The organism is Anoxybacillus ayderensis, from assembly GCF_013761015.1.
Lineage (GTDB): Bacteria > Bacillota > Bacilli > Bacillales > Anoxybacillaceae > Anoxybacillus > Anoxybacillus ayderensis.
The window spans coordinates 1-56,274 of sequence record NZ_JACDUV010000002.1 but is presented as its reverse complement, the minus strand read 5'-3'; the positions used below and the strand labels follow the sequence as shown (position 1 = coordinate 56,274).

Here is a 56,274-nt window from a genome sequence, read left to right as displayed (position 1 = left end):
TGTTGTTGCAACAATTCGACATCTGCATCGCTAACCGGAAATCCGCTCATTTGTTTTTGTTGAAGCTGTTTTTGCAACGTGCGAAATTTCGCAAATAATTGATGTGCTGTCGGGTCGAGTTGCACTTGCTCATAAGCGCGACGAAGTTCGGCAAACGGTTCACTCATACGAATCGCTGTCGAAAGTTCGTGAATAGTTTGAAGGACGTCCATGCGACACGCTCCTCTCCTTTTTCCCTCTCTTTTTACGATATGAGCGAAGCGGTCGCTGTATGTCTACAGTTGAATGAAAAACGTAATGCAACCTTGAATGAGTCCGATGACTCCACCTAACAAAGCCCCTAAATACGTAATCATTTTAAACTCGCGGCGCGAAATTGTTAAAATCATTTCCTCTAGCCGTTCCACAGAAAACGATGCCACTTCTTCTCGAACGATGTCTTGCAAATGAAGCCGCTTCATCCATTGTTCAATGCGCTCAGAAACGAATTGTAAAAGAAAACGAACGAATGTCGGCAATGAAGCGCGCACATGAGAAGCGACAAGCGGACCGAGCGGCTGTTGAAGCGGCTCTTGCACAACGGCTACTGTCAGTCGCTTGATCCATAACACAATTTTTTCATGGCCGATCATTTGCTCCACGTCTTGCACATGTATCGCTTTCACTTTTTCCCATTCGTTTGTAAATAGTTGCACGAGCAATTGTTTTGCCCCGTCACTTTGTAAAAATTTCACGATTTCCGGACGAATTTTGTCCGCTAAGCTGACGTTGCCAAGGAACATTTGAATCATATTCCCAAACATGCCGCGGCTTTGTAAAAATTCATTAATCATTTGTTCAATTTGCCGCTCTCCTTGCTCGCTCTCTACATACGTGCGCAAACGAAACAATAAACGATCGGCGATGGAAGGAATGGCATGATCAATTTTTTGTAATAACTCACTTGGAATTATGCGATAAAGCGGTTGTTCACTATATTGTGACATCATCGTATTATATTTTGTTTCAATCCACATTTCAGCGATTTGCTCAGGATGCTTAACACCGAATCGCTCAAGCCAATCGGCAACCGTCCGATCCGATTGTAGCCAACGTTCGATTTCTTCTTGCACATAGTTTGTCATATCCCGAACAAACGCTTCATCGTTTAGCTTCCGACGCAGTCCGTCCGCTGTTAATAAATGTTCAACGACCATGCGCCCAAGTTGTTCCGCTAATTCTTCTCTCCGCTTCGGAATCAATCCCGGTGTAAATGGGATTCTTCTTCCTGCGATATACATTGGGCGATACGGACGAAACAGCATTTTAATCGCAAGTGAATTCGTCATTCCTCCGATCAATGCGCCAACCGCGATCATAAACAATAAATAAAGAAAAAGCCCCATAATGATCTCCCTTCTGTCCATAAGCTGTTCTAACCATTCATTATAGGGCTTGTCCGTTATGAGTGCAAACGTGTGATAATTGTTTGTGCAACTGTTTCAAACTTTTACATAACAAGATGCGAAACAGTTCTCGTTCTGTCGCATGTTCAGACGCAAGCCACGCTTCTTTATATATATTCATTTTCTCGAACCGCTCACGCCATCCATCTTTTTTTTCTTCCTGTTTTCTCTCCCATTCTTTTCCCATATGCAACACATATAAATAACGAACGAGTGCTTCTTCCTCTTTATCTAAATCGTAATTCGTTAATGCGTGTAAAAACTGAACAATCATCCTTTTCACCTCTCGTCATGAATATATGTGGACAACCAATGAACAATGCATACTTTTGTTTCATTTATACAAAATAACGAATAAGGGGGCATGGATCATGAAAGAACGCGATAATTATGAATGGGATATTGACCGAATGATTAACGAAGGCATGGCAGGAGGATACGTATATTCGTGCTATCAAGCAACAAATATTGAAGAGGCGCGCGATGTCCAAACGGAACAACCGCCACATGAAGTGAAATAAAGCGGCGAGCATTTTCTCGCCGCTTTTTGTATAATGATCGTGATGGGAGACGAAAGGAATGGGCATACATGTTAGAAAAATTACGAGCATATTATCGAGAAGCGCTTATTGAACACGGGCATGTGAGCAAGCAAGAGGAATATGAATGGTTTGCCACAGACCACGGTGAGCTGTTTGGCATAAAAAAAGAAGCGCTTACCGTGAAAGAACGGGAACTTTTAGCAACCCTATTTACATCTCATCAACCTATGCCTGCTTGGATGAGCGAACAACAACGAGCATGGCATCGTTTTTTAATTCAAAACGATAAACAAGCATTTGAACAATTACCTTGCTCGGCACATACACGTTTCATTTATTTTTACATACAAAAAGGAACCGTTGATGCACATGATTTTATGGAAGCGATTCAATCGCTCTTCCCTTACGACGTGACGATGATTTCAGAAACAGAACAGCACTTTATCGTCATTGAACAACAAGAAGAGAGCGTCGCTTCTACTTTGCCTGAACTAATTGATACGTTATGTAGTGATTTTTACATTCAATTGCGAGCATATATTGGACAAAAGTGCCCGCATGTTGTTGAACTTGTGCACATATTCGCTGCAGAAAAACGGTATTTTCAAATCGGCATAAAGCATAAGCCTGAGCAACGCGTCTACTGCATCGAAGACGTCTTCCCTCTTTTGCTGATCAACAATGAGGACATCACGTATGCGACGACGTTTTTACAAGCGATCAAGCAAGATGCTGATATGATGAAAACAATGAAGACGTTTTTTGAATGCAATTTAAACGTCTCTCTTGCGGCAAAAAAGCTTCATATGCACCGCAACAGCTTACAATACCGCATTGATAAACTCATCGAAAAAACAGGCATTGATATAAAGCAGTTTAAAGGGGCACTGACTGTTTATTTAGCGATTTTACTTTATGAACGCCACTAGGCACATTGCCCGAAAACGTTTTCTTTTTTTGTGCACGATGTCCATTTACCGTTCGTTCGTTTTTATATATGCTTAAATCAAATGAAATCGATTACATGAGGAGGCATACACATGGCTGAGCTTCGTTTAGAACACGTGTATAAAATTTATGACAACAACGTAACAGCTGTAAAAGACTTCAACTTACACATTCAAGATAAAGAATTTATCGTTTTCGTCGGCCCATCGGGTTGCGGAAAATCAACAACGCTTCGCATGATCGCAGGTCTTGAAGAAATTTCAAAAGGTGATTTTTACATTGATGGGAAACGAATGAATGATGTTGCGCCAAAAGATCGTGATATCGCGATGGTATTCCAAAACTATGCCCTTTATCCACATATGAGCGTATATGATAACATGGCATTCGGATTGAAATTGCGTAAGTTTCCAAAAGAGGAAATCGACCGTCGCGTTCGGGAAGCTGCGCGCATTCTCGGTCTTGAGCAATATTTAGATCGCAAGCCGAAAGCATTATCAGGCGGTCAGCGTCAGCGCGTAGCGTTAGGACGCGCAATCGTGCGCGATGCGAAAGTATTTTTAATGGACGAGCCGCTTTCAAACTTAGATGCTAAATTGCGTGTACAAATGCGTGCTGAAATCGCAAAACTTCATCAACGTTTAGGAACAACGACCATTTACGTCACGCACGACCAAACGGAAGCAATGACGATGGCGACGCGCCTTGTCGTTATGAAAGATGGCGTCATCCAACAAGTTGGTACACCGAAAGAAGTATATGAAAAACCGGAAAATATTTTCGTCGGCGGATTTATCGGCTCACCAGCGATGAACTTCTTGCGCGGTGTGCTTCAAGACGGTGTATTTGTCATCGGCGATGTCAAAATCGCGGTGCCAGAAGGAAAAATGAAAGTACTTCGTGACCAAGGTTACGTCGGTAAAGAAGTCATCTTAGGTATTCGTCCAGAAGACTTCCATGATGAGCCAGTATTTCTTGAAGCATCACAAAACACAAAAGTGCGCGCGCATGTCGAAGTGGCAGAATTGCTCGGTGCAGAAATTATGGTATATTCTCAAATTAACGGCCAAGAATTTGTTGCACGTGTCGATGCACGCACAGACGTCAAAGCAGGTCAAACGATCGATCTTGCGTTAGATATGAATAAAGCACATTTCTTCGACGTCAACACAGAATTACGTATTCGTTCAAATAGTGAGAAATAATAACAGAGCCCGTTCGTTTGAGCGGGCTTTTACTCTTGAATAAAGCGAACAACATCGTCATCGCAATTATTACAATGAAACAAATGAACGCAGACGTGTTGTTTTCTTGTATGTGCATAGCCATCAACCATTTTCATCATATCTGCATCCATATACGGACTATAATCATCAAAATAATCCGTTAATTTTCCTTCGTCTTTTAACTTTTCTCCACATTGATCACAATAAAAAACGATTGCTCGCAAACCGTTGCATAACGGACAAATGTGCATATTCATCCCTCGCTTCGTGATTTTCCATTATCTTTCCCACTACACAAAAAATTACCACGCAAAAAAAAGAATAATAAAATGTTTTTTCCCCAAAATAGTAGTACAAACAAGCAAACAACATTCGATGGGTTAAGCCAAGCTTGGCAGCGTGAAAATCATCACGCGTTGCTGGTGCAAATCCAGCTAACCCAACCATAAAAACTTGTAACGAGGAGATGATTGAACATGGCAAACACAAATCAATTATTAGTATACGGTGCACAACAAGCCATCGACCAAATGAAATATGAAATCGCTCAAGAATTTGGTGTAAACCTTGGACCAGATGCAACTTCACGCGCAAACGGTTCAGTTGGTGGCGAAATTACAAAACGTCTTGTTGCAATGGCGCAACAACAATTAGGCGGATCTTACACAACTAAATAACATGGCTGAAAACCCCCAAGCGTTTGCTTGGGGGTTTTACTGAATACGTTGTAAAAACTGACGCGTTCGTTCATGTGTTGGATTTGTAAAAATTTGCTCCGGATCACCGCGTTCAATGATCATTCCTTCATCAAAAAAGATAACTTCATCACCAACTTCGCGCGCAAAGCGCATTTCATGGGTCACAACGACCATCGTCATTCCTTCATTCGCTAAATCTTTCATCACTTTCAACACTTCACCAACAAGTTCCGGATCTAATGCCGACGTCGGTTCATCAAATAACAATACTTTCGGCTCCATCGCAAGCGCCCGTGCGATACCGACACGTTGTTGTTGCCCTCCCGATAATTGAAATGGGTACATATGCATATGATCTTTTAATCCAACTTTCATAAGCAATTGCTCTGCTTTTTCTTTTGCTTCATGTTTGCTTAGTCGTTTAACGGTCATCGGCCCTTCCATAACATTTTCAAGCGCTGTCATATGTGGAAATAAGTTGTATGCTTGAAACACCATTCCTGTCAATCGGCGAAAGTGTATGATTTCTTTTTTTGATAACTTGTTTATAAATTGAAGTTGCTCGCCATCGATCGTGACTGTTCCACGATCAGGCATTTCCAATACGTTTAAACAACGCAATAACGTCGTTTTTCCTGATCCCGATGGGCCGATAATGACAACAACTTCTCCCTTTTTCACCGTTAAATGAACATCTTTTAACACTTCATGATTTCCAAACGTTTTGCGCAATCCTTCAACAACTAACATCGTAGCTCTCCTTATTTGTTTATCGAACAACATAACGACTGAAGCGTTTTTCAATGATCCCTTGGACAATTGAAAGGACAAAGCAAATGATCCAATAAATCAGTGCCGCTTCGGTATAAAGCAATAAAAACTCATAATTTGTCGCCGCAATTTCTTGTGCCTTTCGAAACATTTCAGCAACAAGAATGAGCGAAGCAAGAGATGTATCTTTCACTAAGCTAATAAACGTATTCGATAACGGAGGAATACATACGCGTGCAGCTTGTGGCAAAATAATGCGACTCAACGTCTGCACATCGTCCATTCCGAGAGAATACGCCGCCTCCCATTGACCTTTTGGGATCGATAAAATGGCGGCACGAATAATTTCAGATGCGTATGCTCCGACATTGAGTGAAAAACCAATGATTGCAGCTGGAAACGGATCGATTGTTATCCCAACACTTGGAAAACCATAAAAAATAATGAACAATTGCACAAGTAATGGTGTTCCGCGAATGGCCGACACATACGCACGCGCCGCCCATTGCAACGTTTTTATGGTGGATAGCCGAGCTAAAGCGGTGAAAAGCGCAATAGCCAAGCCAATAATAAATGTCATCACCGCTAACGGAATCGTATATAACAAAGCTCCCTTCACCAGAGGGAGAAGGGAACTTTCTGCTATATTCATCAATCTTTCTAATCGTTCTGGATCAATCCACATATTATTTAGATACATCTTCACCAAACCACTTTTCTGAAATTTTTGCATACGTGCCGTCTTCCATCATTTCTTTTAACGCTTTGTTTACAGCTTCAACAAGCGTGTCGCTCCCCTTTCGGAACATAAGTCCGCTTTGGGAAGCATCATCGTGTGTAGCGACAATTTGAATGGGAGCGTCTGGTTTTTGTTTAAGAAAATCAAGGACAGATAATTTATCGTTAATTGTTGCATCGACTCGTTTCGAGTTTAACAGTTCAATCGCTTGATTAAATCCTTCTACTCCTACCACTTCAGCCCCGTATGAACGAGCTAAATCGGCATAGTTACTCGTCATCGATTGCGCTGCTTTTTTCCCTTTTAGGTCGTCAAATGATTTCAACTGTTGATTTTCTTTATGAACGACGAGAACAGCTGCGGACGTAATATACGGATCAGAAAAGTCGTATTTTTCTTGACGATCTGGACGAATACCGACTTGGTTTGCAATCATATCAAAACGTTTCGCATCTAAGCCAGCAAACATCGCATCCCACTGTGTTTCTACAAATACGGGTTTCACACCGAGACGTTTTGCTACTTCTTTAGCAATTTCAACGTCGAATCCTGTTAACTCCCCTGTTTCGTCATGAAACGTAAACGGTGGATATGTTCCTTCCGTTCCAATTTTTAATTCCCCTTTTTCTTTTATTTGAGCAAATAAGTCGTTTTCTTTTTCATTTTGACCGCAACCCGTCAGCAATACCCCAATTATGAACAACGCGATCATCAACAACCACTTTTTCATCATATAACCCCCATTAATCTTATCGGTTTTTACGCTTATTCATCGTAATGGAAGTTGACAAAGATGTCAACAAAAAAAGGAGCGAATCGCTCCTTTTTTACACATTTTCCATAATCGGTTCACGAATGCGAACGAGCACTTTGCGAATACGACGGTTTTCCACTTGGCGAACGGTGACGGTTAATGATTCATATTCAAACGATTCTCCAACGGTGGGGATGCGTTCAAACATTTCAAACACCCACCCTCCGAGCGTATGAGAAGAACTTTCTAATTCATCAATTCCTAAAATGTCACAAAACTCATCAAGCGGTAATTCGGCATTAAATTCATATTCGTAATCGTTAATTTTTTGGAACGTTTTCACCGCTTCGTCATGTTCATCCCATATTTCGCCGACAATTTGTTCTAAAATATCTTCTAACGTAATCAATCCCGATGTGCCACCAAACTCATCGATGACAATCGCCATATGTACTTTGCTTTTTTGCAATTCAGGCAACAATGTGGAGATGCGCATCGATTCAACAACAAATAGCGGCGTACGCAACAATGCGCGAACGTTGACTTCTTTCCCTTGGACGAGTTGACTAAAAAAGTCGCTTTCCGATAAAATGCCGATGACGTTATCAATATCTCCTTCATATACCGGCACGCGTGAATATCGTTCATGCAAAAAAATATCGCGAATTTCTTCAACTGGTTGGTTCACTTCCACTGCGACCATATCGATACGTGGTGTAAAAATTTCACCAACTAAAATATCGTTAAAATCGAGCGAACGATGGACGAGTTCTTTCTCTTTATTATCAATTACCCCTTCTTCCTCACTTAAATTGACCATGACTTTAATTTCTTCTTCTGTGACAGAAGGAGTATCTGGTTGATGGCCAACGAATTTCGATACAAGTTTTTTCAACATGACAAGCAATGCTGTAACGGGAGTAAATAGTTGAATAAGCATATATAGCACATCGGAAATAAGAAGTGAAAACGACTCCGCATGTTCTTTCGCCAATGACTTCGGCAATACTTCACCAAAAATTAAAATTAAAATTGTCATACCGACCGTGCTAATAACAAGACCTGTGTTGCCGCCAAACAAATCTGTCGCCACTTTGGCGGAGATGGACGCTGCGGCAATGTTCACGATATTATTCCCGACTAAGATGGTAGAGAGGGCTTTGTCGAAGTTTTCTGCAATATACAGTGCCTTTTTGCTTCCACGTCGCTTTTCATCCACATAGTTTTTCAAGCGAATTTTATTGACGCTTGAAAACGCTGTTTCTGAAGCTGAAAAAAAGGCGGATAATAAAATTAAAGCAATGAGTAAAAAAATTAAACTCAGAGGCAAATCTCCCAATGAATATTCACACTCCTAATAAAAAGTATTGGTTATCATAAATATATACGTTAATGATACCAAATTTAACTGAAAAAGAAAACGACCGTACATATGTACAGCCGTTCTTATGACTCGATTAGCGTTGTACCGATAAAAAACGTTAAAAGCAACACGTACGTAATATTTAGCGTAATTGAAAGTTCTTCCACTCGTTCGTCCCCTCCATCAATATATTCCCCATTTTCATTTTAACAATGGTGAGAACGAATGTGTTTGTCAATGATGTGAACATTTTTTATTCATGAAATGACCAATGGTTTGTCGGTCCATGCCCACCGCCAATGTGTAGCGTTTGTTCAATCGCCGCTTGAATAAATCGTTTCGCCACATCTACTGCCTCATATATCGTTTTTCCTTTTGCAAGTTGTGCTGTAATGGCGGCAGCAAACGTACAACCTGTCCCGTGCGTATGTTTCGTATGAACGCGTTTGCTTTTCCATTCGTAAAATTGTTCCCCATCGTATAAAAGATCGACAAGTTCATCTCCTTCCCCGTGTCCACCTTTCATGACGACATATCGCACACCCATGTCATGAAGTTTTTTCGCTGCTTCTTTTCGTTGTTCCAACGTGTCAATTTGCATATTTGTCAACACTTCCGCTTCTGGAATGTTCGGTGTTAACACATAAGCAAGCGGCAACATATGCCGTTGCAACGCTTCGACCGCCTCTTGTTTCAATAGCGGCGAGCCACCTTTCGCGATCATCACCGGATCGACGACTACTCGCATCCACCGATGTTGCTTCATTTTATAAGCAACACATTCGATGATTTCTTCGCTAAATAACATTCCCGTTTTTATAGCATCTGGCGGCAAATCGGTAGCAATCGAATCAATTTGCTTTTCAATCGCTTCAACAGGAAGCGGGTATACCCCTTGTACACCGAGCGTGTTTTGCGCAGTAACTGCAGTAATTGCTGACATGCCAAACACACGTAATTGATGAAACGTTTTTAAATCCGCTTGAATACCCGCTCCCCCGCCACTATCTGAACCAGCAATCGTCAACGCTTTATATACCATGCTTTCACCCCAAATATTGATAATATAGCCGCTTTGCTTCTTGAACATCATTTGTGCCATGAATCAATACACGCCCATCGGAAAAAACAACAAAGCGATGTGAATCGACCGTAAACGAAAATAAATAGTCGTTTTGTTCCACTTGAATTCCACGTTTTGTTAAAAATGAAAGAAGCGTTGTCCACTCTCGCTCTCCTCGATGGGCAGGACGAATTTGTACGGTTTCACGCCCACACAACACCGCAAATTTCGTTTCATTTTCGTATTGAAGGGCTGGATACGTTCGTTTTTCACTACACGACGGACAATCGTCTTTTTTTAACTTATGCACATCGATCATGCGATATTGTCCGTGCCATATATCAAATGAAACGAGTTTTCGATTCACTTGAGCGTGCACGCATATTTTTAACGCTTCAGCCGTTTGATGCGCAACGACCATATGGACGACCGGACTAATGATTCCAACGGTATCGCACGTCGCGTTGCCAAACGGAACTTCTTCAAGTAAACAACGCAAACATGGCGTTTCATTCGGAACGATGACATAACTTAAACCGTAACTTCCTACGCACGCCCCATAAATCCACGGCACATCATACTTTTGCGAAACATCGTTGATGATCATACGCACGTCGAAATTATCCGTACTATCAATAATGACGTGCGGACGCTCACGGGCAACAACGTGTTCAAGCAAGCGAGCGTCCGCATCAGCTACAATCGGTTCAACGACCACATCGCCATTTATGGCTCGCAAATGCATAGCAGCAGCAATGGCTTTCGGCAATCGGTTTGTTGCATCTTCTTCCGTATATAGCTGTTGGCGTTGTAAATTGCTCCATTCGACATAATCGCGATCAATGATCGTTATTTTCCCAATCCCTGCACGTACAAGCGTTTCCGCATTTGCCGCTCCAAGCGCTCCTGCACCAATAACGAGCACATGTTTTTCACGAATATGTTGTTGTCCTCTTTCTCCAATTGGTGCAAACAATTGTTGGCGTGAATAGCGATCCATTAGACGATGCTCATCCCTTCACTTGGGCTACTCGCTATTGCATATTTCTTTTTCGGGATGCGTCCCGCTTCATATCCAAGTCTCCCTGCCTCAATCGCAAGCTTCATCGCTTTTGCCATTTTTACGGGATCTTTCGCTAAAGCAACCGCTGTATTTAACAATACGCCATCCGCACCTAATTCCATCGCCAATGTCGCATCGGCTGGACCGCCAATGCCTGCATCGATAATTACAGGAACAGTTGCTTGTTCAATAATGAATTGAATGTTTAACGGATTCATAATTCCTTGCCCTGAACCGATCGGTGAGGCGCCGGGCATAATCGCATGGCAACCGAGCTGTTGTAGTCGTTTCGCTAGTACGACGTCATCAGACGTGTACGGCAAAACGATAAATCCTTCTTCTAATAACATTTCTGTTGCTTTCAACGTCTCGATCGGATCAGGTAATAACGTTTGATCGCACCCGATCACTTCCACTTTCACCATATCACAAAGTCCAGAAGCTTTTGCTAAACGGGCGATGCGCACCGCTTCTTCCGCCGTTTTTGCCCCAGCTGTATTCGGTAGCAGTTTATATTTTGTTATATCTATTTTTTCTAAAAAATTCGGTTGATCGGGCGCAAAAATGTTCATTCGCCGAACGGCAAACGTTAAAATTTCTGCTCCTGACGCTTCAACCGCTTCTTTTTGAATATCGATGTTCGGAAATTTCCCTGTCCCAAGCAGTAAACGAGATTGAAATGTATACGGGCCGATTTGTAACATATTATCCTCCCCCTACAAAATGAACGATTTCAATGCGATCACCGTCCGCAATGGCTGTATGCTCATATTTCTCTTTCATAATAATGTTCGCATTGATTTCAACGATCGCGATCTTTTCATGAATGCGAAAATGTTGTAACAGTTGAGCGACAGTACGAATGTGAGCTGGCAAGTCAATCATCTCACCGTTAATGATGCAACGCATGCCCCTCCCCCTTTCTCGTTAGCGAAAACAGCGTCATATGAAATGGCACGTCTTTCTCTTCAAGCATATCGCTTACAACTCTTCCTGTGATGGCGCTTAACAAAATGCCGTTTCGATAATGCCCTGTCACAACGAATACGTTTTCATATTGTGGATGCGCTCCGATATAAGGCATGCCATCTTTTGTTTGTGGCCGAATGCCTGCCCACACCTTCTCAAATGTGGAATGGGCGATAGCCGGAACGATTTGCATCGCACGCGCTAGCAAATGATGCACGCTACTTGCTTGCACCGTTTTCGTAAACGAATGGGCAATCGCGCTAGCCCCGATGACAAGGCGGTTGTTCGCTTTCGGCACAATATAACAGCCGTTTTTCGCAAATACAGTTGTTTGTAAAAGCGGTGTCTCTGTCGTCACCGAAACACACTCTCCTTTGACCGGATACATATGTAGCGATAACCGCAACTTTTCTGCGAGCATCGGCGTCCATGCACCGCACGCGATGACGATACGTTCCGCATATAACATTCCGCTCGTCGTTTTCACTCCTACAACACGTTCACCATCGAAAATAAAATCGTACGCTTCGGTATATGGTAAAAAACGCGCCCCTTTCGCCATTGCTCCATGAGCAAAAGCGAGCGAGAGCTGTTTCGCGTCCACTTGTTGATCGATCGTGTACATCGCACCATATTCATTCCGGACGTTTCGTTCAATATCTACCACTTCTTCAGGAGTTAACCAGCGAACGTGCTGCGGTTGTATACGCCTCCAAAATTCATAATGTTCCGTTAATTCTCCGTACTCTTCCATTGTTGTCGCCAGCTTTAACATTCCCGCTTCATTCCATCCGACTTCAATATTTGTTAACTCTCGCAGTTCGGCAATAACGGCTGGAAATGCCGCTTGGCTCGCTAAAGCAAGCGGAATGAGCGGATGGTCTGCCGAAAACTCGGAGTGCGCACCGAGCATCCCCGCTGCTACCGACGATGCTTCTTGCGCTAACTCTCCCCGTTCAATGACGACGACTGATGCTCCCCTTTTCGCTAACTCAAAAGCGATGCTACTGCCGATAATGCCTCCCCCAACAATTAAAACGTCCATGTATTAGCCCCCATTTGTTTCCAATATCGTTGAACCATATATAGCGGATCATCCGCCTCAAACACCGTCGACATGACGGCAATTCCTTTTGCCCCCGTCATGAACACATCACGAACATGGAAAGGTTTAATGCCTCCAATAGCAACGACAGGAATGCGTACGTGGCTTGTCAACTGACGCAACGATGAAAGCCCACGTGGCTTTCGTCCTTCTTTACAATTCGTTTCGTATATATGTCCGAAAATGACGTAGTCCGCTCCTTCTTTTTCCGCCCGCTTCGCTTCTTCAAACGTATGCACGGAGCAACCGACGCGCAAAAAAGGAAACTTTTCTTTTATTCGTTTGGGAGATAGGCTATGATGGGCGAGCTGAACGCCGCCAACGCCATAAACGACAGCGACGTCCACCCGATCGTTGACGATTATTTTTTGCGCTGGGACACTTGCTTCAAGCAACTTTTCCACAATCATGCCTATCTCTTTTGCCGAACGATGTTTTTCACGAATATGAATAAAGTGGGCATATGAATGTACGAGCGATGAAATATGAACAAACGTTTCAATTGACTGTTTTCCTGTTGAGATGAGATGAAGCTCTTTCATCTTAACGCACATCCTTTATTGAAACATACGGAAACGCATCGGCAACGTAATACCCCATCGCAACAATCATGCATATGACAACAAATAAATACACGTCATATTTTCCGAGCGTCAGTTCATAATAAAACGTTCTCGCTCGTTCATTTGTAAATCCTTTCGCTTCCATCGCCACCGCAATGCGCTGGGCGCGGCGAATGCTTTGTGATAAAAGCGGAATCGCGTATCGTTTGATGAGTTCAAGCTTCCCGCGAAAACCTTTCGCTTTAGCCGCTCGGCGCACTTTTAACGCTTGATGCACCGTTTGAAACTCTTCTACCATCATTGGCAATAAACGAATGGCTGCTAAAAAACTATACGCATATTTTGGTTTCAATTTTGCTTGTTGCATAAGTGAATAAAACAAAAACACCGGCTTTGTCGTAAGCGCAAACATTAATCCAAAAATGGCAAACAAAAGCGTACGAAATCCGAGATGAACGCCGCGATAAAAACTTTCTTCCGTCACATGAATGAGCCCAAAGCGAAACCACGTTGTCTCTCCCTTGCCAAACAAAATCATCGACGACGACGTAGAAATGAAAATAAAGAAAAACGGAACGAAAAACAAAAGCATATGCTTCATTCGATAACCGCTAAACAACATAAATAATGCCGTAAAGCCGATCGTCCAGTTGATGAGCACATTTGGGTTATGGACAAAAACAATAACGATAAACATCGGCAAAAATAACAATAATTTTACGGTTGGGTTCGTTTCATGCAACCACGTCTCTTTATGTTCGATGCTCCATCTCATCATATCCCACCTCGCACAAGCGTCCGCGGCACGATCGTTTCATCGGCGACAAGTTTTCCTTTTTCAATGATCCATCGTCTCGTCGCAAATTGAGAAACAATGCGCTCATCGTGCGTCACCATGACAATCGCCTTTCCTTGTTGTCGATACGCTTCAAGCCATTCGAGCAACGCAAACGTATTTTTTGCATCTTGCCCGAACGTCGGCTCGTCAAGAAGCAATATGCGATGGCGCTCCGTTACTGAAGCGGCGACACTTAACCGTCGCTTTTGTCCCATCGACAATTGGTACGGATGCAAATGCCGTTGGGCGCTTAAATGAAACCGCCTAAGCAACCTCTCTACTTCCTCTTCTATTTCATATTCCGAGCGTTTTTCAAGACGTAAACAATAAGCTAGCTCATCATCTACACGATTTGTAACAAATTGAAACTCCGGGTTTTGAAATACAAAAGCGATGTTGTCGTATAATACCCCATCATTTTTTACTAGCTCTCCTCGCCAATACATATCGCCTTCTGTTCGAATTAACTTCATGAAGCTTTGCAGCAACGTGCTTTTTCCTGCACCATTTTCCCCTGTAATGGCAATCCATTCACCTGCACGAATGACGACATCATCGACTGTGATTTTTTCTTCTTTTTGTCGAAAACCGCGGAGCGACTGCACATGTAAAAGCACGTCTGACGGATGATACGGTTGTTGCGCTGTTTTTGGCTTTTCGTACGTCTCCCACACTTGTGGATACCAAATGCCTTGTTCGGCAATAAACGAACGATACGTCGAAAATATATGATCCGTTGGGCCATCGGCAATCATTTCACCACATTCGTTAAACAAAATGATGCGCTCAACAAAATCGAGAATGTGATCAATTTTATGCTCAACGATAACAACTGTTCGGTCGTCCGCTACTTCTTTTAACGTTTCCCATACTGCTTTTGTTCCTTCTTCATCGAGAAGCGCTGTCGGTTCATCTAAAAATAACACATCCGGGTCAAGCGCCAAGACAGAGGCAATCGCTAACCGCTGTTTCATTCCTCCCGATAACGTTTGAATCGGCACATGAACGTGCGGAAGACGAAGGCGTACGCGTTGAAGAACGCGCTCGATTTTTTCTTTCATCTCCGCACGTGGCACACCGAGATTTTCAAGGACAAACGCAATTTCTTCATCGACGTACGGCATGCAAAACTGCGCATCCGGATCTTGAAACACATAGCCGACTTGCTTTGGAATATGAAGCGCTTTTGCTTTCATCGGCACATCGATCGAGCGTGGAATAATGCCCGCCATCACTTGTAATAACGTCGATTTTCCACACCCTGATGGACCTAAAAGCAACACTTTTTCTCCTTTTTTAATCGAAAGCGATACATCGGTAAATAACCGTTTTTCCGCCCCCGGAAACTTTAACCGCAATTGTTCAATGTGTATCAACGATGTCACCTTCTATTTATCAAGCGAGTCGTAATCTTCTTTTGTCGTCGGGCGCAACAGTTGCGTCACACCTGTCGCTTCGAGCGCTTTGACAAGCGAATAAGCAAATACCCCCGCAATGATGATCGCTCCAACGAAACGCGCACCGATAAATAACGTTAAATTCCACCACGCTAATTGATCGATATATCCTTTATAAAAATCAAGCACTAACGAAGCGATGGTTGAACCGACGGCAGCAAGCGACACAACCGCCACGTCGAAACGTTTATAACGGAAAGCGGCGAAAACAAGCTCAGCGAGCAATCCTTGCACAAAACCGTAAAATAACACTTCTAGTCCCCACTCAGATCCAGCTAAAAACTCCCCTGAGGCGGCAGCGACTTCCGCAAGCAACGCCACTCCTGGCTTACGAATCAACAAATATGCCACTGTCGCAGCAATAAACCACATGCCATAAATAAGCTGATCGAGATGAAGCCCAAGCGGTTTAACCGCATAGTAAAGCGGTCCCCACACTTTATACACAATCCCAAACACAATCGCTACAACAACGGTCGTTAATACGTCTGTTAATTTAAGCCCTTTCGTTTGCATAAACATCCTCCTCTTCCATTGGCCAACGTTCTAATTTGTACGCCATTTCCCAAAATAAGTATTCATATTGACTGCTGATCCAAAAGTGTTGCTTCATTCGCTCCAACTCTTTTTCACTTACTGTTTTCGCTATGTCGTTTAAGCGCGCAATTTGTTGTTCGACAAGCTGTCTAAACCAATCGGAGCCGTACGCTTCAATCCATTTCGCATAAATTGGATGATTCGGCTTACAATGCTTCAACCTCTCGCCAATTTCGTAATATAACCAATAGCACGGTAAAATGGCCGCTAACACATCACCAAAGTGCCCCGCAAACGCTGCCCGATACATATGTGACGTGTATGCATACGCGGTTGGGGCGGGAACAAATGACGCCTTTTCTTCTTCTGTAATGCCGAGCTCTTTCATAAACGTTTCATGTAAATGAAGTTCAGCTTCATACGTATTTTGCGCATGATTCGCCATGCTTGCCGTCGTTTGTAAATCTTCAGCCATCGCCCCGCCAAGCGCTTGCACTTTCGCAAAGTGTGTCAAATAATATGAATCTTGTAATACATAATAACGAAAACAACGTAAATCTAGCGTTCCTTCTCCTAGCTCTTTCACAAACGGATGTTGAAAACTCGCTTCCCAAATCGGATCGACAGCTTTGCGCAACTGTTCTGAAAACAACATTTCCTCTCCCCCTCATGAAAAATAAAAAACCACTTTCTTTGCGCAAAGAAAGTGGTTTGTAAACGATGGAAATTAGCATATACATACACTTCGCACCGTCTCCACTTCCCTACGCTGGTATGATCCAGATCAGGTTCTAAGGGTCTCAAAGGCACACTTTGATCTCAGCCTATCTAAAGGCCCCCCTAGTGGAATGCATTTGCGTTATTCACTTTGTCACTAATATTAGCATATTTCATTGTTTTGTCAAATATTTTTATCCATCATTTGCGCATATCGTGTTCTTCCTGTATGCTAAAGTAGCGAATATATAGTTCAGGAGTGGAATGTATGGCGAATGTATTTTTAAAACGAAAAAGAAAAAAGCGGCTCGAGCTTGGACATCCGTGGGTGTTTCAAAGCGAAGTTGACTATATTGAGGGAGACGTTGAACCAGGTGATTTCGTCAACGTATATAACCATCAACGTCATTTTTTAGCGAAAGGGTACATTAACCCGAAATCACAAATGATCGTGCGCGTGTTAACGCAAAATCCAAATGATGAATTAAATGCGCAATTTTTTATGAATCGCATTCGGCAAGCGTGGGCGTATCGCGAGCGCATGATTCCGGGCGTTCGTTCATGTCGCGCCATTTATGGAGAAGCGGATTTTTTACCTGGGCTCATCGTCGATAAATACGAAGATGTGCTCGTTGTCCAAATTTTATCGCTCGGCATGGAAAAAAGAAAAGAATGGATTTTACAAGCGCTTCTTGACGTCTTTCAGCCGAAAGCCATTTATTTGCGCAACGACGTCCACGTGCGTGAATTAGAGGGGCTGAAACAAGAAAAAGGATTTTGGTACGGCACGTGCGATACGAACGTACAAATTGAAGAAAATGGCGTGAAATATATTGTCGACATTGAAAATGGGCAAAAAACAGGGTTTTTCTTCGATCAGCGCCAAAATCGTGCCGCGATCAAGCCGCTCATTACAAGCGAATCGACTGTGCTCGATTGTTTTACTCATACCGGCTCATTTATGTTAAACGCCTGCTTATACGGGGCAAAACATGTGACCGCTGTCGACATTTCTGAACATGCGATTGAAACGGCAAAAAGAAACGCTGAGCTAAACGGATTTACAAACGTCGATTTCGTCGTGGCGAATGCGTTTGATTATTTAAGAGAGTGTGTACAAAAGGGGAAAAAATGGGATGTAGTCATTATTGATCCTCCAGCGTTTGCTAAGTCCGCTCATGCGGTACCAAAAGCGCTTGCCGGCTATAAAGATATTAATTTAAACGGCTTAAAGCTCGTCAAAGACGGCGGCTTTTTCGTAACAGCCAGTTGCTCGTATCATGTGCATCCCGATATGTTCCAAGCGATGGTCGCAGAAGCGGCGTTTGATGCAAAGAAAATTTTACGTCAAATTCATTGGAGCGGCGCAGGATATGACCATCCGAAACTGCTTGCCGCAGACGAAGGGGACTATTTGAAGTTTGCAATTTACGAAGTACATTCACGCAAATAAAACAGGTTGGCGTCCGCCAACCTGTTTGAAAATGGACAAAATTGTTGCGCACACACGACAACAAGACGGTGTATACTATAATTGAAAACGCTTACTTTTGTGGAGGTGATCGATATGTCATTAAAAACGATTTGTCCCAAGTGCTTCGGGAAAAAGAAAATAAAAATTTGTTTGTCGCTGTATAAAACATGCTCGTCTTGCAACGGAACAGGGAAAATTCAACAAACACCAACGAAACGAATTAGTTAAAAAGCACTTCACACCAACCATGGATGCGAAGTGCTTTTCGTTTATGCCACGGATTTTCGCTGTTTCGCTTTTGCCTGCGCTCGCAAAATTTTCACAGATAAATAAATCCCTGTTCCCGTTAAAGTGATTATCGCAATCGCAGCCGCATCGATCATGAGACGATTCCAAATCCCAAGTTTCCCAACATGAATCGCACGGACAAACGAGGCGAATTTGTTCACTTCTTTTTTCACAACTGTGCCGTCTGGCGCAATCGTTACTAGCGTCCCTTCTTTATCGTTTAACCGCACCATATACATACCGTGATTCATCACGACACCAACTTCGTCCATTGAAAACGCACCAGACTCACTCGCTTTTCTCACCGCATCAATCATATTTAACTTCGCATGTCCATGTCCATCCCCGTGCGCATGTTCATGGCTACCGTGAGAATGACCACCCATTCCCATTAACCATCGCTCTGTTAACAATAAGCCTGTGACCGCTTCCAAAAGCAAAAATACAGAACAAATAAGTCCGATCCATAAATGCAAATTGCGCGTTTTTTTCACAAAAACCCCTCCGTTTAAAAAGATGTGCTTGTCATGAATGTACAAAAAAGAGATGTGAAAAGTATGAAATGATTGCAAAAAAAATGTGAAATCCCCTCTTCCATATCGGAAAAGGGGATTTCATCATCATTTCACCAAATATACGCGCGCTTCGTATGGACGCAATGTAAAACGCGTCGCATGTTTATGTTGTTTGACATCGTAGTTTGTTAACACAAGTTGCTCGCTATTTAATTTTAACGAGTCGTAGCGATACATCGTTTTTCGGTCTGTTAAGTTCACGATGACGACCGCTTTTTCATCGCCTAACGTGCGCGTATACGCATAAATTGCTTTATGGTTTTCTAATATTAAATCATATGTTCCGTAAACGAATACATCATGTTGTTTACGAAGTTGAATCATGCGCTTGTAAAAGTTTAAAACAGAGTTCGGGTCGTTTAGCTGCTTTTGAACGTTAATTTGTTTATAGTTTTCATTCACCCCAATCCAAGGCGTCCCTGTCGTAAAGCCGGCATTTTTCTCGTCGGACCATTGCATCGGTGTGCGCGAATTGTCGCGGCCATTTTTCCAAATCCAGCGCATCACTTCTTCATGAGAACGACCTTTGGCGCGTTCAATGCGATAGTAATTTTTAATAGCGACATCGTCATATTCATCAATCGTTTCGAACTGTACGTTCGTCATGCCAATTTCTTGCCCTTGATAAATAAACGGTGTCCCTTGCATAAGAAAATATAATGCACCTAACGCTTTTGCGCTTTCAACAAGATATTGCTCATCATTTCCCCACGTTGACACCGAACGCGGTTGGTCGTGGTTTTCAAGAAATAGCGCATTCCATCCAACGCCCTCTAACCCTTTTTGCCATTTCGTTAATACGCGTTTTAATTTCCGAACATCGACACCGCCGTCTGTTCCTTTTTGCCAAAGTCCAAGATGCTCAAACTGAAAAATCATATTAAAAATGCCGTTTTCTTCACCGACCCAATCTTCCGCTTCCTCTACAGTGACTCCGTTTGCTTCTCCAACCGTCATAATGTCATAACGCGCAAACGTTTGCGCTTTAAGTTCACGAAGATACTCCATAATTCCTTCTTGATTCATATGTCCATCAAACGAAGGAACGTAATCAAGACCTTTTGGATTCGGTAAATCAGGGAGACCTTCTTTTTTCTTAATGTGTGAAATCGCATCAACACGGAAGCCATCAATTCCTTTGTCAAGCCACCAGTTGATCATATCGTATAACGCGCGACGAACATCTTCATTTTCCCAGTTTAAATCGGGCTGCTTCGTCGCAAAAACGTGCAAATAATATTGGTCCGTCGTCTCGTCATATTCCCAAGCTGAACCACCGAAAATGCTTTCCCAGTTGTTTGGCTCTTTTCCATTTTTTCCATCGCGCCAAATGTACCAATCGCGTTTTGGATTATCTCGTGATGAGCGCGATTCAATAAACCACGGATGCTCATCGCTCGTATGGTTAATGACGAGATCTAAAATGACTTTCATATCGCGCTTATGAATTTCTTCAAGCAATTGATCGAAATCTTCCATCGTGCCAAACTGCTCCATAATGTCTTGATAGTCACTAATGTCATAGCCGTTGTCAGCGTTTGGCGATTTATAAATTGGACAAATCCATATGACATCGATTCCAAGGTCTTTTAAATAATCAAGCTTTTGAATAATCCCTTGCAAATCACCGACGCCGTCTCCGTTTGAATCCATAAAGCTTCTCGGATATATTTGATATGCAACCGCTTCTTTCCACCAAGCTTTTTTCACGTAAAATCCTCCTCAATCCAATCAAAATAAATCGCTTTCAATGATCTTCACTCTTTCATGTTAATATACAAACGGCTTCGTTTAAAGAGGAAGTTGCACTTTTTCATAAAAAATTTCGTTTTTGTTGTGCAAACGGTTTAAATACGAACAAAAATAGACAACGATGCATCATCGTTGCCTACTGTATACTTATAATTTATTCCATTTCATTCATTTTATTCGTTCGATTTGAAATCGTAATGCGACCGATAAACATCGCAAAAATAAAGCCAATGCCAACAAAAATCAATCCGTACAAAAACACATCGCTTAACGCATCAACGAGCGTTTGTTTTAATACAGGCACAAACATTTGTTGCATTTGTTCAGGAATTTTTTTCAACGTCTCTGGATTTAAAATAACCGAATATACGCTTTGCGGATTCGATTCAACGAGTTGTTTAAATGAATCCATCATCGCATGCGCTTGTTCCGGCAATTGTTGTAATAACGGAAGAAACTTCGCTTCCAATAAATCTTTCGAACGATGGTTCATAATTGCCCCTAACAATGTTGCCCCAAACGTCCCACCGATTTGACGGAAAAACTGGCTCGATGATGTCACGATGCCAAGCTGCGATTTTGGAAATACTTCTTGCAACGCGAGCGTAATGACTGGATTGACAAATCCTAGCCCAAAACCGAGCGTCGCCATAAATGACATCGCCGTCCATTTATTTGTATGGACATCCATCGTTGACAATAAGAAAAAGCCAAGCGCTACAAGCACCATTCCACCAATGACTTGCGGACGGACGCCAATTTTTTGCACAAGCCGTCCACCGATCATGCTTGCGATAATAAGGGCAAACATCATCGGAAACATCATCGTTCCCGATTCTGACGGACTCATCCCGATAATGCCTTGCATAAAGAGCGGCACGAACATAATCGCTCCAAACATGCCAACAGACATAAAAAAGCCGACACTATTGAGCACAACAAACGTCTTATTTTTTAATAAATGAATCGGCATAATTGGCTCTTCAGCTTTACGCTCAACAAACACAAATAAGCTGAAGAAAACGACCGAGCTAGCTAGTAAAGAAATGATTTGCCATGATAGCCAATCGTATTTGTCGCCGCCGAACGTTAACGCTAACAACAACGAAACAACGGCCACAACCATTGTAAACATGCCGGCCAAATCAAGTTTTACGCGCTCAGCCATACGATGATTATGCAAACCAAGAGAAATGAGAACAATAGCTAATATGCCGACGGGAAGGTTAATATAAAACACCCAACGCCAATTTAACGAATCAACAATCCATCCCCCAACTTGTGGACCAAGAATAGACGCTAATCCGAATACGCCGCCAAACACACCTTGCCATTTTGCACGCTCTGCCCCTGTAAATAAATCACCAATGACAATCATCGCCATCGGCATCATAATGCCACCGCCAATTCCTTGAATGGCGCGGAAAATAATAAGCTGCGTCATCGTATCTGCCATGCCACATAGCGCTGAACCAATAATAAAAATCGCTAATCCTGTCACATAAATCGACTTTCTTCCAAACAAATCAGCAAGCTTCCCGGCAATTGGAACAATCGTTGTTGATGTGAGCATGTACGCTGTTGTTAACCATGCCATCATACTTAGTCCACCAAGTTCCCCAACGATGCGCGGCAACGCTGTGCCAACAATCGTTCCATCGAGCGCCCCAAACAACATCGCAACAAGTAGTCCTGTAATTAAAATGCCCCGCTTTTGTTGTATATCGGCCATGCTCGCTTGTATCGCGGCCTGTTCTTTCATGTGTATCACTTCTCCTCTTTTTCATTTGTCGCAACAATTTTTTCGATCGTACAGACAAATTGTTTAAGCTCATCGGGTTGCAATTGTTTTAAATAACGTTCAATAATTTTTCTTCGCTCCGCCCGCGCATGTTCAAGCATTTCTCTCCCCTTTTTAGACAACTGTACATACACAACGCGACGATCTTCCTCATCCCGTTCGCGCAAGACAAACCCGCTTTTATATAAGCGATCGATCATCGTTGTAATCGCGCTCGGTTTGACAAACATTTCATCGGCCAATTCGCTCACGGTGCATTTTTCACGCTTTGACAGCAAATTTAAAATAAAAAACTGCGGTTTCGTTAAGCCAATCTCTTCTTTCGCTAAATCGGCTGCCAGTTTGCGAACGGCTAACGAAAACGCATGCTCTAATCGCTCAACAAGCGTAGGAAACGGCGTTTGCTCCATACCCACCCCACCTTTTTTAACTATATAAATATTTAACATAGTTAAATATATACGAAAGAAAATATAAAGTCAATGAATCATTCCTGACGTATCAAATGACGCGCTCGTTCATACATTGTCATAAGGAGGGAGCGCGATGAAACGAGATGAACAAAAAGCATTAGAAAAAGCGATTGCGGAAATTACGGAAATTGCTGAAGGGTTTGGACTCGATTTTTATGAAATGCGTTATGAAATTTGTCCAGCTGATATTATTTACACATTTGGAGCATACGGTATGCCGACACGGTTTTCCCATTGGAGCTTCGGAAAACAATTTCATAAAATGAAGCTCCATTACGATCTCGGATTAAGTAAAATTTACGAACTTGTCATTAACTCCGATCCGTGCTACGCTTTTTTATTAAATACAAATACGCTTATTCAAAATAAATTAATTGTCGCACACGTACTTGCCCATAGCGACTTTTTTAAAAATAACGTTCGCTTTAGCAACACAAAACGAGATATGGTCGAAAGCATGGCAGCAACAGCCGAACGAATAAAGCATTACGAGCACGAATACGGGAAGCAAGAAGTCGAAAAGTTTTTAGACGCTGTATTAGCCATTCAAGAACATATTGATCCTTCCCTTCTGCGCCCGAAACTTTCATGGACGATTGCTGATACGGAAGTATACGAAGACGATCATGAAACGCCAAAACCTTCTCCGTATGACGACTTATGGTCTCTTGGTGAAAAGAAAAAAACAACGCCCGCTCGAAAAAAACGAAGAAAATTTCCTCCCCATCCTGAGAAAGATTTATTGCTGTTTATTGAAGAATATAGCCGTGAACTCGACGAGTGGCAGCGCGACATTTTAACGATGATGCGAGAAGAAATGCTTTATTTTTGGCCGCAGCTCGAAACGAAAATTATGAACGAAGGATGGGCGACGTACTGGCATCAACGTATTTTACGCGAAATGGATTTAACGAGCGATGAAGCGATTGAATTTGCGAAATTAAATGCAGGCGTTGTGCAACCTTCACGTACAGGCATTAATCCATACTATTTAGGACTGAAAATTTTTGAAGATATTGAAAAACGGTGGGACAATCCGACGGAAGAAATGAAAAAGCTTGGCGTCAAACCGGGTTCGGGACGCGCAAAAATATTTGAAGTACGCGAATTAGAATCCGACATTTCTTTTTTGCGCAACTATTTAACGAAAGAACTCGTCATGCGCGAAGATATGTATTTATTCCAAAAACAAGGAAAAGACTACAAAATTGTTGATAAACATTGGGAGCATATACGCGATCAACTTGTGAACATGCGCGTAAACGGCGGCTTCCCATACATTACAGTGAACGATGGCGACTATATGCGCAATGGGGAACTATATTTAAAACATTGGTACGAAGGTATTGAACTAGACGTAAAATATTTAGAAAAAGTGCTTCCTTACATTTATCAACTTTGGGGCCGTGCGGTTCATATCGAAACAGTGATCGAAAACAAACCGACGCTATTCACATACGACGGGCGAAACGTACAACGAAAATATATATGAGCTACTGAGTGCGCAACTAACAAAAAGTTTACATTTTATGTAAACTTTTTGTTTTTCTCTGCTCAGTAATTACATAAAACTTGTGTCACATCACTTATTTAATTAAAATTTTACCTGTGTTCTTAAACCGTTCTATAATAACAAATAGTCGAGAATAGCAGTCTTGGATAGTTTTCTCATTCCTAATATTATTGTAAAGTCCTATACCAAAGTACGTATCTTTATAAAATCCTACTACATAGTCTCCTGATTTTATGATGTGAGCGTCTTCATAACTTAATTGGTCATCAAGAAACGCCAAATAGACCTTTTCAGAATCAATAAAAACAAACGGAATAGGGGATTCCCAATAAATTTTAGCATACTGTGGCTCAGCTGCCTCTTTTAAGTGCTTTTTAGTAATAAATACACTATCCACGTTTGCGAATTTTTTTTGCAAAACGTCTTCCATCGACATTTGAATGAAAGAAACATTTTTTTCCCTAATCTTGGGAATATCCCCAACAATTCCGATTTTCAGTTCACGCCCTGAATAAACCGGAGAATGAAAATTTGCTCCCTCATCTGTTTTGTGGATCAAGTACGCAACAAAGAATATTAGTATCATCATTATGAATAGTTTTCTCATAAATTTCCTCCTAATGAATGATAATTAAAACAACTACATTATATCAAATTTATATTACAACCTATATAAGGCTAACCTAAATTTTTAGGTTGGCCTTATTTTAATGGCAATTATCAAATCAAAGTATCTGTCTCAAATATTTTTTTAACTGTCTGAATTCAATGAACACATCAGTAGCTTTTTTGTTGAAACTTTTTTCTGTTTTTTCCGTACATACATATAAATAACAAGAAAGGTGGGTTTATATGAAAAATCGTTCCTTTACCGGCATCATCATCGGTACCATTTTGGGCATTTTTCTTCTCGTCATTGCCTTAACATCATGGTACACCGTTGATGAGTCGGAACAAGCCATTATTTTAACATTTGGGAAAATTGATGAGGAAGTGACAACACCAGGACTACATTTTAAGCTCCCTTGGCCGATTCAAACGGTCGAAACGTTATCGCGAGAAACGTTTAGTTTACAATTTGGATACAAAGAAGAAAACGGAAAAGTCGTCGCCTCAAACCAAGGGGATACAAAAATGATTACGGGCGATGAAAATATTGTGCTCGCCGATATGGTCGTCCAATGGAAAATTACCGATCCTGCGAAATTTCTTTATCGTTCATACGAACCGGAACAAATTTTATACAATGCGACATCTGCCTCCTTGCGCAGCGTCATCGGTAGTTCAAAAATCGACGATGCCTTAACGTCAGGGAAGGCAAAAATCGAAGCCGATGTGCGCGAATCGCTCACCGCATTAATGAAAAAATACGATATCGGCATTTCTATTTTAGCTGTGAAGTTACAAGATGTTGATTTGCCAAATGATGAAGTGCGCAAAGCATTTACAAACGTCACAGATGCACGCGAAACGATGAACACGAAAATTAACGAAGCAAATAAATACCGAAATAAACGAACGAAAGAAGCCGAAGGGGAAAAAGACGCATTAATTTCCCAAGCGGAAGCTGATAAAGTGGCACGCATTGAAAAAGCATATGGAGATGTCGCAAAATTTAACGCCTTATATGAAGAATACAAAAATGCAAAAGATATTACAAAACAACGGCTAATGATCGAAACGCTCGAACAAGTGTTGCCATACACGCGCATTTACATTATGAATGACGATGGGAATACGCTAAAATATTTGCCAATTCAACCGATCGAAAAACAAACGACAGAGAAAAAGACAGAGAAAGGAAGTGGTAACGAATGACAAACTTCCAAGACGATCAAAACATCATTCACTTTAAAGATAAACTTCCAACGAAATGGTTTCGTTTTATCATCGGTGGCGTCATTGGACTTGTTTTACTTGTTATCGCCTTAACAAACGTATATATCGTTCATGAAAACGAGTATAAAGTTATCCGCCAATTTGGTGAAATTGTTCGCATCGATCAAACGCCGGGATTACGTTTTAAAATTCCGTTTATTCAAACCGTCACAACACTGCCGAAAGCACAAATTTTTTACGACGTAGCCGAAGCAGAAATTAATACAAAAGATAAAAAGCGAATTCTCGTCAACCATTACGCCATTTGGGAAATTACAAATCCGAAAGAAATGATTCAAAATGCTCGCACATTAGAAAATGCAGAATCAAAAATGGATGAATTTATTTTCTCCATTGTCCGCACCGAGCTTGGACGGTTAAATTACGATGAAATTATTAACGATGAAAAGTCATCGCGCGGCAGTTTAAACGATGAAGTAACAGCGAAAGTAAACGAGCTGTTACAACAAGACCGTTACGGCATTCGCGTCGTTGATGTGCGCATGAAGCGCATTGACTTACCGAAAGAAAACGAACAGTCTGTTTACAAACGAATGATTTCAGAGCGCGAATCAAAAGCACAAGAATATTTGTCGATGGGAGATGCCCAAAAGCAGCGCATTATCGCACAAACAGACCGCGAAGTGAAAGAAATGCTCGCCAAAGCACAAGCGGATGCGGAACGCATTCGTGCCGCAGGTGAACAAGAAGCTGCGCGCATTTATAACGAAACATTCGCAAAAGATCCTGATTTTTATTCGTTTTACCGTACGCTCGAGTCATATAAAACGACCATCGGCGAAGATACGGTCGTCATTTTACCAGCCAATTCACCATACGCCAAATGGCTGCTCGGTCAAACGCGCTGATCATTCAGCGCGTTTCATGCTCAAGCAACCATTTTTTTCTTTCTATCCCCCACGCATACCCGCCAATTCCACCGTCTGTACGTACGACGCGATGACAAGGGATAACGATCGTGAATGGGTTGCTGCCGACAGCATTTCCAACTGCTCGCACCGCCTTCGGACGTCCAATTTGTTTTGCAATATGAGCATACGAAACCGTCTGTCCGTAAGGAATCGTTTGCAACGCTTCCCATACGCGAATTTGAAACGGTGTACCTATGAACTTTAGCGGAATCGAAAACGATGTCCGTTTCTTTTGAAAGTATTGTTCAATCTCCTCTATCCATGGCATAAAGCTAGTTGGAATATTTCTCTCTCCACATTGTTCCACAACATCTATGCGCTCTATGCTTTCATCTGTTCCAATGATTTGTAACCAACCAATTGGCGATTCATAATATGCGATGTGCTTCTCCATGACCAACTCTCCTCTGCCAAATCGCACAACATTTACAGCGAAAAAAACGACCATTTTTTCATAAACTACATATAGCTCCTCACGATAAGGAGGGTTTGCGTTGCATACAGCTGATTACGATAAAGCGCTTTATTATACGTACCGATCGGAATGGGATCATTTACTCATTCTTATGGTGCGCACAAAAGACGATTTACTTTCAAAAAAAATTGAACAGTTTCTTCATGCATATAATTTCGAAAAAGATTACACTGTCGTCCAAAAGCGGCTAAATGCATTGTTACGTTACATCGATCACGCGTTAGACGTGTATGAACAAGAGCCAACACTGACGATGCAATATGATTATTAAAGCGGAAGGAACTCCTTTCGCTTTTTTTATACGACCGGATACGTTTGAATGAGTGGATGCAGCACAATTTCATCCACTAACATATGCTTTGGTGCACTCGCCATATAAACGACAGCTTCTGCAACGTCTTCTGCTTTTAACCATGCCGCTTTTTCAGGCAATCCTTGCGTAGAGTTAGCGAAATATGTATCAACCATCCCCGGATTAATTGTACCGACACGAATACCGTATGAACGCACTTCTTGAGCTACACTTCCAGAAAATCCTTGAACAGCATATTTTGTTGCTGTATATGCAGAACCGTTTGCAATCGTGTATCGGCCAACATCAGATGAAATGGTAATAATCGTACCGGAACGTTGCTTTTTCATTTGTGGAAGGACGGCTTTTGTCCCAATAAACACTCCCTGTACATTCACTTCAAATAGTCGTTTCCACTCCTCAACTGTCGTTTCTTCAACGGACTTGAATACCCCAATACCTGCGTTGTTTACGAGTAAATCAATACGACCAAACGTATCAATTGTTGTTTCAACCACTTCATTCATTTGTTGTTCATTTGATACATCCGCTTGAAACGTTTTTACATCTTTTAATTGTTCACCGACACGATGAATGTCTGAAGAACTTCCGATTAACACAAGCTTCATTCCTTGTTGCGACAATTTATGTGCAATCGCTAAACCGATGCCACGGGATGCCCCCGTCACAATCGCTACTTGTCCTTGTAACATGCTGAATTCATCCTTTCTACATAGTCGCCTTTATATTACTTGTTCTGTATTCAAAAAACAACTGATAAGGCATTACGCCTTATCAGTTGTTAACATATATACTCGCTCCATGACGGCTGTTTCTAATTGCTCTAGTTGTTGTTTTGCTTCCGTTAACGTTCGTCCTTTCACCCCAAAATAAAATTTCATTTTCGGCTCTGTGCCGGATGGGCGTGCACAAAACCAAGATCCATCTTCAAGTACATATTTTAATACGTTCGACTTTGGCAAATGAATCGTTTCTTTTTTTCCTGTATCCACATACACTCGTTCGCTCGCTTTATAGTCTTCGCGAATAACGACACGCTCATTTGCGACAACTGTTGGCGGCTCATGACGGAACGTCGCTAATAACGCCTCAATTCGCTCCGCTCCTTCTTTTCCTTTGAGCGTAAGTGAACGCAATCCTTCTTGATAATATCCGTATTGCTCAAATAGTTGCATAAGCGCTTCGTATAAAGATAATCCTCGTTTTTTATAAAACGCGCACACTTCAACAGCTAAAACGGCTGCTTGAATCGCATCTTTATCACGCGCAAAATCACCGATTAAATAGCCGTAACTTTCTTCGTAGCCGAACTGGAATACGTACTCCCCTGTTTGTTCATATTGTTTAATTTTTTCACCGATAAACTTAAATCCTGTTAACGTATCCATCGTTTTTATATCGAACGACTCGGCAATGGCGCGACCAAATTCAGACGTCACGATCGTCTTAAATACAATTCCGTTTGGCGGCAATATCCCTTTTTCTTTCTTTTGTGAAAGAATGTAATGAAGCAATAATCCACCTGTTTGATTGCCCGTTAAAACGACGTATTCCCCTTGTTCATTTTTTACCGCAATCCCTAAACGGTCGGCATCAGGATCTGTTGCAATTAACACGTCCGCATCCACTTGTTTTCCAAGCTGAATCGCTAATTCAAACGCGGCATGTTCTTCTGGGTTCGGCGATTTGACCGTTGAAAAGTTCGGATCAGGCTGCTCTTGTTCTTTTACTACAAACACGTTTTTATAACCAAATTCTTTCAATCCGCGTTGAACGAGCTTATTTGCTGTGCCATGAAGAGGAGTAAATACAACGTTTACATCGACTTCATGAGCAAGTTGCGGGGAAAGAGAAATCGTCTTTAATTTTTGTATGTATGCCTCATCAATTTCCGCTCCGATGATTTGAATGAGCCCTTTTTCTTTTAATACGTCTTCTTGCTCAATCTCAAGCTCCCATTCATTTTCAATCGCATCGACGTGCTCAATGACGACATCGGCAATATGTGGTGGCAACTGCGCCCCATCTTCCCCATATACTTTATACCCGTTATACTCCGGTGGATTGTGGCTTGCGGTAATGACAATACCAGAAAAAGCGTGCAAATGACGTACAGCAAATGAAAGTTCTGGCGTCGGGCGAAGCTCATCGAACACGTACGTTTGAATGCCATGAGTCGCAAGCGTTTTTGCGGCTTCCATCGCAAACTGTTGCGATTTATGACGCGAATCGTATGCGATGACCACCCCACGTTTTTTTGCTTCCTCACCAAACGACGCAATGTATCGAGCGAGTCCTGCCGATGCTTTTCGCACCGTATATATGTTCATTCGGTTCGTCCCCGGTCCAATTTCCCCGCGCATGCCCCCTGTGCCGAACTCTAACGTCTTATAAAAGCAGTCTTCTAACAGTTTTTCATCTTGCTCTAGTTGTTGCAAATGAGCACGTAGCTCTTCATCTAACTGCGCTTCTTTCCAACGTTCATATATCATTTTCCAAGTCACGTTTATCCCTCCATATCGTTGCTCATTGTAACTTATTCTCGCTTTTTTATGCAAATTCCTTTTTCATGAGTAAAAAGGAGCTCCTCATAAAGAAGCCCCTTTCTTGCTTAATGATATGAAGTTTCAGAAATCTCGGATAACGCTTGTTCTGCCGCTTCATCGTATGCTTGGTTTGTGGCGATATCACCTAAAGCAACAATGCCACAAAGCGCATTATTTTGTACGATTGGCAAGCGGCGAATTTGATTTTTTGCCATTACTTTCGCTGCTTCATCAACGCTCATGTTTGGCGTCCCTGTGACGACATCACTCGTCATCACTTGTGAAACAGGTGTTGAAGGGGTTAACCCTTGCGCCGTCGTACGAAGGGTAATGTCACGGTCAGTAATGATCCCTTTTACTTTTCCATTTTCAACAACAGGAATGGCGCCAACATTATGTTTATTCATTAATTGTGCTGCCTCTTGAACAGATTGATCTGGTGTGACCGTTGCCACTTGGCGCGTCATAATCGATTCAACTGTATGATTCAATATGATCCTCCCCTTTCGCTTTTTATTGTGCACGTTCTCTTGTTCATTATGTAAGTAAAATATCGTCGCAATTTACATCATTTCTTTTCGTGTACTATAATGAACAAAGAGTAAAAAATAAGAAGGTGGAATCATGGCGCAGAGAGAAAATCATTTGTTAGCCGCTTGGATCGTTGCATTCATCGCTACACTCGGTAGCCTTTATTTTTCCGAGGTACTAAAATTCATCCCATGTGAACTTTGTTGGTATCAACGCATTTTTATGTATCCGCAAGTATTTTTGCTTGGCATGGCTTTTGTGCGCAAAGAGCTTGCGATCGCTCGTTATACGCTTATGCTATCTGTTATCGGTGGCACGATTTCTTCTTATCATTATCTCATTCAAAAAGTGACATTTTTCCGAAATGCTGCTCCATCATGCGGTATTGTACCGTGTACAGGCGATTATTTAAACTGGCTCGGGTTTATTACGATTCCCTTTTTAGCACTTATTGCTTTTATTTTCATTAGCATCATCAGCTATCGTCTTATAAAAATGGAGAAAGAAGGGAATATTCGATGAAAAAATTACTTATTTTCGGCGGTATCATTATCGTTTTATTTGGCGCACTCGCTTGGATTACATCATATACGCAAAAACAAAAAGCGGAAGGAAATCCGTTCGGGAAAGAAGAACTACACCCAGCTACGATCGACCTTCTTGACGATCCGAATTATCAAAACATTATTTTGCCTGACGAATTAAGAGAAGCATTAAACAATAAAGAAACGATGACCGTTTACTTTTACAGCTCAACGTGTGAATTTTGTAAAAAAACAACGCCAATCGTTGTGCCGTTAGCGAAAGAAATGGGTATCGACTTAAAGCAATTTAACCTCCTTGAATTTGAAGAAGGATGGGATGAATACGACATTGAAGCGACACCAACAATTGTCCGCTTTAAAAATGGAAAAGAAGTCGCACGTATTGAAGGATATTATGAAGAAGACGTATTTCGAAAATGGTTTGAACAAACAAAATAAAAGCCTTCGTTGTGAAGGCTTTTTTACATCACCCAAGAATGAGCAGGTTTCATATATATGCTTACGTAATGATCTTTTTCATGTAAAAAATGTTCAGGTGTAAGCGGGAAGCTTATTCCGTGTCGCGCTAATTGCTCCACATTGCGTTGGAACAAATGATTGTAGTAAGAAACGCCATGGAGCGAAGCAAATTCGATAATCGCTTGCAACGATTGTAATGCAGAAATAATCTCAAACGCCTCTTTTAACGTTCCATCGTATGTGGAAGATTGAAACTGTAATATGCCAAGCGATTGAAATGTCTCAATTTCATGATCTGTGAAATATTTTGGAAAAATACATGTATAAAATTGCTCAATGAGCGATTGAATATATTGCTTTTGCTCTTCCGTAGCAACATAGACGGTTTTCAATTGACCTCACCTTTTTCCATTTCATTTCCTAATCTATAACGAAATTGTAACATATCAACGCACTTTATGGTGTTGGTAATTTATTGTATAGAAAGAGTGAGACGAATGAATGTACAGAAAAAAGGAAATTGGCTGATGTTTGAAGCGCCATTATCATGGGTCGGCCTATCGCTTGAACAAGCATTTCAAACAAAATGGTTCGTTCCTAAAAAAATGTTACATGAATGGCGAATGACAAAAGGAGTAATAGTAAATAAGAAAATCGTTCCTTTACATACAATCATTTCACCAAACGATCATATCGGGGTACATATAAAAGACGAAACGATTGAACCGATTCCAACATACTTCCCGCTTCATATTGTATTTGAAGACGATCATGTGCTTGTCGTTAACAAACCCGCACATATGGACGTCCATCCGACGCAGCCAAACCAAACAAATACGTTAGCAAATGCAGTCGCCTTTCACTTTCAATGTGAAGGAATTTATAGCAAAGTTCGGCATATTCATCGCCTTGATCGCGATACGAGCGGCGTCATTTTATTTGCTAAACATGCGCTTGCTGGCGCTGTACTCGATAAATATTTAGCGGAACGAACAATTCATCGCACATACGTTGCGCTTGTTCATGGATATGTGAAACAAAAAAAAGGAACGATTGACGCTCCAATCGGTCGCGATCGTCATCATCCAACGAGACGTCGCGTATCGAAAACAGGAGATACGGCGATCACGCACTATGAACGTCTCCAATATGACAAACAAAAAAATGTGTCGCTCGTTCGCTTGACGCTTGATACAGGAAAAACGCATCAAATTCGCGTCCATATGAGCTATATCGGACATCCATTAGTTGGGGATACGTTATATGGGGGAAAACCGTGGATCGATCGACAAGCGTTACACGCAATCTCACTTTCTTTTCCACATCCGTTTACAAACGAGCCGATCACCTGTTCTGCCCTACCTGATGAAATGATTTTCGGCAATATAAAAAGAGGCGCGTTCCTATAACGCAGCCTCTTCGTTCATGTCCGTCACTACATCTACTGCTTTAGGGCGACGTGTCACTTCAATTTTTTTCACATGATGACCGTCTAATTGAATGACTGTAAACGTATAATCACCACACTCAATTTGCTCTCCTGGACGAATGTTGTAACGTTCTGTTAACATCCATCCCCCGATTGTATCAACGTCTGTATCATCGATTTCTAAGCCGAATAAATCATTAACTTCACTAATAAGCACTTTTCCATCCACAATTGTTCGATTTTCATCAATCGTTTGAACAAGCGGAGTTTCATCCGTATCAAACTCATCTCGAATTTCCCCGACAATTTCTTCTAAAATATCTTCAACCGTTACTAAACCGGATGTCCCGCCGTACTCATCAACTAAAATCGCCATATGAATGCGCTCTTTTTGCATTTTCACAAGTAAATCTTGGATAGGAATCGTTTCAATGACTTGAATAATCGGGCGTATATATTCACGTAGTTCCCTTCGCTCTTGACAGTTTACAACAAGATCCGTAAACAACTCTTTTACATTTATTAATCCGAGAATATGATCTTTATCGCCATCAATAACAGGGTAACGTGTATATTTTTCTTCACGGATTGTTTGCAATACATGTTCCATCGAATCATTGACATCTAACGCAACAATTTCTTTGCGCGGAACCATAATTTCTTTTGCGACACGATCGTCAAAACGGAAAATGTTATTCACATACTTATATTCCGTATGATTAATTTCTCCGTTTTTATAACTGGCCGATAACAGAAGACGCAACTCTTCCTCAGAATGAGCCAATTCTTGTTCATTAGATAGCTGAAAACCAAATAAACGAACGACTAAACGCGCAGACCCATTTAACAACCAAATAAACGGATACATGACGCGATAAAATAACATAAGTGGGCGCGCTGTCCATAACGTAATCGTTTCGGCCTTTTGAATCGCAATCGTCTTCGGTGCTAATTCACCAACAACGACATGAATAAACGTAATCGCCGCAAATGCGACAAGAAAAGAAGCGCCGTGGGCAAATGATGGCGATACATGAAATTCGTCAAAAAGCGGACGAAGCGCTCGTTCTACCGTCGGTTCTCCGAGCCAACCAAGACCGAGCGAAGTCATGGTGATCCCAAGTTGATTTGCAGATAAATACTCATCTAAATGAGTGATGACATGCTTTGCTGCCACCGCTTTTTTGTTACCTTCTTCAATCAGTTGATCAATGCGCGATGGGCGCACTTTTACAATGGCAAATTCCGAAGCGACAAAAAAACCGGTAAGCGCAATAAGAAAAACAATCATCCATAAACTAAATATGTCCAACGAACGTCCGCACGCATACATGCGTGCGGATGCCACCTCCTATTTATTAATCTTCATTACTTCCTTGCACAAAAATAAGTACATACTTAATTAATTCTAACACCGAAATAAGCGCTGCAGCAACATACGTTAATGCCGCGGCATTTAATACTTTATTTACCCCACGTTCTTCTTCATTGCGAATAATGCCTTCTGCGATCATAAAATCTTTTGCACGTGAACTTGCGTTAAATTCAACCGGCAATGTAATGACTTGAAACGCTACAGCAAACGAGAATAAAATAATCCCTAAACCAATTAACGAAAACTGTTGCAATAAAAACCCGCCAAGAAGAAGGAATGGAGCCATTCCAGATGTCAAATTCACAATTGGGAACATACGATGGCGCAAAACGAGCGCACCATATGCTTGTTGATGTTGCACCGCATGACCCACTTCATGGGCAGCTACCGATACAGCCGCAATCGAGCGGCCATAGTAAACCGGCTCTGATAAACGAACGGCCCGAGCAATTGGATCGTAATGGTCTGTCAACGTACCTGGGACAAGCTCTACCGGCACATCGTATAGTCCGTTGCGATCTAAAATGAGACGCGCCACTTCCGCTCCCGTTAACCCAGAGGAAGCAGGTACATCTGACCACTTGCTAAAGTTTCCTTTCACTTTAAATTGCGCCCAAATTGATACCCCGAAGGCGATTAAAATGAGGAAATCCATTGGGTGAAAAAACATGATATCATCCCTCCGTTATTTTATATTTTAATGGAAAATAGCCGAGAATGAAAGAGAATACCTCTACATACGTTATATACGACTATTGTGTCCAAAAAGTTTCACAAAATCGAAAAAAACCTCGCAAATAGCGAGGCAAAATAAAATTGTTTTTAGTGTGTATGATGAACAGCGCAACGGTTCGGACCGATTTCAAGTTCTTGTTGTTGCTCTGGCGTTGCATCTTTCACACCACGATTGATGGCAATAATGTCTTCAAAGTTCGGTGGTGTTTCAGAAGAAGCGGATTGCGCCACATGTTCAACGAACTCCTCTTCCGTTTTCCCTTGCATGATTTCGTTCATTTGGCGAATGTTTCCTAACGTATTTCCGATATATCCTTGTTCATTCACTTCTTGATCAAAGTTTGCATAGTGAGCAGGAAGGACAATAACATCATCAGCAATTTGTGCTACTTTGTTATACACTGTGTCGTATAAATCTTTTGCCCACTCGCGCGCTTTTCCGCCAAGATCTGGTCGGCCAAGACCGCTTACGAAAATCGTATCGCCAGAGAACAACAATTTATTGTTTACGAAAAATGATACACTACCTGGGGTATGACCTGGCGTTTTAATTGCTAATACTTCTAAGCTTACTTTTTCAAATTCGATGCGATCATGATTTTCTAACGGCTCAAATTCAAATACCGCACCTTCACTCTTCATTAAATAATATTTTGCTCCTGTTTGTTTTGCTAATTCATATCCGCCAGAAATGTGATCGGCATGTAAATGAGAGTCAACGATATGTGTAATCGTTACGTTTTCTTTTTGCGCCACTTCTTTATATACATCAATAAATCGAGATGGATCAACGATAAGCGCTTCTTTGCCCGATACGACCATGTAAGAAAGGCACCCTTTACCGACACGAATAAATTGATATACTTTCATATTTTCATCTTCGTACACAATAACTGGATATAAATATTCACTCCATGCTTTCATGCCGCCTTTTAAATAAAATACTTCTAAACCTTTTTCAGCAAGCATGTCAGCGACCATCATGGAAGATCCTTCTTTTGCGCAAACGACGACAATTTTTTTATCTTTCGGTAAGCGTTCTAACACAGGCTCAACGCCATCAATTAATTCAAAATAAGGAACGTTTAAATATTCAATGTGCTCCCCTTCAATTTTCCAATCTGCAAAATCTGATTCATTGCGAACATCGAATAAGAAAAACGGTTCTTTATTAACAATCATCTCATTGATTTGTTGTGCTGTTAACGCATGTACTGTCATTTCATATCCACCTCTCCTTATACCTTATAGGGTATTTATATAGGTAAAAAAATTATTGTTGTAACAATTGCATAATTCGTTGTGGATCAAATCCAACGACCCAACGTCCATTAATTTCTGTTTGTGGCACGCCCATTTGTCCAGTCGAGCGAACAACGTAATCAACAGCTTCAGGATGTTGATGCAAGTTCACTTCTCTAAAAGGAATGCCTCGTTCAGCTAAAAAGTTTTTTAGCAATGTACAATACGGACATGTCGTTGTTGTATATACTGTTACTTGTTTCATATTACCATTCCTCCTTTATGTTCCGATATTTTATATACCCCTATGAGTATTATAACATAAAGGATGAATTTTTCAACATCTTTTACAAAATGTCCAACCAAATTTTAATAGCTGTTGCCACGATGAGTGCAGCTAAAATAAACTGCAATAGTTTTGTATTGACCTTTTTACCAACGTTTGCTCCAATCGGAGAAGCAATTAAACTTGCAACAACCATAATAAACGCAGTCCAAAAATCAAATTGACCAGTCGTCAGTTTTCCTACGGTTGCCCCAATTGATGAAATAAACGTAATAGCTAATGATGTAGCAATCGTCATACGCGTTGGAATTTTTAGTACGACGAGCATAATTGGTACAAGAATAAATGCACCAGCGGCTCCAACAATTCCAGCGCTCACTCCGACAATAAATGCTAATGCGGCAGCGAGCCACTTATTAAATGTCACTTGATCGAGTGGAATGTTATCAATTTCTTTTTTCGGAACGAACATCAAAATGGCCGCAATTGTTGCCAACACTGCATAAACGATATTAATGCCGCCTTCACTCATTAATTTCGAACCATAACCACCGATGAAACTACCGAGCAAAATGCTCGTTCCCATGTAAATAATTAACGTTTTATTTAAATATCCACCTTTCCGGTACGCCCAAACACCCCCAATAGTAGCAAACAATACTTGAATGGCGCTAATTCCGGATACTTCATGGGCGCTAAATGCAGCGTAGCCAAGCAACGGTGGAATGTAGAGCAACATCGGATACTTAATGATCGATCCGCCAATTCCAACCATTCCCGAAATAAACGAACCGATAAATCCAATGAGAAAAATCGTCACAATAAAACCGATGTCCATGCTAGTTCACTCCTTATATGAAGCATCGGGACATACGCCCGATGCTTCTCACGCTTTACGAATCCAAAATTTTAATACGTCGCCTTCTTCGGCCATGTCAATCATTTCATGACCCGCTGATTTTGCCCATGCGGACAAATCGTTTTTAGCTCCTTTATCCGTCACATGAATTTCTAATACTTGACCTGATTGTAATGTATCCATTCCTTTTTTTGTACGAACGATTGGCATTGGACACGCCAACCCTTTTGCATCAACGACAAGATCTGCTTTCATGCTTTTCCTCCTTAGAACGTTAACGTAATGTCAGCATCTTTCGCAAAATCGAGGAATGTGACAGCTCCACCAACATCGATGCCACCTACAAAATGTTCTTTTGTTAATCCCATGACATCCATTGTCATTTGACAAGCAATAAATTTCACACCCATTTCTTGAGCCATGCTTACAAGCTCAGGGATCGATGGAACGTTCGCTTGAGCAAATCCTTGTTGAATTTGTTCTTTTCCTTCTGGAAGTGGCAATTGCTTATACGCTTCTTTATGAATTAAATTTAATCCTTCGAATGTAAAGAAAATTGCTACTTCTGCTTCTGTTGCTGCCGCTGCTGTCGCAATGTTAAATACTTTGTATGCATCGAATAATCCACCATTTGCTGCAATAATTGCTACACGTTTGTTCATTGTTCATTTCCTCCTTTAATCATTGTTCCTTTCCATTCTGTCATACCCGGAATGACGTTAAATACATGTGTGAATCCTTTTTCGGCTAATTGTTGCGCAGCGAGATCGCTACGATTGCCTGTTCGGCAAATGACGTAAATCGTCTCATCTTTATTTAATTCATTCATTCGTTCGGACAGCTGTCCGAGCGGAATATGATACGCTCCTGGAATATGTCCAAACACATATTCCGCTTCTTCGCGTACGTCTAAAATAAATACTTGTTCATTGTTTTCTACTTTCTTTTGCAATTCGTCTAACGCGACAACGTGAGGATATTTCGTTTCCTCTTTGCTTTCTGTCGGATTCGCTTTGCGAAGGTAATGTTTGAGTACATCCCCTTCTTCAATCGTGCCGATATATTGATGCCCTGTGTTTTTTGCCCAGCCTTGAATATCGGCAAGCGATCCTTTGTCCGTTGCTTGCACTTCCAGCACTTGGCCAGGTTGTAGCTGTTCCATTGCCTTTTTCGTGCGAACGATCGGCATTGGACAAGATAGCCCACGCGCATCAACGACAAGATCTACATTCATTCGATTCCCTCCTATCGTTCGATCTCACCTGTCCACTCAAGCATACCACCCGTCATATTCACGACCTGGTATCCGTAGCTTTCTAACAACTGACAAGCCATACCACTTCGATTTCCTGAGCGACAAACGAGAATATGCTCCTCATTTTTATCAATTTCATTCATTCGCTCAAGCAATTGACCGAGCGGAATGTGGCGTGCGCCTGGAATTTTCCCATGCGCCACTTCTTCATATTCGCGCACGTCAATAATGCTAAGTGCACGCCCCTCTTTTAATTGTTGCTCTAGTTCTTGTGGGGAGATATGTTTCATTTTCCTCACCTCTCTATACTCATAAGGGTATATTTCATCGTAAAAAAATAATTTATTACCATTACCTCTATGAGTATATTACAAAACCCCCACCCGTTTGTCAACTGTTTTTTCGCAAAAAAAAACCTTGTATCACACAAGGGTTTAAACAAGCGTTTTCTGTTCTTCTTTTCGGAAAAAGTTTCTCATCGCCTGCAACACATCCGATTTTTGTTTTAAAATGTAATAGCGAAATTTTTCATCTTTAATATGTTTGTACGCTGACATGAGCGTAGAATGACGATTGTACTGATTCACTTCCCCGTATCCGAACATATTCGATACTTTCATTAACTCTTGCACAAGTTTGACGCAGCGAGCGTTATCAGACGTTAAATTATCGCCATCGGAAAAATGGAACGGATAAATATTATATTTTGTCGGGGAGTATTTTGTTTCAATCACTTCTAGCGCTTTGCGATACGCTGATGAACAAATAGTTCCACCGCTTTCCCCTTTTGTGAAAAATTCTTCTTCTGTTACGATTTTTGCTTCGGTATGATGAGCGATAAAAACAATATCGACTGTTTCATATTTCGTGCGCAAAAATCGCGTCATCCAAAAGAAGAAACTTCTAGCCATATACTTTTCCCATACGCCCATCGATCCGCTCGTGTCCATCATCGCAATGACAACCGCCTTCGAATCTGGCTTGATGACTTCATTCCACGTTTTAAATTTTAAATCTTCTGGATAAATTGGATAAAAGCTTGGATTACCGCTTAATGCATTTCGTTTAAACGCAGCCATCATCGTTTTTTTCTTATCAATATTTCCCATTAATCCTGTTCGACGAATATCATTAAATTCGATATGTTGAACAACGTGATCTGCGTGTTGCTTTTTCTTTAAATCTGGAAGTTCCAATTGACTAAACAAAGCTTCTTCTAACTCCATTAAAGACACTTCTGCTTCATAATAGTCTTGCCCTGCTATATCACCTGCTCCTTGACCTTTTCCTGGTCCTTTTTGACCGTCGCCAGAACCGTCGCGCGCAATCACATCGCCAACTTGACTGTCCCCATCGCCTTGGCCGACATGTTTATTTTTGTCATAGTTATAACGAATTTTATATTCATCTAACGAACGAATCGGTATTTTTATGACATCGCGACCATTTGACATAATAATGCTTTCTTCTGTAATTAAATCGCCAAGATTATTTTTAATCGCTTCTTTTACCTTTTCTTCGTGCCGTTTTTGATCATCGTGGCCTTTTCGATGGAGGGACCAATCTTCTTTTGACACAACGAAGTTTCTACTCATTTTTTTCCCCCCTACATGTAAAATAATGATGCACACTTTCCCTTTTCCTCGCATACAATATGTTGGCTTTGAAAAATAATGAATGAATGGTTGGTTACTTTATCCTATGCAGCGAACGAAAAAAATTGACAAATGATTTCGAAAATTACCCGAATCCCTTTCTTTTAGACAAGCCTGTTTTCTAAAATGATAAAACAAAGCATGCCAAGTGCGGCATGCTTATCTGTTTAATAAACTTCCAACATAACGAAGCAATTCATTTGCCGAAGTGGAATTGTAACCGTACTCATCGATCAAACGGGCGACAACTTCATTAATTTTCTTTAGTTGTTGTTCATCCGGCGTTTTTGTTGATGTCGTAATTTTGACGATGTCTTTTAAATCGGCAAATAGCTTTTTCTGAATCGCTTCGCGTAACCGTTCATGTGAATTATAATCAAAACGCTGACCTTTGCGCGCATATGCCGAAATACGAATTAAAATTTCTTCACGGAACGCTTTTTTCGCATTTTCCGAAATGCCAATTTGCTCTTCAATCGATCGCATTAACTTTTCATCTGGATTCATTTCTTCTCCCGTTAACGGATCGCGAATTTTCGCTTTGTTGCAGTATGCTTCTACATTATCTAAATAATTGTCCATCAACGTTTTTGCCGATTCTTCATACGAATAAACAAACGCTTTTTGCACTTCACGCTTTGCAATTTCGTCGTATTCTTTTCGCGCAATCGAAATGAAGTTTAAATAACGTTCCCGATCTTCTTTTGAAATAGACGGGTGATGCTCTAATCCTTCCTTCAATGCTCGTAATACATCTAGCGCATTAATGGACGGCACTTCTTTCCGAATAATACAAGACGAAATGCGATTAATGACATAGCGTGGATCAATGCCGCTCATTCCTTCATCCGGATATTCTTTTTTCAATTCCTCTACATCGACTTCATTAAATCCTTCGACAAGCTCACCGTCATACAAGCGCATTTTTTTTACAAGGTCAATATCGCCACGTTTCGGCTCTTTCAAACGCGTTAAAATCGTAAACATCGCGGCTACCCGTAACGTATGCGGTGCAATATGCACGTCCGCCACATCACTTTCACGAATCATTTTTTCATAAATGCGTTCTTCTTCTGACACTTTTAAGTTATATGGAATTGGCATAACGATAATGCGCGAATGAAGCGCCTCGTTCTTTTTATTCGCAATAAATGAACGATACTCTGTTTCGTTCGTGTGAGCAACAATCAATTCATCGGCACTAATAAGCGCAAAACGTCCTGCTTTAAAGTTTCCTTCTTGCGTTAAAGAAAGCAAATGCCATAAAAACTTTTCATCGCACTTTAACATTTCTTGAAATTCCATAATGCCGCGATTTGCTTTGTTTAACTCCCCATCAAAGCGATATGCGCGCGGATCCGATTCTGACCCATATTGAGCAATCGTAGAAAAATCAATGCTTCCGGTTAAATCAGCAATGTCTTGCGACTTCGGATCGGATGGGCTAAACGTCCCAATTCCAACGCGCTTATCTTCTGAGAAAAAGATGCGTTCGACCATCACATCTTCAATGCGCCCACCATATTCTTTTTCAAGCCGCATCATATTTAATGGCGACAAATTTCCTTCGATACGAATGCCATACTCTTTATAAAACTCATCGCGCAAGTTGTGCGGAATTAAATGAAGCGGATCTTCATGCATCGGACATCCTTTAATGGCATATACGGCGCCACGATCCGTATATGAATACGCCTCAAGCCCTCGCTTTAACATCGTCACAAGCGTTGATTTTCCACCGCTTACCGGTCCCATTAACAACAAAATGCGCTTTCGAACATCTAAACGTTTAGCAGCTGGATGAAAATATTCTTCCACAAGCCGCTCTAACGCTTCCTCAAGTCCAAACAATTGCCCGCTAAAAAAGTTGTATTTTTTCTTTCCGTCTATTTCTTCTACCCCGGCATCTTTAATCATATTGTAAACGCGAGAATGAGCAGACTGAGCTACCCACGGCTTTTCTTTTACGATTTCCAAGTACTCCGCAAATGTCCCTTCCCACTTTAATTTTTGTTCTTCTTCTCTATATTTTTGTATTTTTTTTAAAATGTCCATACACGGACCTCCTCCACCTTTGATGTCTAGCGTCATGATTAATACCATATGTATGCGAGGATGTCCGTAATCATTCGCGAAAGTATGACTTTCATCCCTCTATACAATTAAGCTATAATGAAAGCGTGGACATTTTATTGTCACTTCATAAGGGAGGAGATTTCATATGAAAACACTTCTTGTTCTTGGCGTCATTTTCGCCTTCTTGGCTGCGATCTTCACAGCAGGATATAACGATAAGCCGGAAGTAAAAAATTAAGCGACTTTCATTCGAAAGTCGCTTAAAATACATTTGGAAAGTTTTGTTGTCTTAACGCCTCATATACAAGAATGGCTGCTGTGTTCGATAAATTGAGTGAGCGAACGTATTCGTTCATCGGAATGCGTAAACAACGTTCCATATTGTTTTCGATTAAGTCTTTTGGCAAACCGCTCGTCTCGCGACCGAAAACGAAAAAGTAATCTTTCGTTTGATCACTATAGTCAAACGATGTGTAATATGTTTGACCAAACTTTGTAATAAAGAAAAATTCACCTTCTTTATATTTATCAAAAAGCTCTTGTAATGAATCGTAATAGTGAATATTTACATATTCCCAATAATCTAATCCGGCACGCTTCAACATTTTGTCATCCGTTGAAAATCCGAGTGGACGAATTAAATGTAAAGACGTTCCTGTTGCTGCACATGTACGTGCAATATTGCCCGTATTCGCTGGAATTTCTGGTTGATATAAAACGACATGTAAAGCCACATTCTTCACTCCTATATATGATCAATAATATGAAAAAACTTATATTGAATATTTGGCGTATAAGCTGTGGAATCTTCATACGACCAATAACGCATGCGACTATTGGACGTATGGGCATTCACAAGCGGCATCCCTTGTTTATCTTTGGCAACGACGATCGTCGTATGATCAAATCGCCCGTCCCCTTGAAAATCATAACAAATGACATCACCGAGAGACAACTGTTCTGGTGATTTTTTTTCAATAGCTTGAATGCCCGTTTTCGATCCGCTTAAATACCAACGAAACGCATGTGCGACCGTCCACGTATAGCTCCAATCGTTTTTGCGCATCCACCATCCTTTTGTTTTATTTGGATAGCCCATCATCGGAATGCCGCCTGCATGCAAACATTGTGAAACAAAATTTGTACAATCCACGGGAAATGTATGAAACGCGGGGTTATGATCGTTCCACCATATTTCAGCATACCGAACGGCTGCTAGTCGATCATAAGTATAACGGATGCGTTCATCATCATCACGTTCTTCTTTCTTTTCGATTTGTTCTGTTTCAATCGTTGGTAAAACAAGGCGATGGCTAACAAGTTCCCGCCCCTCGAATACAGCTTCGCGTACCTCTTGTTGTTCTTCAACATACATCCATCCGCTTTGCCAAATGAAAAAACGAAAATGAATAACATAGCGAACAAACGTATATGGAGCAATGTACTTTTTTTCGATAATTGTACCTTTTCCTTCACATTTCACAAGCTTTGCATTGCGCTTAGCGAACAGCTTTCTTTTTCGTTCCATTTCTTCATCTGCCACGTCGCTGACAAAAAAATGACGGACGCGTTCATGAAGAAGATCGTGCAGTTGTTTTCTCATTCCGTTCCCCACTTTTTCGTTTTTTTATTACGTTATGTCATAGATGAACGAAAAACAACTACACGTTTTCAAACATCGCTAATGCTTTTTCGATTTCACGAATGACGTCTTCATCTTGTTCCCTTTGTTTCGCTTGTTGTAGCATCGGTACAACTTTGCGATTTCCGATTTTCCCAAGCGCCCACGCGGCCGTTCCGCGAATGACTGGGCGTGAATCTTCTTGAAGCAACGTGAATAAATCATCAATTGCACTTTCATCTTTATAGTGGGCTAATGCAATGATCGCATTTCGTTGAATCGGTTTTTTCCCGCGCCATGCGCCAGATATATGTCCAAATGTTTCTTTAAACTGACGATTTGTCATACGAAGAAGCGGTTTTAATAAAGGCTTCACAATCTCTGGATCTGGCTCCATCTCTGGATGGAAGTGAAAGTCTTTTCCCTTATTTTTCGGACAAACGAGTTGACACGTATCACACCCATACAATCGGTTTCCGATTTTATCGCGAAATTCATCAGGGACAAACGTTTTCGTTTGCGTTAAAAAGGCAATGCACCGCTGTGCATTCAACTGTCCGCCTTGTACAAGCGCTCCTGTCGGACAAGCATCAATGCAGCGCGTGCACGTCCCACATTCGTCTTCAATTGGCGTATCTGGAGGAAATGGGATATTCGTAATCATTTCACCTAAATAAACGTATGAACCAAATTCATGTGTAATAATCGAGCAATTTTTTCCACTCCATCCGATCCCTGCCCGTTCCGCGACCGCACGATCTGCCAATTCTCCTGTATCAACCATTGATTTCACTTTTGCATCTGGCACGCGTTCTAAAATAAATTGTTCTAATTTTTGCAGCCGCTCGCGCAAAATGACGTGGTAATCTCGCCCCCAAGATGCTCGACAAAAAATTCCGCGACGCTCTTTTTTTGTACTTCGTGGAGCATTTTTTAATTTCGACGGATATGCAAGGGCGATAGCGATAATAGAACGTGCTTCTGGAAGCAATAAAGATGGGGTTGTCCGCTTTTCAATGTCAGGCTCTTCAAATCCTGATTGATAGCCAAGTTGTTGCTGCTGACGTAACCTTTCTTTTAACTCAAAAAACGGATCAGCACTTGCAAAACCGATTTTATCAATGCCGATCGTTCGGCTATATTGAATGATTTCTTCCTTTAGCGCTTCAACGTCCATCTCCCATCCCTCCTTCCCACTTTGTTTATGTTACAATGTAAAGAAAAAGGAGTGAACGATATGTTAACCATTTGCGACAGCATTAAACAACATATTTCCGATTTTAAAATCGGAGTGCTTACATATGAACACATCGTCGTCGGGCCATCTCCTAGCATGTTAAAGGGGAAACTTCGTCAATTTCAAGAGCTGTTATATTTTGATATGGAACAAACTCCGTTAGCTGAATGGCCAGAAGTGAAAGAATGGCGGTCTGTATTTAAACAAATTGGCACAGATGCAAGCCGATACCGTCCGTCATCGGAAAGTTTGCTTCGGCGCGTACAAAAGCAAACTTTTATTCCATCCATTCATTCAGCTGCTGATGTCAATAACTTTTTTTCCTTATATTATAAACTACCGATCGGCATTTATGACCGAGATCATCTTATAGGAGATATCGTTGTCACGATCGGTACACAAGCAGATGAATATATCGGCATCAATGATCGCACGACAAATTTTGAACGAAAACTTGTCTCAAAAGACGCTAAAGGGGCATTCGGCAGTCCAGTCGTCGACTCAAAGCGAACGATGGTTACGGAACAAACAACACATGCGATTCAAATCGTATACTTTCCCCCATCATTCACAGAAACACAATGCGAACAAATGCTACAAGCGATGAAAGAGATGTTTATCCAAATTCACGGCGGTACAGCACATACACAACTCGTTAAATAATGCATGCGGGGCAAGCGAAATAAAAAAACGCAATGCCCCGTTCATCTTCGAAACGAAACACTGCGTTGTCCCCGTATGTATGGAGCGGGTGATGGGAATCGAACCCACGACATCAGCTTGGAAGGCTGAGGTTTTACCACTAAACTACACCCGCACATGCAGAAAAAGTAGAAATTTGTCGAATAAGATGCAAAAATAAAAAACAGGAATCCCTGTTTTTTAATTACGCTTTATATTATATCGACTTCCGTAGGACAAGTCAATACTCTTTTTACAATTATAAATCTGAATCGTATAGATTCAGGATGAAGGATCAGAAGCATGGTGGTATTCCGCTTTTTCGTAAACCTTTACATACTCCACTTCCATTCTTGCAGGAAAAATATTGTTCTTATCTGGCTCCCCATCATACCACCCACCGACAGCTAAATTCAATATGGGATAAAAAGGTTGATCGAACGGGGCTGGATAAGTAAATTTTTCACCATTCATACTATTTATGCTATACCAATTATTTAATTTTTGGAACAATTACCCATTTACATACCAACGAATTTCACCTGGCTCCCATTCAACGGTATAAGTATTAAATTCAGTTATACTTTGTCCATCTGGAAAATGATAATCTTTCGCGGTATACGTATTATTCGGCCACTGACTTCCGTAGTGAATCGCCCCTCCAATTTTCGTTGGATTAGAGCCACCAGCTTCCATAATATCGATTTCACCTGAAGCTGCCCAGCCACCATATACATCTTTTTCTGGCATCATCCAAAATGCTGGCCAATATCCTTTTCCTTCCGGCAACTTTATTTTCGCTTCGAATTTTCCGTATTTCTGAGAAAACTTTCCTTTTGTATGAATTTTTCCAGATGTGTAATTATATACTCCATGATCATCAGAAACAGTTTCTTTTCGAGCCTCAATGATTAACTTTCCGTCTTTGACACTTACATTTTCTTTCTGATAGTATTGTAACTCTTGATTCCCCCAACCGGATACGTATGTTCCATCATCAGTAGTGAACCCGTTTCCGATATCATAGTTCCATTTTGACGTGTCTAATTGATCACCATCAAACTCATCCTCCCAAACTAAATTCCATTCTGAATCAGTTTGAGACTCGATCATATTTTTTTCTTCGATGTCAATGAGAAATATGATTCCCGCTACAGTCAAAAATAACACAACCCCGTACAATACTCCCTTCATCAAATGCCTATCCTCCCCATACAAGAAGATAAAAAACTAGCTTGTCATCCTTTCAAAAACGAAACGATTTAAAAGTTTGAAAGGAAAGACAAGCTTCAAATTGCTTACTACACATCTTCTGATAACCGTTTCTCATGTCATCCCGTACAATCGATTGCTCCCACAAGATTCACGAATAATTAATTCCGGTTCAACCATAACCGCTTTCGGCTGAAATTGGCGGTGTATAATATCCCTTAACATATATGCAGCAAGCCGTCCGATTTTCTCTTTATCTTGACGAACGGAAGTTAAAGGGGGATCGGTATAATTGCATGCATCAATATCATCGCACCCAACGATCGCAATATCTTCAGGTATTTTTAACCCGTGTTCCTTCACCGCTTTCATTGCACCAAATGCCATTAAATCCGATGCTGCAAATACCGCTTCAGGATGATGTGACGAGCGCAATATTTTTTTCATCGCCTCATAACCACTTTCCATAAAGAAATCCCCTTCGGCAAACCACTCTTCATGAATCGTTAACCCAAATTCCTTCATTGTATTACGAAATCCTTGTTCGCGAATTTTTGTCACTTGCGCGCCCGGCAAACCACCAATGTAGCCGATATTCCGATAGCCACATAAGTAAAAATGCTCTACTACTTTCGCAGAAATTTTATAGTTATCTGTCATAATGTACGCAGAACGATTCCCTTCAAGCGGAATATCTATCCCGATACATGGGATGTCGCTCATGTCTAAACGATAAATAGATGGCTGCACTTTTTCACCACTAATAATGATTACTCCATCTACTTTATAGCGCATCGAACGCTCATAATAATCTTCCTCCCCTTCTTCAAATTGTTCGTTTGAAAAGAAGAGGAGGTCATAGCCGAACATTCCCATTGTTTTCTTGAAAGAGTTCATCACTTCAATAAAGAATGGATGGTTAAAATCCGCATTGATCTCCCCGGCGTAAATAACACCAACTACTCTCGACTTATGAGCGGTATCTTTTTGAATGCGAGCAGCCACATACCCGGTCTGCTCCATAATTTCCAACACTCTTTTTTTTGTTTCTTCACCGACATCATGATAGTTATTTAATACTTTTGATACCGTACCTGGTGACACACCCGCTAATTTTGCAATTTCTTTAATGGTAATTTTCATACGATCCCTTCTTACCTTCATCAATCTTGCCCTTATTATAACATAAATTTTCTGTTAAAAATGAATGCGCTTTAGTTAGCGGCTATGTCACTATTGTTTGACCGATCCTTGCGTCAAGCTTGAAATGAACAACTTATTAAACATTAAAAATACGACGACTAAAGGCAATGTTGCCCAAAATGTTCCCGATAAAATCATGCCATAGTCTTTCACGTATGCGTCTTGAAGAGCACGAATAGCAATTTGAATCGTGTAGCTTGACTCGTCTCTTAACACAGTTAACGGCCATAAGAAATCGTTCCATACGAACATAAATGTTAAAATACCAAGCGTCGCAAAAGCTGGTAAAATCGAAGGAACAACGATATTCCAATATACACGGAATATACTGCATCCATCAATTTTTGCTGCTTCAATTAGTTCATCAGGAATCGCATCTTTAATATATTGACGCATCCAGAAAATACCGAACGCATTCACTAAACCTGGAATGATAATTGCTTTTAAATCGTTTAACCAACCTAACTTTGTAATAATGAAATATTGCGGGATTAATCCTAATTGTGGCGGAATCATCATCGTAATTAAAATGACAGCAAACAGCTTTTCTCGCCCTTTAAACTGCAACTTAGCAAATGCAAAGCCTGCTAAAGAACTAAAGAATAACACCCCCAGCGTCGTTAAGCTAGCAACAACAAAGGAGTTCCACATCGCCCCGAAAAAGTCGACGTTTTCTAATACGTTTCGAAAGTTTTCTACTAGCTTATCTCCCGGTACAACAGCTGGTGGTAATTTGTTAATGACATGGTTCGGCTGCGTTGCCATGACAAACATCCAGTACAACGGAAAAACAGATAGTAACGCACCGATAATTAACAACACATGGATTGTTACTTTATTCACAAATCCTTTTTTACGTAACATCTTTATTCACCTCCATGTTTTTACTTGCCCGATTTATCTAAACGATTGGACGCGAAAAAGTTAATTGTCGTAAATACAATGATGAGTAAAAATAGCGAGACGGCTGTCGCAGATGCTGTTCCGAACGCGTTATTCGAGAACGCTTCTCTCCATAAGTACAACACGATCGTCATGCTTTCTTCTCTAAATCCACTGCCGAAAATAAGCGGTTCCGCAAAAATTTGTAGCGACCCGATCGTTGCTGTAAATACGACGAATACGATAATCGGCTTTAACATCGGCACAGTAATGAAAAGAAACTGCTGCCATTTTTTCGCTCCATCAATTTCGGCTGCTTCATAAAGATCTTTCGGAATACTTTGCAATCCTGCTAAGAAAATAATCGAGTTATATCCAACCCATCTCCAAAAAATCATCGTCGCAATCGCAATTTTCGCTCCCCATTCAGACGTTTGCCAGCTTACTGGCGAAATTCCAAACAAGCTAAGTGTGGCGTTTACTAACCCTGCTTCTTGTTCGCTAAATAAAACGGTAAAAACAATCGCAACCGCAACAATCGACGTTACGTTTGGTACAAAATAAGCGACACGAAATACACTTTTAAACTTGACCATCGCTGAATTTAAAGCAACGGCTAAAATTAAAGCGGCGATTAACTGTGGACCTGTTCCTAATAAACCGATTACAATCGTGTTATAAATCGATTTCCAAAATAGTGGATCAGTAAAAATGAGCGAAAAGTTTTTCACTCCGACAAATGTCATTTCACCGAACCCATTCCATTTTTGAAACGCTAAATAAAAGCTAAACAGCATTGGAAAAGCGCCGAAGATCGCAAATAAAAGAAAGAAAGGAGAAATAAATAAGTAGCCAGCTAATGCTGTTTTTTTCTTATCACTCAATCCTTTTGGACGGACAGTTGCGTTTGTATGATTATGGGATACCATTTATATTTCCCTCCAAAAATCATAGTAGGGGGAAGGGAATAAATCCCTCCCTCACGTGTTTTATTGACGTTCAAGTTGACGTTTAATACGTTTAATTGCTTCTTCCCATTCTTTTTCTGGGTCAGCTTTTTTCTTCTGTACGTTTGTCAACGCTTTGATGATTTCGCCTTGAACGAGTCCGTAGTTTTTACCCATATACACTGTTTTTACTTTTTGTGCTGCTTCTGCAAATACTTGAGCTGTATTTACTCCACCAAAGTACTCATCTTTGTAATCTTTAAACTCAGGTGCATCATATACAGAAGGAGTAGATGGGAATAAGCCCATATCTTTAAACGATTTCAATTGTTGTTCTGGCGCTACGAGCCATTGAATGAAGTCATATGCTTCTTGCGGATGCTTTGATTCTTTTGGAATCGTTAAATAAGAACCGCCCCAGTTTCCTGCCCCACCTGGCATGTTTGTAATGAGCCACTTGCCTGCTGAATTTGGTGCGTTTCCTTTCACAACTCCTTGCATCCATGCAGGTGCAAGCAACGTTGCATAGCTTCCTTTTTCCATCGCGTTACCCCATTCCGGAGTCCACAATCCGTTGCTGCCAAGGTAACCTTTTTGAATTAAGCTAACTGTATAGTCGTACGCTTGTTTAATGTACGGTTCTTTTTCTATAAGCAATTCTTCTTTTTCGTTAAAATATTGCACAGGAGCTTGGTCACGTAATGCGTTGTACACAAGTTCAACGTTGTCTGCAATTGGTTTTCCTGTTTTTTCTTTAATTGTTGCAGCTACTTCTGCATATGCATTCCAGTCTGGAATTAACTTTGCAACTTCAGCTGGATCTGTTGGAAGTCCTGCTGCTTCAAACACGTCAGCACGATAAAACATAGCTGTTGGCCCAATATCTGTCGGAAGACCAAATAAGAAGCTTCCATCTGCGCTTTCACCGATGCGCCATTTCCAATCTAAATACTTATCCTTAATGTCTTTTGCACCAAAATCGTATAAGTTATAAAAACGATCTTGTGCCTCACGATAACGTTCAATATTGTTTACTTCAATCATCGCGATGTCCGGTGCGCCACTTCCTGCTGATAACGCTGTAAATAATGCGTTATGATGATCGTCAAACTGCGTGGATTGAATTTTAATTTCAACATTTGGATGATCTTTCATATATTCTTCAGCTAGTTTTTCATAACCAGTGCTTCCGAATACCCACATGTTCAACTTGACTTTTTCACTTGAACCTTTATCTTTTGATTCGTTCTCACTTTGAGATTGATTGCTGCACGCTGTCGCGAACATAAAGACAACTGCTAACAACAACATGAGAGCTCGTTTCTTCATCATTCTTTCCCCCTCGCTTTTTCACAATATGTGTTCATACCGTTTACACCTTTCATTTGCCCATTTGCTTGTTTCACGTTATAATTCCTTTAGTTTTCTTCGTAGTAGCGGCCAATCCCCGACACTTCCCGCTATGACGAAGAAAACTTCTTCCCTTCCCCCATCACCTCCTTTATTTATCTTTTTCTGCTTTCAATCCGTTGTTCATGATCGTTTCCTTGTACCATAATGCACTCTTTTTCGGAATGCGCTCTAGCGTTTCATAATCCACGTATACAATCCCAAAGCGCTTATCATATCCAAATGCCCACTCAAAATTATCGAACAGCGACCATACATAATATCCTTTTAAATTGACGCCTTGTTCAATCGCGCGGTGGCAAGCGATTAAATGCTCTCGTATATAAGCAACTCGCTCATCATCTTCTACTTCACCTTGTTCGTTGACGCGATCTTTGTATGCAGCACCGTTTTCGGTAATGTATAATGGAATATCGCCATAATCTTTTTTCAATCGCACCATTAAATCAAATAAACCGTTTGGATTCACTTCCCAATTCATATCCGTCACAGGTCTTCCTGTGCTCACATGTTCAAATACGATCGGTTCACGGTCACCTTTTTTCCAATCTTTTAATGTTGCTGTTGAATAATAGTTAAATCCGAAAAAGTCGATCGGTTGCTGAATCGTTTGTAAATCTCCCTCTTTGTAAACGTCTGGTAAATAATCTTTATACACTTCTAACATATCTGCTGGATATTGTCCCTTAAATACAGGATCTAAAAACCAACGATTCATAAAGCCGTCCCATTTTCGAGCGGCATCAACTGCTTTTTCATCTTTCGGATCGACCGCATATCCAGGTGTCAAATTCAACGTAATACCAATTTCCCCATCTTTCGGACCGATTGCTCGAAACGCTTTTACCGCTTCCCCGTGTGAGAGAAGAACATGATGTGCTGCTTTTAAAAATGATGTAAAGTTTTGAATCCCTGGGGCATGTTCGCCATTCCCATATCCTAAATAGGTGACAACCCACGGCTCATTATGCGTAATCCATTTTTTCACGACATCCCCAAGATTCTCGTAAAGGAAAGCAGCGTATTCTTGGAAGTAGTGAACGATATCACGATTTTCCCAGCCACCTTTCTCTTGAAGAGCTTGTGGCATATCCCAATGATAAATGGTCAACATTGGCTCGATACCGTTCTCTAGCAGCTCATTTACAAGACGCTTATAAAAATCTAAACCTTTTTCGTTAAACTTCCCTGGCGTTTCACAATAAAGTCTCGCCCAACTAGTCGAAAATCGATACGCTTTCAAATGAAGCGCTTTCATTAATGCGATGTCTTCAACATAACGATTGTAATGATCAATTGCAATATCGCCATTATCCCCATTCGCTATTTTGCCAGGAATGCGGGAAAAGTGATCCCAGATCGAGTAAATTTTATCTTCTCCAGTCGCTGTTCCTTCAATTTGATACGATGAAGTTGCAGCTCCCCAAATAAAATCTTTCGGAAACTGAAGCATAATTTCGAACCTCCTGCGAAATTTTTCGTAAAACAACAAATCAAAAAAGCGCTTTCTTTCATTTGTTTCGTAACTTAATCATAATAACAATTGACGTATAAGTCAATAAAATCTTTTCCCCCTAAACGAAAAATTATAATAAAACATGAAATAAATATATTTCTTCTACGAAAATTTTCGTAAAATATAAAAGCTAAAAGGATGAAAAAGCAAAGCTGGAGCGTCCTGGAGAAAAGGAAAAGTATAAGAGGAAATAAAAAAAGGATCCCTGTGTGCAACAGGAATCCTCAAATATTCAGTGCCGATGGTGGGAGTCGAACCCACACGGGGGGCTACCCCACACGATTTTGAGTCGTGCGCGTCTGCCAGTTCCGCCACATCGGCATGAGACAATTAAATTGTATCATGCAAGCTTGCTTTGTCAAGACTTTTCAGTGCCGAGGGCCGGACTCGAACCGGCACGGTAGTCACCTACCGCAGGATTTTAAGTCCTGTGCGTCTGCCAATTCCGCCACCCCGGCGCATAAAAAAATGGAGGCGGCAACCGGATTCGAACCGGTGGTAAAGGTTTTGCAGACCTCTGCCTTACCACTTGGCTATGCCGCCATAAAACGAAGAGCGGAAGACGGGACTCGAACCCGCGACCCCCACCTTGGCAAGGTGGTGTTCTACCACTGAACTACTTCCGCATATATGGCTGGGGTAGCTGGATTCGAACCAACGCATCACGGAGTCAAAGTCCGTTGCCTTACCGCTTGGCTATACCCCAACGTTTTAAAATGTATATGGGGCGACTAGTGGGAATCGAACCCACGAATGCCAGAGCCACAATCTGGTGCGTTAACCACTTCGCCATAGCCGCCATGTTTTTTTGGCAGGGGCAGTAGGAATCGAACCCACACCGGAGGTTTTGGAGACCTCTGTTCTACCATTAAACTATGCCCCTAAAATGGTGGAGGGGGACGGATTCGAACCGCCGAACCCAAAGGGAGCGGATTTACAGTCCGCCGCGTTTAGCCACTTCGCTACCCCTCCGCGGATGGTGCCGGCTGCAGGACTTGAACCCGCAACCTACTGATTACAAGTCAGTTGCTCTACCAATTGAGCTAAGCCGGCATAATATGAAGTGCATCAAACTTTTAGATGAAACAAACTAAGCCGACATCATTCAAAATGGTGGCTCGGGACGGAATCGAACCGCCGACACAAGGATTTTCAGTCCTTTGCTCTACCGACTGAGCTACCGAGCCATACATGGCGGTCCCGACGGGACTCGAACCCGCGATCTCCTGCGTGACAGGCAGGCATGTTAACCACTACACTACGGGACCAATATTGGTTGCGGGGGCAGGATTTGAACCTGCGACCTTCGGGTTATGAGCCCGACGAGCTACCTGGCTGCTCCACCCCGCGACGATGAAATAAAAAACTATTCAATGGAGAAAAATGCATCAATACACTTTATAACATATGGTGGAGGATGACGGGATCGAACCGCCGACCCCTTGCTTGTAAGGCAAGTGCTCTCCCAGCTGAGCTAATCCTCCAAAAGATGACCCGTACGGGATTCGAACCCGTGTTACCGCCGTGAAAGGGCGGTGTCTTAACCACTTGACCAACGGGCCATATACCATTTCCTAAGTGGCTGGCGGAGAGCAAGGGATTCGAACCCTTGAGACGCTCATCACGTCTACACGATTTCCAATCGTGCTCCTTCGACCACTCGGACAGCTCTCCGTAAATGGCTCCGCAGGTAGGATTCGAACCTACGACCGCTCGGTTAACAGCCGAGTGCTCTACCACTGAGCTACTGCGGAATAATATATCATCTTGCCCGGCAACGTCCTACTCTCGCAGGCGGTGTCCCGCCAACTACCATCGGCGCTGGAGAGCTTAACTTCCGTGTTCGGGATGGGAACGGGTGTGACCTCTCCGCCATCGTCACCGAGCAATAATGCTTTAGACAAATGTTATTATAACGGAATATTTTTTGTTGTCAAGCTTTTTTTATTCCTTCAAAACTAGATAACAGGGGGTGCGTAGTCGCCTACGCTTTTCTTGTGTGTTTAGTTAAGTCCTCGATCGATTAGTATCCGTCAGCTGCACGTGTCGCCACGCTTCCACCTCGGACCTATCTACCTTGTCATCTTCAAGGGATCTTACTCGCTTGACGCGATGGGAAATCTCATCTTGAGGGGGGCTTCACGCTTAGATGCTTTCAGCGCTTATCCCTTCCGCACATAGCTACCCAGCTGTGCCCCTGGCGGGACAACTGGTACACCAGCGGTGCGTCCATCCCGGTCCTCTCGTACTAAGGACAGCTCCTCTCAAATTTCCTACGCCCGCGACGGATAGGGACCGAA

General features: G+C 41.5%; 61 protein-coding genes, 17 tRNA genes, 2 rRNA genes and 1 riboswitch (1 of these 81 only partly in view). Of the genes, 13 read left to right on the top strand and 67 right to left on the bottom strand.

Annotated features, from left to right (window positions below; translation table 11 throughout):
- From HNR63_RS02625 to HNR63_RS02615, 3 genes are all read right to left on the bottom strand, one after another.
- Window positions 1–212, bottom strand: the 5' portion of a protein-coding gene (locus tag HNR63_RS02625; protein ID WP_181519700.1) for a YlbF/YmcA family competence regulator. Its footprint begins 133 nt before the window's first position; only the first 212 of its 345 coding nucleotides appear in the window; its start codon is at window positions 210–212; its stop codon lies off the left edge, out of view.
- A 63-nt stretch (window positions 213–275) separates the two neighbouring features.
- Complete coding sequence (locus HNR63_RS02620; RefSeq protein WP_181519699.1) at window positions 276–1,385, bottom strand: DUF445 domain-containing protein; 1,110 nt, start codon at window positions 1,383–1,385, stop codon at window positions 276–278.
- A 40-nt stretch (window positions 1,386–1,425) separates the two neighbouring features.
- Window positions 1,426–1,719: a hypothetical protein gene (locus HNR63_RS02615; RefSeq protein WP_181519698.1), complete on the bottom strand. Its 294-nt coding sequence runs from the start codon at window positions 1,717–1,719 to the stop codon at window positions 1,426–1,428.
- Window positions 1,720–1,816: 97 nt separating this feature from the next.
- Between HNR63_RS02615 and HNR63_RS02610 the strand changes: the two genes are divergently transcribed.
- From HNR63_RS02610 to HNR63_RS02600, 3 genes are all read left to right on the top strand, one after another.
- A complete protein-coding gene (locus HNR63_RS02610; protein WP_009362015.1) occupies window positions 1,817–1,966 on the top strand; it encodes a hypothetical protein in 150 nt (49 codons plus the stop codon).
- Between the two features lie 68 nt (window positions 1,967–2,034).
- Window positions 2,035–2,916 (top strand): PucR family transcriptional regulator, encoded by an 882-nt coding sequence (locus tag HNR63_RS02605; protein WP_181519697.1) that lies wholly within the window; start codon window positions 2,035–2,037, stop codon window positions 2,914–2,916.
- A 111-nt stretch (window positions 2,917–3,027) separates the two neighbouring features.
- Complete coding sequence (locus tag HNR63_RS02600; RefSeq protein ID WP_181519696.1) at window positions 3,028–4,140, top strand: ABC transporter ATP-binding protein; 1,113 nt, start codon at window positions 3,028–3,030, stop codon at window positions 4,138–4,140.
- Window positions 4,141–4,169: 29 nt separating this feature from the next.
- On the opposite strand, the gene HNR63_RS02595 is transcribed toward HNR63_RS02600, so the two are convergent.
- Complete coding sequence (locus tag HNR63_RS02595; protein ID WP_181519695.1) at window positions 4,170–4,412, bottom strand: hypothetical protein; 243 nt, start codon at window positions 4,410–4,412, stop codon at window positions 4,170–4,172.
- A gap of 225 nt (window positions 4,413–4,637) precedes the next feature.
- On the opposite strand from HNR63_RS02595, the gene HNR63_RS02590 reads away from it, so the two are divergent.
- Window positions 4,638–4,838, top strand: a complete 201-nt coding sequence (locus tag HNR63_RS02590) for an alpha/beta-type small acid-soluble spore protein (RefSeq protein WP_003395655.1) — start codon at window positions 4,638–4,640, stop codon at window positions 4,836–4,838.
- A gap of 36 nt (window positions 4,839–4,874) precedes the next feature.
- Here HNR63_RS02590 and HNR63_RS02585 read toward each other — a convergent pair whose 3' ends face one another.
- The 14 genes from HNR63_RS02585 to tenA all read right to left on the bottom strand — a co-directional run bounded on the left by HNR63_RS02585 (window position 4,875) and on the right by tenA (window position 16,736).
- Entirely contained in the window at window positions 4,875–5,609 is a 735-nt protein-coding gene (locus HNR63_RS02585) for an amino acid ABC transporter ATP-binding protein (protein ID WP_181519694.1), read from the bottom strand.
- Between the two features lie 19 nt (window positions 5,610–5,628).
- Window positions 5,629–6,330, bottom strand: a complete 702-nt coding sequence (locus HNR63_RS02580) for an amino acid ABC transporter permease (RefSeq protein ID WP_181519693.1) — start codon at window positions 6,328–6,330, stop codon at window positions 5,629–5,631.
- Window positions 6,317–7,099, bottom strand: a complete 783-nt coding sequence (locus tag HNR63_RS02575; protein WP_181519900.1) for an amino acid ABC transporter substrate-binding protein — start codon at window positions 7,097–7,099, stop codon at window positions 6,317–6,319. Before HNR63_RS02575 ends, HNR63_RS02580 begins: the two co-directional genes overlap by 14 nt.
- 97 nt (window positions 7,100–7,196) lie before the next feature.
- Entirely contained in the window at window positions 7,197–8,462 is a 1,266-nt protein-coding gene (locus tag HNR63_RS02570) for a hemolysin family protein (RefSeq protein ID WP_042534587.1), read from the bottom strand.
- A gap of 277 nt (window positions 8,463–8,739) precedes the next feature.
- The gene (thiD, locus tag HNR63_RS02565; protein ID WP_181519692.1) at window positions 8,740–9,528 is read right to left on the bottom strand and encodes a bifunctional hydroxymethylpyrimidine kinase/phosphomethylpyrimidine kinase; all 789 of its coding nucleotides are present in this window, start codon (window positions 9,526–9,528) and stop codon (window positions 8,740–8,742) included.
- Window positions 9,529–9,532: 4 nt separating this feature from the next.
- Window positions 9,533–10,549 (bottom strand): MoeB/ThiF family adenylyltransferase, encoded by a 1,017-nt coding sequence (locus HNR63_RS02560; protein ID WP_181519691.1) that lies wholly within the window; start codon window positions 10,547–10,549, stop codon window positions 9,533–9,535.
- Window positions 10,549–11,316: a thiazole synthase gene (locus HNR63_RS02555; protein WP_181519690.1), complete on the bottom strand. Its 768-nt coding sequence runs from the start codon at window positions 11,314–11,316 to the stop codon at window positions 10,549–10,551. Before HNR63_RS02555 ends, HNR63_RS02560 begins: the two co-directional genes overlap by 1 nt.
- 1 nt (window position 11,317) lies before the next feature.
- On the bottom strand, window positions 11,318–11,521 hold the full coding sequence (thiS, locus tag HNR63_RS02550; RefSeq protein WP_009362026.1) for a sulfur carrier protein ThiS: 204 nt from the start codon (window positions 11,519–11,521) through the stop codon (window positions 11,318–11,320).
- The gene (thiO, locus tag HNR63_RS02545) at window positions 11,505–12,626 is read right to left on the bottom strand and encodes a glycine oxidase ThiO (protein WP_181519689.1); all 1,122 of its coding nucleotides are present in this window, start codon (window positions 12,624–12,626) and stop codon (window positions 11,505–11,507) included. Before thiO ends, thiS begins: the two co-directional genes overlap by 17 nt.
- Window positions 12,614–13,228, bottom strand: a complete 615-nt coding sequence (tenI, locus tag HNR63_RS02540) for a thiazole tautomerase TenI (RefSeq protein ID WP_181519688.1) — start codon at window positions 13,226–13,228, stop codon at window positions 12,614–12,616. The genes thiO and tenI overlap by 13 nt, the downstream gene beginning before the upstream one ends.
- A gap of 1 nt (window position 13,229) precedes the next feature.
- Complete coding sequence (locus HNR63_RS02535; protein ID WP_181519899.1) at window positions 13,230–14,024, bottom strand: energy-coupling factor transporter transmembrane component T family protein; 795 nt, start codon at window positions 14,022–14,024, stop codon at window positions 13,230–13,232.
- Complete coding sequence (locus HNR63_RS02530; RefSeq protein ID WP_181519687.1) at window positions 14,024–15,472, bottom strand: ATP-binding cassette domain-containing protein; 1,449 nt, start codon at window positions 15,470–15,472, stop codon at window positions 14,024–14,026. Before HNR63_RS02530 ends, HNR63_RS02535 begins: the two co-directional genes overlap by 1 nt.
- 3 nt (window positions 15,473–15,475) lie before the next feature.
- Complete coding sequence (locus HNR63_RS02525) at window positions 15,476–16,066, bottom strand: ECF transporter S component (RefSeq protein ID WP_032100903.1); 591 nt, start codon at window positions 16,064–16,066, stop codon at window positions 15,476–15,478.
- Window positions 16,041–16,736, bottom strand: a complete 696-nt coding sequence (gene tenA / locus HNR63_RS02520) for a thiaminase II (protein ID WP_181519686.1) — start codon at window positions 16,734–16,736, stop codon at window positions 16,041–16,043. Before tenA ends, HNR63_RS02525 begins: the two co-directional genes overlap by 26 nt.
- Before the next feature lie 89 nt (window positions 16,737–16,825).
- Window positions 16,826–16,933, bottom strand: a riboswitch (TPP riboswitch).
- 133 nt (window positions 16,934–17,066) lie between these two features.
- On the opposite strand from tenA, the gene HNR63_RS02515 reads away from it, so the two are divergent.
- The gene (locus HNR63_RS02515) at window positions 17,067–18,251 is read left to right on the top strand and encodes a class I SAM-dependent rRNA methyltransferase (RefSeq protein ID WP_021095494.1); all 1,185 of its coding nucleotides are present in this window, start codon (window positions 17,067–17,069) and stop codon (window positions 18,249–18,251) included.
- Between the two features lie 290 nt (window positions 18,252–18,541).
- On the opposite strand, the gene HNR63_RS02510 is transcribed toward HNR63_RS02515, so the two are convergent.
- From HNR63_RS02510 to HNR63_RS02495, 4 genes are all read right to left on the bottom strand, one after another.
- On the bottom strand, window positions 18,542–19,054 hold the full coding sequence (locus tag HNR63_RS02510) for a PepSY domain-containing protein (RefSeq protein WP_181519685.1): 513 nt from the start codon (window positions 19,052–19,054) through the stop codon (window positions 18,542–18,544).
- Window positions 19,055–19,180: 126 nt separating this feature from the next.
- Window positions 19,181–20,845 (bottom strand): glycoside hydrolase family 13 protein, encoded by a 1,665-nt coding sequence (locus HNR63_RS02505; RefSeq protein ID WP_085789423.1) that lies wholly within the window; start codon window positions 20,843–20,845, stop codon window positions 19,181–19,183.
- 196 nt (window positions 20,846–21,041) lie between these two features.
- Window positions 21,042–22,649: an MDR family MFS transporter gene (locus HNR63_RS02500; protein ID WP_035064704.1), complete on the bottom strand. Its 1,608-nt coding sequence runs from the start codon at window positions 22,647–22,649 to the stop codon at window positions 21,042–21,044.
- 5 nt (window positions 22,650–22,654) lie between these two features.
- On the bottom strand, window positions 22,655–23,098 hold the full coding sequence (locus tag HNR63_RS02495; RefSeq protein WP_181519684.1) for a MarR family winged helix-turn-helix transcriptional regulator: 444 nt from the start codon (window positions 23,096–23,098) through the stop codon (window positions 22,655–22,657).
- 136 nt (window positions 23,099–23,234) lie between these two features.
- Between HNR63_RS02495 and HNR63_RS02490 the strand changes: the two genes are divergently transcribed.
- Window positions 23,235–24,653, top strand: coding sequence for a SpoVR family protein (locus HNR63_RS02490; RefSeq protein WP_042534613.1), 1,419 nt, complete (start codon window positions 23,235–23,237; stop codon window positions 24,651–24,653).
- A gap of 94 nt (window positions 24,654–24,747) precedes the next feature.
- Here HNR63_RS02490 and HNR63_RS02485 read toward each other — a convergent pair whose 3' ends face one another.
- The gene (locus HNR63_RS02485; RefSeq protein ID WP_181519683.1) at window positions 24,748–25,281 is read right to left on the bottom strand and encodes a hypothetical protein; all 534 of its coding nucleotides are present in this window, start codon (window positions 25,279–25,281) and stop codon (window positions 24,748–24,750) included.
- A 245-nt stretch (window positions 25,282–25,526) separates the two neighbouring features.
- Between HNR63_RS02485 and hflK the strand changes: the two genes are divergently transcribed.
- Window positions 25,527–26,492 (top strand): FtsH protease activity modulator HflK, encoded by a 966-nt coding sequence (gene hflK, locus HNR63_RS02480; RefSeq protein WP_042534621.1) that lies wholly within the window; start codon window positions 25,527–25,529, stop codon window positions 26,490–26,492.
- Complete coding sequence (gene hflC / locus HNR63_RS02475) at window positions 26,489–27,421, top strand: protease modulator HflC (protein WP_181519682.1); 933 nt, start codon at window positions 26,489–26,491, stop codon at window positions 27,419–27,421. Before hflK ends, hflC begins: the two co-directional genes overlap by 4 nt.
- A gap of 4 nt (window positions 27,422–27,425) precedes the next feature.
- On the opposite strand, the gene HNR63_RS02470 is transcribed toward hflC, so the two are convergent.
- On the bottom strand, window positions 27,426–27,878 hold the full coding sequence (locus HNR63_RS02470; protein WP_085789421.1) for a methylated-DNA--[protein]-cysteine S-methyltransferase: 453 nt from the start codon (window positions 27,876–27,878) through the stop codon (window positions 27,426–27,428).
- A 100-nt stretch (window positions 27,879–27,978) separates the two neighbouring features.
- Between HNR63_RS02470 and HNR63_RS02465 the strand changes: the two genes are divergently transcribed.
- On the top strand, window positions 27,979–28,230 hold the full coding sequence (locus tag HNR63_RS02465) for a YhdB family protein (protein WP_004892205.1): 252 nt from the start codon (window positions 27,979–27,981) through the stop codon (window positions 28,228–28,230).
- 26 nt (window positions 28,231–28,256) lie between these two features.
- Here the strand turns inward: HNR63_RS02465 and HNR63_RS02460 are convergent, their stop codons facing one another.
- The 3 genes from HNR63_RS02460 to HNR63_RS02450 form a co-directional block, all read right to left on the bottom strand.
- Complete coding sequence (locus HNR63_RS02460; protein WP_181519681.1) at window positions 28,257–28,964, bottom strand: SDR family oxidoreductase; 708 nt, start codon at window positions 28,962–28,964, stop codon at window positions 28,257–28,259.
- A gap of 72 nt (window positions 28,965–29,036) precedes the next feature.
- Window positions 29,037–30,776, bottom strand: coding sequence for a phosphohexomutase domain-containing protein (locus HNR63_RS02455; RefSeq protein WP_181519680.1), 1,740 nt, complete (start codon window positions 30,774–30,776; stop codon window positions 29,037–29,039).
- Between the two features lie 107 nt (window positions 30,777–30,883).
- Window positions 30,884–31,285 (bottom strand): CBS domain-containing protein, encoded by a 402-nt coding sequence (locus HNR63_RS02450; protein ID WP_220127389.1) that lies wholly within the window; start codon window positions 31,283–31,285, stop codon window positions 30,884–30,886.
- A 157-nt stretch (window positions 31,286–31,442) separates the two neighbouring features.
- On the opposite strand from HNR63_RS02450, the gene HNR63_RS02445 reads away from it, so the two are divergent.
- Window positions 31,443–31,871, top strand: a complete 429-nt coding sequence (locus tag HNR63_RS02445) for a disulfide oxidoreductase (RefSeq protein WP_181519679.1) — start codon at window positions 31,443–31,445, stop codon at window positions 31,869–31,871.
- Entirely contained in the window at window positions 31,868–32,332 is a 465-nt protein-coding gene (locus HNR63_RS02440; protein WP_181519678.1) for a thioredoxin family protein, read from the top strand. The genes HNR63_RS02445 and HNR63_RS02440 overlap by 4 nt, the downstream gene beginning before the upstream one ends.
- Before the next feature lie 23 nt (window positions 32,333–32,355).
- On the opposite strand, the gene HNR63_RS02435 is transcribed toward HNR63_RS02440, so the two are convergent.
- Complete coding sequence (locus tag HNR63_RS02435; protein ID WP_181519677.1) at window positions 32,356–32,745, bottom strand: DUF5365 family protein; 390 nt, start codon at window positions 32,743–32,745, stop codon at window positions 32,356–32,358.
- A gap of 105 nt (window positions 32,746–32,850) precedes the next feature.
- Between HNR63_RS02435 and HNR63_RS02430 the strand changes: the two genes are divergently transcribed.
- The gene (locus HNR63_RS02430; protein WP_085789416.1) at window positions 32,851–33,762 is read left to right on the top strand and encodes an RluA family pseudouridine synthase; all 912 of its coding nucleotides are present in this window, start codon (window positions 32,851–32,853) and stop codon (window positions 33,760–33,762) included.
- Here HNR63_RS02430 and HNR63_RS02425 read toward each other — a convergent pair.
- The 14 genes from HNR63_RS02425 to queG all read right to left on the bottom strand — a co-directional run bounded on the left by HNR63_RS02425 (window position 33,757) and on the right by queG (window position 46,063).
- Window positions 33,757–35,094 (bottom strand): hemolysin family protein, encoded by a 1,338-nt coding sequence (locus HNR63_RS02425; protein WP_181519897.1) that lies wholly within the window; start codon window positions 35,092–35,094, stop codon window positions 33,757–33,759. The genes HNR63_RS02430 and HNR63_RS02425 overlap by 6 nt on opposite strands.
- Window positions 35,095–35,140: 46 nt before the next feature.
- A complete protein-coding gene (locus tag HNR63_RS02420) occupies window positions 35,141–35,827 on the bottom strand; it encodes a zinc metallopeptidase (protein WP_181519676.1) in 687 nt (228 codons plus the stop codon).
- 152 nt (window positions 35,828–35,979) lie between these two features.
- On the bottom strand, window positions 35,980–37,113 hold the full coding sequence (locus tag HNR63_RS02415; protein ID WP_181519675.1) for an MBL fold metallo-hydrolase: 1,134 nt from the start codon (window positions 37,111–37,113) through the stop codon (window positions 35,980–35,982).
- 52 nt (window positions 37,114–37,165) lie between these two features.
- Window positions 37,166–37,399, bottom strand: a complete 234-nt coding sequence (locus HNR63_RS02410; RefSeq protein ID WP_009362052.1) for a glutaredoxin family protein — start codon at window positions 37,397–37,399, stop codon at window positions 37,166–37,168.
- Window positions 37,400–37,481: 82 nt separating this feature from the next.
- Window positions 37,482–38,258, bottom strand: a complete 777-nt coding sequence (locus HNR63_RS02405) for a sulfite exporter TauE/SafE family protein (protein WP_085789413.1) — start codon at window positions 38,256–38,258, stop codon at window positions 37,482–37,484.
- Between the two features lie 48 nt (window positions 38,259–38,306).
- The gene (locus HNR63_RS02400; protein ID WP_009362054.1) at window positions 38,307–38,534 is read right to left on the bottom strand and encodes a sulfurtransferase TusA family protein; all 228 of its coding nucleotides are present in this window, start codon (window positions 38,532–38,534) and stop codon (window positions 38,307–38,309) included.
- A gap of 11 nt (window positions 38,535–38,545) precedes the next feature.
- Complete coding sequence (locus tag HNR63_RS02395) at window positions 38,546–38,941, bottom strand: DsrE/DsrF/DrsH-like family protein (protein ID WP_085789412.1); 396 nt, start codon at window positions 38,939–38,941, stop codon at window positions 38,546–38,548.
- On the bottom strand, window positions 38,938–39,513 hold the full coding sequence (locus HNR63_RS02390) for a sulfurtransferase TusA family protein (RefSeq protein ID WP_021095473.1): 576 nt from the start codon (window positions 39,511–39,513) through the stop codon (window positions 38,938–38,940). Before HNR63_RS02390 ends, HNR63_RS02395 begins: the two co-directional genes overlap by 4 nt.
- A gap of 11 nt (window positions 39,514–39,524) precedes the next feature.
- Complete coding sequence (locus tag HNR63_RS02385) at window positions 39,525–39,824, bottom strand: rhodanese-like domain-containing protein (RefSeq protein WP_043965835.1); 300 nt, start codon at window positions 39,822–39,824, stop codon at window positions 39,525–39,527.
- A gap of 144 nt (window positions 39,825–39,968) precedes the next feature.
- Complete coding sequence (gene yhbH / locus HNR63_RS02380; RefSeq protein WP_042534636.1) at window positions 39,969–41,129, bottom strand: sporulation protein YhbH; 1,161 nt, start codon at window positions 41,127–41,129, stop codon at window positions 39,969–39,971.
- 219 nt (window positions 41,130–41,348) lie between these two features.
- Window positions 41,349–43,244 (bottom strand): PrkA family serine protein kinase, encoded by a 1,896-nt coding sequence (locus tag HNR63_RS02375; RefSeq protein WP_042534638.1) that lies wholly within the window; start codon window positions 43,242–43,244, stop codon window positions 41,349–41,351.
- Between the two features lie 281 nt (window positions 43,245–43,525).
- Entirely contained in the window at window positions 43,526–43,999 is a 474-nt protein-coding gene (trmL, locus tag HNR63_RS02370; protein ID WP_085789612.1) for a tRNA (uridine(34)/cytosine(34)/5-carboxymethylaminomethyluridine(34)-2'-O)-methyltransferase TrmL, read from the bottom strand.
- An 11-nt stretch (window positions 44,000–44,010) separates the two neighbouring features.
- Window positions 44,011–44,868: an amidase domain-containing protein gene (locus HNR63_RS02365; protein WP_085789611.1), complete on the bottom strand. Its 858-nt coding sequence runs from the start codon at window positions 44,866–44,868 to the stop codon at window positions 44,011–44,013.
- A gap of 58 nt (window positions 44,869–44,926) precedes the next feature.
- Complete coding sequence (gene queG / locus HNR63_RS02360; protein ID WP_181519674.1) at window positions 44,927–46,063, bottom strand: tRNA epoxyqueuosine(34) reductase QueG; 1,137 nt, start codon at window positions 46,061–46,063, stop codon at window positions 44,927–44,929.
- A 60-nt stretch (window positions 46,064–46,123) separates the two neighbouring features.
- Here queG and HNR63_RS02355 point away from each other — a divergent pair, with 60 nt between their 5' ends.
- On the top strand, window positions 46,124–46,786 hold the full coding sequence (locus HNR63_RS02355) for a B3/B4 domain-containing protein (protein ID WP_181519673.1): 663 nt from the start codon (window positions 46,124–46,126) through the stop codon (window positions 46,784–46,786).
- An 80-nt stretch (window positions 46,787–46,866) separates the two neighbouring features.
- On the opposite strand, the gene HNR63_RS02350 is transcribed toward HNR63_RS02355, so the two are convergent.
- From HNR63_RS02350 to HNR63_RS02230, 25 genes are all read right to left on the bottom strand, one after another.
- Window positions 46,867–46,940, bottom strand: a tRNA-Gly gene (locus tag HNR63_RS02350).
- 377 nt (window positions 46,941–47,317) lie between these two features.
- Window positions 47,318–47,998, bottom strand: a complete 681-nt coding sequence (locus HNR63_RS02345) for a glycoside hydrolase family 16 protein (RefSeq protein WP_246316728.1) — start codon at window positions 47,996–47,998, stop codon at window positions 47,318–47,320.
- Window positions 47,999–48,130: 132 nt separating this feature from the next.
- Window positions 48,131–49,159 carry a LacI family DNA-binding transcriptional regulator gene (locus HNR63_RS02340; RefSeq protein ID WP_085789551.1) on the bottom strand — a complete coding sequence of 343 codons (1,029 nt, stop codon included), beginning with the start codon at window positions 49,157–49,159 and terminating at the stop codon, window positions 48,131–48,133.
- Window positions 49,160–49,249: 90 nt separating this feature from the next.
- Window positions 49,250–50,083, bottom strand: coding sequence for a carbohydrate ABC transporter permease (locus tag HNR63_RS02335; protein ID WP_042534649.1), 834 nt, complete (start codon window positions 50,081–50,083; stop codon window positions 49,250–49,252).
- A gap of 20 nt (window positions 50,084–50,103) precedes the next feature.
- Window positions 50,104–51,030 (bottom strand): carbohydrate ABC transporter permease, encoded by a 927-nt coding sequence (locus HNR63_RS02330; protein ID WP_042534651.1) that lies wholly within the window; start codon window positions 51,028–51,030, stop codon window positions 50,104–50,106.
- A 60-nt stretch (window positions 51,031–51,090) separates the two neighbouring features.
- A complete protein-coding gene (locus tag HNR63_RS02325) occupies window positions 51,091–52,380 on the bottom strand; it encodes an ABC transporter substrate-binding protein (protein WP_181519672.1) in 1,290 nt (429 codons plus the stop codon).
- A 169-nt stretch (window positions 52,381–52,549) separates the two neighbouring features.
- Window positions 52,550–53,911, bottom strand: coding sequence for a GH1 family beta-glucosidase (locus HNR63_RS02320; protein ID WP_181519671.1), 1,362 nt, complete (start codon window positions 53,909–53,911; stop codon window positions 52,550–52,552).
- A gap of 299 nt (window positions 53,912–54,210) precedes the next feature.
- Window positions 54,211–54,295: transfer RNA gene (locus tag HNR63_RS02315), tRNA-Leu, on the bottom strand.
- Between the two features lie 51 nt (window positions 54,296–54,346).
- A tRNA-Leu gene (locus tag HNR63_RS02310) sits at window positions 54,347–54,432 on the bottom strand.
- A gap of 11 nt (window positions 54,433–54,443) precedes the next feature.
- Window positions 54,444–54,517: transfer RNA gene (locus HNR63_RS02305), tRNA-Cys, on the bottom strand.
- 11 nt (window positions 54,518–54,528) lie between these two features.
- Window positions 54,529–54,600 (bottom strand) — tRNA-Gly (locus tag HNR63_RS02300).
- A gap of 5 nt (window positions 54,601–54,605) precedes the next feature.
- Window positions 54,606–54,680: transfer RNA gene (locus HNR63_RS02295), tRNA-Gln, on the bottom strand.
- Window positions 54,681–54,697: 17 nt separating this feature from the next.
- Window positions 54,698–54,773 (bottom strand) — tRNA-His (locus tag HNR63_RS02290).
- Between the two features lie 10 nt (window positions 54,774–54,783).
- Window positions 54,784–54,857, bottom strand: a tRNA-Trp gene (locus HNR63_RS02285).
- A 4-nt stretch (window positions 54,858–54,861) separates the two neighbouring features.
- Window positions 54,862–54,946 (bottom strand) — tRNA-Tyr (locus HNR63_RS02280).
- A gap of 5 nt (window positions 54,947–54,951) precedes the next feature.
- Window positions 54,952–55,027 (bottom strand) — tRNA-Thr (locus tag HNR63_RS02275).
- Window positions 55,028–55,085: 58 nt separating this feature from the next.
- Window positions 55,086–55,161: transfer RNA gene (locus tag HNR63_RS02270), tRNA-Phe, on the bottom strand.
- A 5-nt stretch (window positions 55,162–55,166) separates the two neighbouring features.
- A tRNA-Asp gene (locus HNR63_RS02265) sits at window positions 55,167–55,242 on the bottom strand.
- Window positions 55,243–55,247: 5 nt separating this feature from the next.
- A tRNA-Met gene (locus HNR63_RS02260) sits at window positions 55,248–55,324 on the bottom strand.
- A 58-nt stretch (window positions 55,325–55,382) separates the two neighbouring features.
- Window positions 55,383–55,458: transfer RNA gene (locus HNR63_RS02255), tRNA-Val, on the bottom strand.
- 6 nt (window positions 55,459–55,464) lie between these two features.
- Window positions 55,465–55,536, bottom strand: a tRNA-Glu gene (locus HNR63_RS02250).
- A 21-nt stretch (window positions 55,537–55,557) separates the two neighbouring features.
- Window positions 55,558–55,648 (bottom strand) — tRNA-Ser (locus HNR63_RS02245).
- Between the two features lie 5 nt (window positions 55,649–55,653).
- Window positions 55,654–55,728, bottom strand: a tRNA-Asn gene (locus tag HNR63_RS02240).
- A 15-nt stretch (window positions 55,729–55,743) separates the two neighbouring features.
- Window positions 55,744–55,860: ribosomal RNA gene (rrf, locus tag HNR63_RS02235) — 5S ribosomal RNA — on the bottom strand.
- A 117-nt stretch (window positions 55,861–55,977) separates the two neighbouring features.
- A 23S ribosomal RNA gene (locus tag HNR63_RS02230) occupies window positions 55,978–56,274 on the bottom strand; the annotation flags it as partial.

Bases quoted from the DNA above. Each gene is read 5' to 3' on its own strand.
- HNR63_RS02335 (WP_042534649.1), bottom strand. From the start codon at position 50,083: ATGTTACGTAAAAAAGGATTTGTGAATAAAGTAACAATCCATGTGTTG.
- thiO (WP_181519689.1), bottom strand. From the start codon at position 12,626: ATGGACGTTTTAATTGTTGGGGGAGGCATTATCGGCAGTAGCATCGCT.
- HNR63_RS02325 (WP_181519672.1), bottom strand. From the start codon at position 52,380: ATGATGAAGAAACGAGCTCTCATGTTGTTGTTAGCAGTTGTCTTTATG.
- HNR63_RS02595 (WP_181519695.1), bottom strand. From the start codon at position 4,412: ATGCACATTTGTCCGTTATGCAACGGTTTGCGAGCAATCGTTTTTTAT.
- HNR63_RS02585 (WP_181519694.1), bottom strand. From the start codon at position 5,609: ATGTTAGTTGTTGAAGGATTGCGCAAAACGTTTGGAAATCATGAAGTG.
- thiS (WP_009362026.1), bottom strand. From the start codon at position 11,521: ATGCGTTGCATCATTAACGGTGAGATGATTGACTTGCCAGCTCACATT.
- yhbH (WP_042534636.1), bottom strand. From the start codon at position 41,129: ATGAGTAGAAACTTCGTTGTGTCAAAAGAAGATTGGTCCCTCCATCGA.
- HNR63_RS02320 (WP_181519671.1), bottom strand. From the start codon at position 53,911: ATGCTTCAGTTTCCGAAAGATTTTATTTGGGGAGCTGCAACTTCATCG.
- HNR63_RS02580 (WP_181519693.1), bottom strand. From the start codon at position 6,330: ATGTATCTAAATAATATGTGGATTGATCCAGAACGATTAGAAAGATTG.
- HNR63_RS02365 (WP_085789611.1), bottom strand. From the start codon at position 44,868: ATGAGAAAACAACTGCACGATCTTCTTCATGAACGCGTCCGTCATTTT.
- HNR63_RS02515 (WP_021095494.1), top strand. From the start codon at position 17,067: ATGGCGAATGTATTTTTAAAACGAAAAAGAAAAAAGCGGCTCGAGCTT.
- HNR63_RS02525 (WP_032100903.1), bottom strand. From the start codon at position 16,066: ATGTTTATGCAAACGAAAGGGCTTAAATTAACAGACGTATTAACGACC.
- HNR63_RS02560 (WP_181519691.1), bottom strand. From the start codon at position 10,549: ATGGATCGCTATTCACGCCAACAATTGTTTGCACCAATTGGAGAAAGA.
- HNR63_RS02490 (WP_042534613.1), top strand. From the start codon at position 23,235: ATGAAACGAGATGAACAAAAAGCATTAGAAAAAGCGATTGCGGAAATT.
- HNR63_RS02485 (WP_181519683.1), bottom strand. From the start codon at position 25,281: ATGAGAAAACTATTCATAATGATGATACTAATATTCTTTGTTGCGTAC.
- tenA (WP_181519686.1), bottom strand. From the start codon at position 16,736: ATGTTGTTTTCAGAACAGTTGCGCAAAGCTGTCGATCCGATTTGGGAA.
- HNR63_RS02495 (WP_181519684.1), bottom strand. From the start codon at position 23,098: ATGGAGCAAACGCCGTTTCCTACGCTTGTTGAGCGATTAGAGCATGCG.
- HNR63_RS02375 (WP_042534638.1), bottom strand. From the start codon at position 43,244: ATGGACATTTTAAAAAAAATACAAAAATATAGAGAAGAAGAACAAAAA.
- HNR63_RS02410 (WP_009362052.1), bottom strand. From the start codon at position 37,399: ATGAAACAAGTAACAGTATATACAACAACGACATGTCCGTATTGTACA.
- HNR63_RS02390 (WP_021095473.1), bottom strand. From the start codon at position 39,513: ATGAATGTAGATCTTGTCGTTGATGCGCGTGGGCTATCTTGTCCAATG.
- HNR63_RS02330 (WP_042534651.1), bottom strand. From the start codon at position 51,030: ATGGTATCCCATAATCATACAAACGCAACTGTCCGTCCAAAAGGATTG.
- HNR63_RS02405 (WP_085789413.1), bottom strand. From the start codon at position 38,258: ATGGACATCGGTTTTATTGTGACGATTTTTCTCATTGGATTTATCGGT.
- HNR63_RS02555 (WP_181519690.1), bottom strand. From the start codon at position 11,316: ATGTTACAAATCGGCCCGTATACATTTCAATCTCGTTTACTGCTTGGG.
- tenI (WP_181519688.1), bottom strand. From the start codon at position 13,228: ATGAAAGAGCTTCATCTCATCTCAACAGGAAAACAGTCAATTGAAACG.
- HNR63_RS02535 (WP_181519899.1), bottom strand. From the start codon at position 14,024: ATGAGATGGAGCATCGAACATAAAGAGACGTGGTTGCATGAAACGAAC.
- HNR63_RS02395 (WP_085789412.1), bottom strand. From the start codon at position 38,941: ATGAACAAACGTGTAGCAATTATTGCAGCAAATGGTGGATTATTCGAT.
- HNR63_RS02415 (WP_181519675.1), bottom strand. From the start codon at position 37,113: ATGACAGTACATGCGTTAACAGCACAACAAATCAATGAGATGATTGTT.
- HNR63_RS02340 (WP_085789551.1), bottom strand. From the start codon at position 49,159: ATGAAAATTACCATTAAAGAAATTGCAAAATTAGCGGGTGTGTCACCA.
- HNR63_RS02400 (WP_009362054.1), bottom strand. From the start codon at position 38,534: ATGAAAGCAGATCTTGTCGTTGATGCAAAAGGGTTGGCGTGTCCAATG.
- HNR63_RS02460 (WP_181519681.1), bottom strand. From the start codon at position 28,964: ATGTTACAAGGACAAGTAGCGATTGTGACGGGGGCATCCCGTGGCATC.
- HNR63_RS02600 (WP_181519696.1), top strand. From the start codon at position 3,028: ATGGCTGAGCTTCGTTTAGAACACGTGTATAAAATTTATGACAACAAC.
- HNR63_RS02345 (WP_246316728.1), bottom strand. From the start codon at position 47,998: ATGAAGGGAGTATTGTACGGGGTTGTGTTATTTTTGACTGTAGCGGGA.
- HNR63_RS02470 (WP_085789421.1), bottom strand. From the start codon at position 27,878: ATGGAGAAGCACATCGCATATTATGAATCGCCAATTGGTTGGTTACAA.
- HNR63_RS02500 (WP_035064704.1), bottom strand. From the start codon at position 22,649: ATGAAAGAACAGGCCGCGATACAAGCGAGCATGGCCGATATACAACAA.
- HNR63_RS02355 (WP_181519673.1), top strand. From the start codon at position 46,124: ATGTTAACCATTTGCGACAGCATTAAACAACATATTTCCGATTTTAAA.
- HNR63_RS02610 (WP_009362015.1), top strand. From the start codon at position 1,817: ATGAAAGAACGCGATAATTATGAATGGGATATTGACCGAATGATTAAC.
- HNR63_RS02615 (WP_181519698.1), bottom strand. From the start codon at position 1,719: ATGATTGTTCAGTTTTTACACGCATTAACGAATTACGATTTAGATAAA.
- HNR63_RS02620 (WP_181519699.1), bottom strand. From the start codon at position 1,385: ATGGGGCTTTTTCTTTATTTATTGTTTATGATCGCGGTTGGCGCATTG.
- thiD (WP_181519692.1), bottom strand. From the start codon at position 9,528: ATGGTATATAAAGCGTTGACGATTGCTGGTTCAGATAGTGGCGGGGGA.
- HNR63_RS02430 (WP_085789416.1), top strand. From the start codon at position 32,851: ATGAATGTACAGAAAAAAGGAAATTGGCTGATGTTTGAAGCGCCATTA.
- HNR63_RS02445 (WP_181519679.1), top strand. From the start codon at position 31,443: ATGGCGCAGAGAGAAAATCATTTGTTAGCCGCTTGGATCGTTGCATTC.
- hflK (WP_042534621.1), top strand. From the start codon at position 25,527: ATGAAAAATCGTTCCTTTACCGGCATCATCATCGGTACCATTTTGGGC.
- HNR63_RS02590 (WP_003395655.1), top strand. From the start codon at position 4,638: ATGGCAAACACAAATCAATTATTAGTATACGGTGCACAACAAGCCATC.
- queG (WP_181519674.1), bottom strand. From the start codon at position 46,063: ATGGACGTTGAAGCGCTAAAGGAAGAAATCATTCAATATAGCCGAACG.
- hflC (WP_181519682.1), top strand. From the start codon at position 26,489: ATGACAAACTTCCAAGACGATCAAAACATCATTCACTTTAAAGATAAA.
- HNR63_RS02450 (WP_220127389.1), bottom strand. From the start codon at position 31,285: ATGACGCGCCAAGTGGCAACGGTCACACCAGATCAATCTGTTCAAGAG.
- HNR63_RS02575 (WP_181519900.1), bottom strand. From the start codon at position 7,099: ATGAAAAAGTGGTTGTTGATGATCGCGTTGTTCATAATTGGGGTATTG.
- HNR63_RS02440 (WP_181519678.1), top strand. From the start codon at position 31,868: ATGAAAAAATTACTTATTTTCGGCGGTATCATTATCGTTTTATTTGGC.
- HNR63_RS02420 (WP_181519676.1), bottom strand. From the start codon at position 35,827: ATGTTTTTTCACCCAATGGATTTCCTCATTTTAATCGCCTTCGGGGTA.
- HNR63_RS02605 (WP_181519697.1), top strand. From the start codon at position 2,035: ATGTTAGAAAAATTACGAGCATATTATCGAGAAGCGCTTATTGAACAC.
- HNR63_RS02385 (WP_043965835.1), bottom strand. From the start codon at position 39,824: ATGAAACATATCTCCCCACAAGAACTAGAGCAACAATTAAAAGAGGGG.